Source organism: Paenibacillus tyrphae, assembly GCF_000722545.1.
GTDB lineage: Bacteria > Bacillota > Bacilli > Paenibacillales > NBRC-103111 > Paenibacillus_G > Paenibacillus_G tyrfis.
Genome location: NZ_JNVM01000024.1, coordinates 114,881 through 172,551, shown reverse-complemented (window position 1 = coordinate 172,551; position 57,671 = coordinate 114,881). Strand labels below are relative to the sequence as shown.

Below are 57,671 nucleotides of genomic sequence, written 5' to 3'. Positions count from 1 at the left end.
AGTAGTGGCTGATGTATATGATCGTTATGGAGCACAACTATTAGAAGGAAATGTGCGATCTTTTCTTAGTACAAAAGTAGCTGTAAATAAAAAGATAAGGGAAACGATACTTAACTCACCGCGCATGTTTTTCGCGTTTAATAATGGCATATCTGCAACAGCTGCAGAAGTAACAATCGAAAGTACGTCCGAAGGGAAGTTTATTACTTCCGTAAAGGATTTTCAAATAATCAATGGTGGACAAACAACGGCCTCTTTATCTAATGCCCGTTATAAGGATAAAGCCGATCTTAGCGCTATCAGCTTGCAGATGAAATTAACGGTAATTAATGCAGATCTAGACGAGACTCATAATCTTATGCAGAAAATATCGCGATCATCAAACAGTCAAAACAAGGTAAGTGATGCTGATTTCTTCTCGACTCACCCCTTTCACATTCGTATGGAGCAAATATCAAGAAGACTCTTCGCGCCAGCTATAGGCGGAGCACAGCATGATACTCACTGGTTCTATGAACGCGCAAGAGGGCAGTATTTGCAAGCTCAGATGCGCATGACTAAAGCTGAGCGCAATCGATTCTTAACCCAAAATCCTAAGCATCAATTGATTACTAAGACCGATTTAGCGAAAGCGCGGAACTCATGGCGTGGTTTGCCTCATGCGGTAAGCAAAGGGGCACAATCGAACTTTAATGAGTTTGCACAATGGGTTGATGATGAGTGGTCATTGTCAGACGAATCATTTAATGAAAGATATTTTCAGGAGTCACTGGCCCTTTATATTCTATTCAAGCATGTAGAAAAGCTGGTTACAAAGCAGACATGGTATGAACAAGGATATCGCGCTAATATCGTTACGTACTCTATAGCGCTATTGGCGCACCTAATCAAGAAGCAATACCCGACAAACACTCTTGATTTGCAAATTATTTGGAACAGACAAGAAGTTCCAGAATTAATCACGAACCAGCTAAGCAAGCTGTCCAAACTAGTGTTGGATTCCATTACAGATCCTTCTAGAGGAATTGCCAACGTAACTCAATGGTGCAAACGAGAGGCATGCTGGAATCGAATAAAAGAGCAGGATATTTCACTGGATACAGGCATTGAGACATTACTTATCGATGTAAACAATGCTAAATCAGAAGCCAGAAGGGCGCGCAAAGATCAAAAGATGGTGACAGGCATTGAAGCCCAAACAAAAGTGGTTAATTATGGGGCTGATTATTGGAAAAGAGTACAGTTATTTGTTGCCGAAAAGAAAATTCCCTATCATACTGAGGCGGAATCACTAAAAATAGCTTGCCAAATGCCTGCGAAGCTGCCAAACTCAGTACATAGCCAAAAGTTGCTTTCTTTACTAAGTAAGGCTGTGTCTGAGGGTTGGAAAGAGGATTGAAATGAGGTGTGCTACTTTGTATAGAGTGTTGGATTTATTTGCAGGGGCAGGCGGAATGAGCTTGGGGTTCTTGCAATCAGACAGATTTGAAATTGCTGCGGCAGTAGAAAAAAATGAAAATGCTCAAGCAACATATATGCGAAACCATGAACATACCGCTATGCTAAGTGATATTTTGGATATTACTGATTATGACATGTTTCAACATGAGTATGGAGATTTTGATGTAGTTGTAGGGGGGCCTCCATGCCAGGGGTTTTCAAATGCCAATCGGCAAAAGAACCATATAGTAAGCCAAAATAATAGTCTTGTTAAAAAGTATGTAGAGGTCATACTAAACCTTAGACCGAAGGCTTTTGTTATGGAGAATGTGCGTATGCTAAAGTCTGAAATTCACCGTTTTTATTGTTCTTATAATGATGGTTTTGAATTTGAGCGTTTGGGCTTAAGTATTCATAATGAAACCATTTGCCTTCTCAATGCTGAATGTCCTGTATCGGATATCAATCAGTATTTGCTTGACTCTCAAATAGTTGATGAATTAATATTGCCAGAAAAAGCTTTCTATGCTTTGCGAATGTTCCTCAAGAATTCCAGCAATGAGCAGGAGCGGGAAAGAGTCTTGGAGAAAAAAGGAAAGCAATGTATCAAGATAATCGCTTTATTGCCTGCAAGAAGCCCTGAAATATCAAGGGAGTATGTTAATTTTGAACAAACTGCCTTAAATGTTTTTATAGATTTTGCTGGGGGAGAAATAACATTTGAAGAAGCAGTGCCATGGATGACTTCTTATATTAATGTTCAGCGATTAATGTTGCATACGAAAGAGTTGTTGGACAATAACATTATTGTTGATTCCTTAAGGGTAGAACCGAGGGGAGTATACGTCAACGTAAAATCATATTCAGTATTCGACTATATTAGCAAAAAATTAGGAGAGTCATATGATATAAGCGATAATGTACTTAATGCTGCTTGGTTTGGTGCCCCTCAGCTAAGAGAAAGATATATAGCACTGGGAATAAGAAATGATCTAGGTATTCAGTCCGAATTGCCTGCCGCGGAGTTTAAACCGGCAGAATTTCGTACCGTCTATGATGCAATATCGGACCTGGAATCAGTTGCTCCGAGCTTTAACATAGAAGATGCGCCTATTAATCTGAACAACGAATATCAAGCAACTGCATTAACGGTACAGCTTCGCAATTCTGTCGTATTGACCAATCATATTGCAACTGAGACACGAGAGAAGGCTAAGAAACGATTTAAAGCGTTGCAGCCTGGTCAGAACTTTCATGATCTTGATCGCAGTTTAATTGAAGATACTTATACAAGACCGGAAAGAACTCAAAATTCTATATATTTACGTCTGGAGTATGAAAAGCCCTGTGGAACTGTTACTAATGTACGGAAGTCGATGTGGATACATCCTGTTATTGATCGAGCGATAAGTATTCGTGAAGCAGCTAGGTTACAGTCTTTCCCAGACAGCTTTGTGTTTGTAGGTACAAAAGACTCGCAATATCAGCAGGTAGGGAATGCTGTTCCTCCAATAATGGCTAAAGCTATTGCATTGAAACTTGCCTGGTTGCTCGATTTGTGCAATCTAGCAAGCGATGAGCAAGGAGGCCTTGCAAATGGTGGATTCATTAACAACAGAGCAGCGGCATCAGATGATGTCAAAGATTCGATCAAAGAACACGGTTCCAGAAATGATCGTAAGGAAGTATCTGCATAGCAAAGGTTTTAGGTATAGACTACACGATAAAAAATTGCCTGGTAAGCCCGATGTTGTTCTGCCTAAATATAAAACAGCTATTTTTGTTCAGGGATGCTTTTGGCATGCGCATAAGGGATGTAAATATTACTGTTCTCCTAAATCAAATACCGAGTATTGGTTGAAAAAGATCGAGGGGAATATTTTGCGTAACCAACTTAACCAGCAAGCACTCAAAAAGATGGGGTGGAATGTAATTATTGTATGGGAATGTGAGTTGAAGAGAAGCGCTGAAGATAGATGTTCGAATCTAATTAAACAAATATTAAATTTACCTTGTTGAAGCGGTCAAGAATAAATCGATTAGAAGCTCGCCTCAAAAAATTCATAGATTATTTAGGAATAATGCTTACTGATTATAAATTGCTTTTTGATTTATGAAGGGTGATTCTATGGAAAGCGTAACAATAATAAAAAAAATTAAAGATCATGCATTAAACAGAGTAGAAAAGTATATTTCAGGACTATCAATAAGAGAACAACAACTATTTATTAATGAAGTGATACGCTATTATGATCAAATTTATGATTCGGTACTTCATAAAAGCCATGGAAATAGTGATAAAGATCTTAATTTTATTGATTTTTCGCTTCCAATAGCATTTCGTTACCTGTATAAAGATTATAACAAAGTTGAAGGGTTCCCATTAACACCTTCAACACCGCAATCTATACAAAGCGTTAAGACATTCTTGGGTATTTGTTTTAAAGCAGGACTTATGGAAAACTATGAAGAACTGCTTCGGTTCGGAATATTAAAGTATGAACTTATTAGAGAAAAAAGTGTACGTCTATCCTATGTAAATAAGCACTATTCAATTGAAAGATATGAAAAAACAAAGACTGTTAAATATTCCCATGCGATATTGAATTCCTTAGGAAATGAATACATTAAAGGATTTAGTCAACTTCCAAAGATTATAAAAAAGATGGAAAAATTGGTTTATACATGGAATTATAATTTTATAGGTTATGATGCTGATCCCGAAGTAGACCTTTTTTTCATTCGCAATGCACAGTTAGATTTAGCACAAGCAACAGAATGGGATGGATTCTCTCAAACTTCTAAATTTGGAGATATAGAGTATCAGTTCTTTCTTGATGCACTTCTTGCTATTGAATCAATATGTTTAAAGCATTTGCAATTTGTTGAGGCAGCAATGAAAAAGGACCCTAACTTAGAAAAAGTTAATATTCTGCCTCTTGTTGTAGATTATGATGTTTTTTTAGATTCGTTGACATACATTTTAGGCGTTCCCACAGAAATGAGTGAAAAAATATTCAACACCTTTATATTTGATAATCAGAATAAGGAATACTACAGTCATATAGGTGCTCCAAGCCCATTATTCATAAAAATATCTTCTACACAGTTGTTGCGTTCATTTACTGGCTGCATTTATAGGCCTATAGATTTTATGTTGTCTGAATTAAAAAGGCAATATTCAAAAGATTGGGACCGCAACACAAAAGAAAGAGAACAATTATTTAGAAACGAGCTTTATAATTATTTCGATAACAATCGTTTTATTACATTGAATAGAAGTATAGATATTTATGAGAATGGCAGAATTATCACAGATATTGATGCATGTATTCTTGATAAAGAGACAAAAGATATTGCTTTTATTCAACTGAAATGGCAGGACTCAATCTATGAATCGACACGATCACTTATAAGTAAAAGAAAGAACTATATAGAGAAATCGACAAAGTGGGTCAATGATATTGAACAGTGGGTTAATAAAGTTTCAGAAAAACGGATAGCTGATTTTCTACAATTGAGTCCACAACTTATCAACAAAGATAAAATCAAAATTTTCGTAATTGGTAGACACAATGGAAATTACTCGGGAGACGAAAAGCCATATAGTAAAGTTGCTTGGTGTCAGTGGTACAACTTGATTGAAATAATTGGAATGCATAAAAAAGAAGATATTACCATACCAAAACTTTTTGACTTAATTCAAAAGGAAAGTCCTTATAATCAAAAAAACGAAATTAAAACTTCTGAAATTACATATGGCAACTATTCTGTTGAGTTGACTGCACCTCCATATAATCAAGCTTAGAGAAATCTGGTCCTTGTTAGAGATCATTAGTCCACAGTTAGTGGTTAGAAAGATCCACATAAACTAAAGCCATGTTAGCCAAAAGAAGGCCTATGAGGGATGACATACTTAGGGGGGAACTAGTAAATTGGCAATATAGCTTTCTCTTCCTTTTTTCTTCCGCGGCATTTAATGACTGCGAGAAGAAAAGAAACCCTGGACCGTCTGCAGCAAGCGATGAAGGAAAACCCTAAAGCTTCGCAAAAGGAACTAGCCGAAATGTTGGGAATTTCACAAGGTTGGGTCAGTCAGTTACTTAGGAAAAGTGCTGATTCATAAATGTGCTATCATACATTTAGATAATTGTTTTTTATTCGCCACAACAAATTAGAAGAAATCACATTCCAATTTTGCATGTTTAAGGCGGAATGTAACGATAATGAAAAGATTGCATACAGGTAGGAAGGTGAGATGTCATGAATCGTGTTCAAGATTTAAGCATATTAATCAAGCTTACTGGCGAACGTGCAAAATTGGATGCAAAAGCAAATGGGACTTACATTGTATATAAAACGGATAAAGGTGAAATTGTCAGAGAATATGCAAATGGTGAAATCATATCAATAAAAGATCCAGATATACCTCATGAATGGTGAAATTGTGTTGCAAGTATCGTATCCTGAGATATCAGGTTCCCCACTCCCATGGGTTCAAAATATCAAGGAACAGCTAAAAAGTTGAAAGTCAAACCTCTCATGTTTACCCATTCCTCTTTATATTTTTTACCGACTGTTGACTCGACAGGGAATCTATGTAGTTTGTTGCCGCGGTAGTGATGAATATCAGATATCAAGTCACCTTTCCGATGTCATTGAGCTGGTACTTTTTTATTTCAATTATTGATGTCGTTTCCATCCATCGAATATAGCTTTATACTTAGAGTATGGGCATGGAACTAGCCCTAAGGCGGGGAAGGGAATGGTAATATGAAACGAGCAATCGAGTTAGCCTCCTGAAATACGCACTTTACAATTTTAGGAGGTTATCCAATTGAACTTCACTGTACTCGATATGAACAAATGGGAAAGACGGGCGTACTTCGAGCATTATTTACATGCGGCCAGATGTACATTCAGCATAACGGCCAATTTGAACGTTACCAAACTGCTCCCAACCCTTCGGGCAAAAGGTCTCAAGTTTTATCCTGCGTTTCTCTATATGGTTACAAAAACGGTGAATGAGCATCGCGAATTCCGCGTTTGTTTCAATAATGAAGGGGAATTGGGGTATTGGGAAAAGTTGCTGCCCAGCTTTACCTTTTTTCATAAAGACGACAAAACGTTTTCTACCATGTGGACCGATTTTTCGACCGACTTCGATGTGTTTTATCAAAACTATCTGGATGATATGAACAGGTATGGCGAAGTGAAGGGCTTGTCTGCAAAAGGGAATGAGCCGCCGAACACGGTTAATGTTTCATGTATTCCCTGGGTTAGCTTTACTGGGTTCAATCTGAATATTTATACGGATGGACGGTCTTTGCTGCCGATTACGACATGCGGCAAATATTTTGAACAAGCCGGCGAAATTTTGCTGCCCGTTTCTTTACAGGTTCATCATGCGGTTTGCGACGGATACCATGCCGGTGTTTTTATAAATGAATTGCAGGAGTTGGCTAATAATTGCGAGCAATGGTTGCTTCCTGATCCTGCTGCTACGTAAGACAAATGACCAATATTCTAGCCATGTAAAGAGGGGCGAGCCCCCTCTTTTTTTGTATCTCCCGCAACAATTTTATCTATCCCTCGTCCCCCAATCCCACTGTCGTAATACTTTCACCCTGTTCGAGTGCTCCAAACTATGGAATAATCAACCTCAGGAAGCCAACGCCGCAAGGCGCGCAGCTTCCGGGAAAATCTCCTCAGGCTATCGCCATCCTTCCTTCTACACTCATTGGATATTAGGGTGGCGGCTTTCCTGAAGAGATTGTCCATCATCAGGCTATCGCATCTCTTCCTTCTACCTAACCCTGATTTTAGAGATGCGAATTTCCTGATGACGATCCATCCGTTATGGAGAGGAGGCATCCGGGCTCACGTGTTGTTTACTTCCCGGAGTCTTATAATGAGAAACGTCATTTACCTGAGAAGAAACAGAAAAGTCATTGTCCAACCCGGCCGTCATGTTCTTCCCGATAAATATATGGCAACTGCCTTGAAAAATATCGAGTACCTGGGCTTTACGTTCTCCAAATCGTTAATGGAAGTCCTCCGCACCCTGTCCATCGAAGAGTTCACGGCGTTCTACCACCAGTTTGTGGCGGACTTGAAATCGCTCCTGGGAGCGAATGTGAGCTTCAAGCCGATGTATCCCAATTTTCCCGAGCAAGTGATGCTGCTCAGCCAAGCCGAGCTGTATCTGCACGCCATCTATCACTACCTCACCCTTGAGCTGCCCGAGCACAAGGCCCTAGAGAGACTCCCGCTGCTGGATCAAGTGGATCTGAAAATCATCGATCTGGGAAGCGCGGAACATTTCGATCAAACGATCCACAATCTCATCGCAGCGAACGGCTCGATTTCAGAACAAGACAAGGAAGATATTGAATGGGTCATCGCAGCCTACGACGATCTAGGTGCTGTGCTGCCGAATGAGATTCCTTTGAAAGAAAATGTGGGCTTTGTGGTCGGTGCGCTGCTGAAGTACAACAAGGCCAGTCTTGACCTCGTCGGAAAATACGTGAAGACGGCAACGGATGTGCTTCGTTTGGCTGTTGCGCTTTCGGATGGGGATGTCAGTCTGGCGGCGAACACGAAGTTCCGCAAATTCAAGCGCGCGGAACGGCGCTTGCTTCTGGGGATGCTGGATCGGTGCGGCAATATCGTCGAAGATATGCTGCGCTATAAGCATCGCTGGATACGTCTTGGAGAAATTTTGCACCCCGCCGAATACAAAAACCGGTATGCTCGCTGCCAAGAGGCCTTCGATATTCTCCGCAACGATAAACCGTACGAAACGTTTGGCGGAAAAGTGGAGCTTGCGCTTCGCCGGAAAGATACGCTGCTCGCGGCAGCTTTGCTGAAAACGCGCGCGGGCGAATTTGCCAGACGGTTGGATCATCTGTTGCGGCTGTCCGAGGATACCGCGCAAGTGATTGGCCAGTTCGCCGAGGTCGCCGATCAGGCGTCTACGCCCGTACTGCTGCAGGTCATGGTTCATTTTAGCCATCGGCAGGAGCTACACGAGCTGCGCACCTTTTTCCCAAAAGGAAATGTGGCGAAGGCCATGGCCATTCCGAATACGCTGCCGGGTATTCATCCGGATGCTTGCGAAGCAGTGGTCGACACATGCAGACGTACCTTGATCCGCCGCTTCTCGGAGCTCCCACCGCTAGGAGACGTGTATATCGACGAAAGTCTGAAGCAGTATTTGATGCCGTTCTCGCAACGGTCGGCCAGCAAAGCGCTGCGTACGATCGTGCGAGGCAGCCGGGTTCGGATGCCGGAAGGGGATACGATCCGCTTTTTCCTCTGGTGGAAGGAAGGGATGGTCAACGGCAAGCATACGGGGCGCGTCGATATCGACTTGTCGGCGGTGATGTATGATAAGAATTGGCAGTATGTCGAGCATATATCGTACACGAATCTGCGGTCCGACAAATACAAAGCCGCGCATAGCGGAGATATTACATCGGCTCCCCAAGGCGCTTGCGAGTTTATCGATTTGCATATTCCTTCGATCGTCCGGTATGGCGGCCGATTCATTGTCGCCTCGCTGAATTCGTTCACGGAGCAGCCCTATTGCAACTTGCCGGAATGCTATGCCGGTTGGATGATGCGGCAGTCCCCGAAGACCGGGGAGGTATTCGAGCCTTCGACCGTGGCCGATAAAATCGACCTCACCGCAGATACCCAGATTGCCATTCCGGTTATTCTGGATCTGGTGGAACGAACCGTGATCTGGACGGATTTGGCTTTGAAGAAGCATCCGTATTACTATAACAATGTAGAGGGCAATCAAAAAGGGATGGTTCTGATGGGGAAAGCTATGACTACGCTGACGAAGCCGACCCTGTATGATTTGTTCACGTTGCACGCGACGGCCAGAGGACGCATGGTAGAGCAGGCGGACGAAGCCGAGACGGTGTTTGCCGTGGACCGGGGCGTTACGCCATATGATATTAGCACCATCATGTCGGAATTCGTTGTTTGACTAGACGTACATTGGAACGCCTTAAGGGGCGTTTCTTTTTTTTACAAAATGAGGAATAGCCGTAGTCACACATGCTGGGAGCCGATGAAGCATCATCAAGCCGGGAGGCCTGAATGCCGCATCGGCTTTTCCCCGTGCGCCTGCCTTGGCCGGACACGGTCCCACCGCTCAGCCAGACACACCAGTTGCTCTTGCTTCCCCGGCCGCGTCCGACTCCAGCGCTTTGATTTTCTTCACCCGCCCGATCATCAGACCAAGGAGAGAGACGAACAACCCGGAAAGAACGAACAGTAAGCCGATGCCTCTGCCTTGCCCGGTCCCGATGAGCTGCCCGACCGTTTGGCTCAGCGCCCCGTCCGGAAGAAGCAGCGGGTTAAACACGTGATCCGATAAGAAGCCCGCCGACCCGAAGGCCAGGATGAAGCCCACTTGGGAGATGGCATAAACCATGGACCATACTCTGCCTTGGTTTTCGTTATCGACGTTCGTCCGGATAAGCACCTCCAGACTTGTATTCACAAACGGAAGTGTGACGAAAAAGAGGAACCCGAATACGATGATCATCGCAACGGCCGGGAACAGGCCCATCAGGGCATAAAACAGACCAGCCAGCGCAAGAAACAGGGAGAGGATGAAGACTTTGCTTTGTTTTAAGCCAAATACGCCGATCAACAGGCTGCTTACCAGCATTCCGGTTGCGGATAAGGAAAGGGCGATCCCCAAGGTCCTCGAATCGGCCAAAGCCAGCACCATCGGCCCGAACAGCGATTGAAGCAGCCCGATATAAAAGCAAACCATAGAGGTTAACACAACCAGCCATAGAATCCCTTTCCGGGAGAGGAGATAACGGAAGGAATCGGTCAGATCCCGGAAAAAATTCCGGTTATCCTGCTGTCGCGGGGCGGCCTCACGCTTCGTAATCACCAGCACGGCAGCAACGGCGATCACGAAAGTCATGATATCCAGGATGAGAACCAGCTTGATGTCAAAATAACTGACCAGGAATCCGGCAATCATCGGAGAGATGAGATATTGCGCCGATCCCGCCAACTGAATAAGCCCGCTGGCCTGGGAGTACTGCTCTTCGGACACCAGATCGGAGACGGCGGCTTTATACGCGGGGATCTGGATCGCTGCAGATACCGAGCTTAAGGCGACTCCCAAATAAATGTGCCACAAATCCACGTTTCCGGACATCATGATGAACAAAATGAACAAGATACCCGCGATCGACCCGGCATCCCCCAGGATCATCATCTTCTTGCGGTCGAACCGGTCGGCAAGCACCCCGGTGAACGGAAGCATAAGAAACGACGGCAAAAAATTAAAAAGAATGATCAACGAATAGTCCATGGCCGACTGGGTCTTCTGAAACACAAAGACCCCCAGCGCAAAAGCCGTCAGTCCGCTCCCGATCGCCGAGAAGAGCTGCCCCGACCAAACGATAAGAAATTTTCGAAACGCTGCGTCCCGGATGTTCATTTCCGCACCCCCACCTAAATAAATGAAAAGGAGCCCCGCTTCGCGCCTAAGGACCTCTCGATCATCGCCTGCATGGACTTAAGCCGTCTCGTCTGCTCTTCTTGATTCCAGTGGAAGAGGCCCGATTCCAGCAAAAATTGCGACCCCGCCAGAAGAAACTGGACGGTTTCCAGCGGATGCTCCACATCAAACAGGGCTTCTTTTTTGCCTTGTTCGATGACTTGGGCCAATATAGGCGAGATTTTCACGATAATCTCGATGTTACTCCGCTCGTGAAGCTCCCGGTTCTCGGGCCGGTGCAGCCCTTCCATCAACTCGCTTTCGTTGACCGCAAGCTGATGTTGCCCCCGCAGCATGTGGCGCAGCTTATCCATTATGCCCATCGCAGGGTCGTCCGCGATTTGTTGGTAGGCTTCGCAGAGCCGGTCGACCAGCTCGTGAACAAGCGCGTCCAGAATTTGTTCCTTCGACTTAAAGTAGTAATAAAAAGTCCCTTTCGCCACGCCGACCTTCTGAATGATCGCCTCCACGGTCGTGCCCGCATAGCCGTGATGTCGAAACAGCTCACCAGCCACCGTCAAAATCTCTTGTCGCCGCGTCTTCGGATCTTTAACTATTCGTTTCATACTGATACCTCCTATAGACTGACCGTCAGTCTATAGGTTATACTACCATATGACTGACCGTCGGTCTATAAGGAATTTTGGAGCTGTTTTCCAATCACCGCACCTTTTTTGCGAAAAAGGATCGGTTGCAGTCGAATCTATATTCATCATCTTAGAGAGAAGGAATATCACATGAGCAATTACCCTATCGATGTCAGCAATTTTCATGAGACTTTACTGCGTTTAAAAGGAATGGTCAGCGTAGAAAGCCACGTGGAGAATTTGGAGCCGATCGACCGTGAAATGCTGTCCCTGTCCGATTATGCCCACCTGCCCCACGCCACTTTAAGACGCACCAACGGCGGGCTGGAAAACGAGGTGTTCCTCCAGATTGAATTTGAGATCGAACGGTCCGAAGAGGGCTTGATCGCCCTAGAGTTTATTTCATGGTTTGTCAGGGACCAAGCAAGGGGCGGGAATACGATCCAATTGCGTCCTTTTGCGTTTCCGCCGGAAACGCCGTACGGAAGGCAGCTCGGAACGACCTTGAAATTCCATATCGATCTGTTTATCGATGAGGTCGTCGATACGCTCGAACCTGCTTTTGCGAAAATCAGAGAGATCGACGCTTACTTAAATCTGGCCATACAACTATATCTAATCCCGCTTAAACCCTAACGCTATATGACGATTGTCATACCCTCGATCTGACGTTTATGACTACAGCCTGCGGGGTGCTTTCTCTATAATGGAGGATAGAAAACCTGCGTCCGACGTTCTATAACGTTCCCCGCGCGTCCTATCGAGGAGGAAATAAACGAATGCACCAAGCGAGTATAGCTCATCTTAAAAAGAACGTCGGTCCCTTTGAGAAAACCGATACGAAGTCAAGCTTATGGCAGCTTGTGAATACGCTGGTGCCGCTGGTGCTGCTCTGGTATGCGGCCTATGCGAGCTTGTCCGTTTCGTACTGGCTGACGCTTCCTCTCACCATCGTGGCCGGCGGCTTTGTGGTCCGGACTTTTATTATTTTCCATGACTGTTGTCACCAATCGTTCTTCAAAAGCCGGCTCGCTAATGATATACTCGGAAATATCACGGGTGTGATGACGCTCTGTCCGTATGAGCAGTGGAAATACAGCCATTCGATTCATCATGCCACAAGCAGCAACCTCGATAAGCGCGGCGTCGGGGACATCTGGATTCTCACCGTGGACGAATACGTCGCCGCTCCGTTATGGAGGCGGATCGCTTACCGGATTTACCGGAATCCGCTGTCGATGTTCGTCGTCGGCCCGGTCTACGTGTTCCTGCTTCAATACCGCTTTAACCGCAGAGGAGCGAGACGCAAAGAGCGGATCAACACCTACGTGACGAATCTGGCTATCGTCGCTCTGTATGCGCTGCTGATCTGGGTGATCGGCTGGCAGGCTTTTTTGCTGGTCCAAGGCCCGGTCTTTTTCGTCTCCGGCTTGCTGGGAATTTGGATGTTTTACGTGCAGCATCAGTTCGAGGAATCCTACTTCGAGAATGAGGACCAGTGGAGCTACGTGAAGGCGGCCGTGGAAGGGAGCTCTTATTACAAGCTTCCGAAGCTGCTGCAGTGGATCACCGGAAATATCGGTTTTCACCACGTGCATCATTTGAGTCCGAAGGTGCCGAACTATAACTTGGAGAAGGCGCATGAGGCTACGCCCGAGCTGCAGAAGGTCACGACGCTTACGATCGGCACCAGCTTGCAGTCGCTTCGCTTCCACTTGTGGGACGAGAAGCGCAAGAACTTTGTAGGCTTTAAAGACATCAAGCCTTTGCTCCGCAAGCCGGCGGCGGCCAGCCAGGTGAATAACCCCAATCCGAGCTTGCAAGGAAAATAAAAGCCTTTTTTTAATAGACAAGGGATGACGCCATGCGCAAGTGGATTCAAATTATTCACAAAAATACGGGACTTAGCCCCTATGTATGGGTCGTCTTTTATATTCTTCCGTTTTATTTCATTTTCAGCTCTTCATCGACTTACGAAGTGGCCGTCGGCATTACGATGATCATCGGCTTTTTTATATGTTATGTGCTTACTTTTGTGTCCAAAGGGTGGCTGGTGTACTTCTGGACAAGCGTGCAGATCGGCATTTCCATTACGATGAGCCTGCTGTTCGGCTATGTGTATTTTTCGTTGTTTCTGGCGTTTTTTATCGGCAATATCCAGCATCGGATCGGATTTTTCACGCTGTATTCCATTCATCTGGTCAGCACGCTTGCCTCGATCAATTATGGCTTCGTGACGCAGAATCCGGTCATTATTACGCAGCTGCCGTTTGTGCTGGTCAGCTTGATCGGTGTGATTCTGCTGCCGGTGAACACGTACAACCGGAATAAGCGGGAGAAGCTGCAGGACGAGCTGGAGGTGGCGAACAGGAAGATCTCTGAGCTCGTCAAGCTGGAGGAACGCCAAAGAATCGCCCGCGACCTGCACGACACGCTCGGTCAGAAGCTCTCGCTTATCGGCCTGAAGAGCGATCTGGCCGGGAAGTTGATCGGCAAAAACCCGAGCCGCGCCCAAGCCGAGCTGAACGATATTCATCAGACCGCGAGAAGCGCGCTGAAGGAAGTGCGGGAGATGGTTACCCAGATGCGCGGCACGCGGCTGGAGGATGAAGTATTTCGGGTCAAGCAGATGCTGAAAGCGGCGCAGATCGATTTTGTTCTGGAGGGCAGCCCGAAGCTGACCAACACCTCGCTGCTGAACGAAAATGTGGTCAGCATGTGCATTAAGGAAGCCGTTACCAATACTGTCAAACATAGCGGAGCATCCACATGCTGGATTACCATCACGCCGTCGCGGACGGAGCTCGTGATCCGGGTACAGGACGACGGCTGCGGTCTGGCGGAGCATCCGGACTGCTTGCGGGGCAACGGGCTGGGAGGCATGAAGGAGCGCCTCGAATTCGTGAACGGGAGTCTGGAGATCGGTCCGGGTCCGGGCACGATGATCGTGATGAAAGTGCCGAATGTGTTCAAACAACCGGAAAAGGAGGCGGAGGGATGATTCGCATTGTCATTGCCGAGGATCAGCGGCTGCTATTGGGCGCGCTGGCTTCTTTGCTCGATCTGGAAGAGGACATGACGGTCGTCGGACGGGCCAACCATGGCGAGGATGCGGTCAAGCTGGTCCGCCTTCATAAGCCGGACATTTGCATCATGGACATCGAGATGCCCGGGAAGAGCGGGCTGGAGGCGGCCGAGGAGCTGAAGGGCTGCGGCTGCAAGGTGATCATCCTGACGACGTTTGCCCGCTACGGCTATTTCGAACGCGCGCTGAAGGCCGGGGTGCACGGGTATTTGCTGAAGGACAGCCCCAGCGAAGAGCTGGCGGATTCGATCCGCAGCGTCATGGCCGGCCGGCGCATCTATGCCTCGGAGCTGGTTGATGAGAAGGCCGGGGAGGAGAATCCGCTGACCGAGCGGGAGCAGGAAGTGCTTCACCTGATCGCTGACGGGAAGAATACGAAGGAAATTGCCAGTCAGCTCTATATTACCACCGGAACCGTCCGCAACTACATTTCCGTCATTCTGGATAAGCTCGGCGTCAGCAACCGGATCGAAGCGATCATGCGGTTTAAGGAAAAAGGATGGTTCAAATAACCGCTGCACAAGTCACAAGGAGGCTGGGACCGTGAAAAGCTTGCTTGTAACGGGCTACAAGGCGTCGGAGCTTGGGATATTTTCGCTGAAGCATCCTGGCATCGGGATTATTAAGAAGGCGCTGAAAAGCCGGTTCGCCGCGTTGCTGGACGAAGGGCTCGAATGGGTGATCGTCAGCGGCCAATGGGGCGTGGAGCTGTGGGCGGCCGAGGCGGCGATCGAAATGAAGTCGCAGGGCTTCGAGCTGAAGCTCGCCGTCATTACCCCGTTCCTGGAGCAGGAGGAGAACTGGAGCGAAGAGAAGAAGGCTGTCTACCAGCAGGTGCTGGCGGGCGCGGACTATGTGAACAGCGTCACGAAAAGCAAATATAGCGGGCCGTGGCAGTTTCGCGCGCGTGATCAATTTTTGCTGCGCAATTCCGACGGTCTGCTGCTTGTCTACGACGACGAGAACGAAGGTTCGCCGAAATTCATCCGGGAGGAAGCGATGCGTCTGGCGGATCAGGAGTATTATCCGATCCACAGCATCATGGCGTACGATCTGCAAAGCGCGGCCGAGGAAGAGGCCATGCTTCACCAATATGACGAATAAGACGCCAAGTCGATCTTTTTGCGGCTTGGCGTTTTTGTGCTGCCACGGACAATGAGAAACGGACCGCTGCCTTCCAAGCTATGGTAAGATGATGGCAAGGAGGACGAATGTTCTCCTTTTCACTTTCGGCTCGGGGAGGAGCTTCCCTATGCGGACTTGGATTCAAGCGCTCTCGCTGCGCGGCAAGCTGATGGCGGGCATCGTCGTTTGCTTATTGCTGCCGTCCGTCGTTTCCTTTTTTGTTTCCAACTGGTTTACACAGGGTGTGATGAAGGAGCAAGTCACCCGCAATTCGCAAGAATCGTTGAAAATTGTGGACCAGTACGTGGCGAATCAGCTGGATCGGATGCTATATATTTTGAACCTGCTGCAATTTGATCCGGACCTGCATTCATTCGTTGCCGAGCTCGGTCGGATGGACCCGGTCCGTCAGCCGTACGAAATCGTTCAAACCAAGCTGAAGCTGAACAAAAGGCTAGACGCGATTCTCGCTTCCTTTGATCCGCTGTATTTGACGATTCTATTGCCGAATGGGGACTATTGGGCCAATTACAGCAGCTTTGACTTCGACCCGAAGCAGTTGTTCGGCAAGCTGTGGTATCAGGCAACGAGCGAATTGACGCATTATCAGACCCGCTGGGTCGGCGGGGAACCGAACTATGTGCCGAATCCGGACGGCGTTCGCCACCCTTACGTCCTTACGATCGCCAAGCCTATTCGCTCCGGCGACCAGCTTAGAGCGGTAGCTATCGTCAGTCTGGATGCCGCCGCTTTGCAAAAGCTGTTTACAAGCTCGAAGAAGGAAGAAACGCTTCTCATTACGGATCGCGAAGGCCGGATCGTATTCGACAAGGAGATGGAGCGGATCGGTACGCTTTTTTCGTTTCGCGATCAATTGCCTTCCGAAGGACAGGCCAGCTTGATCGAGGTCGAACGCGAAGCCAACCTTCTCATCGCGGAAGCGCTCAATCCGCATTGGCAGCTCGTGAGCATGAGCCCGTATAAGCAAGCGTCCAAGCCGATCCAGGCGATTCGCCGGATCGATTTTCTCATTCAAACGCTGTGTTTAATTATGTTCGCCGGAGTTCTGCTCTATTTGACAGGCGCTTTGACCACTCCCATTCGAAGACTGGCGCAGACCGTAGTCCGCATCGAATCCGGGCATCTGGGCGAACGATCCGGTATCCGGGGCCGGGACGAGGTAGGCCGGCTGGGTGTTGTCTTCGACCGGATGCTGGACCGGATCGAGACGATGGTCCAAAGCATCATCCGCGAGCAAGAGCATAAACGAAAAGCGGAGCTGGCGATGCTTCAGGCTCAGATCAATCCGCATTTTTTATTTAATATTTTGAATTCGATCCGCATGAGAATTTTGCTTCGCGGCGACGCGGAAAATGCGGACCTCATCAGTTCTTTATCTTCGCTGCTCAGAATGACGATTAACCGCAACAACGAGTTCATCAGCTTGCATGAAGAGATCGAGATGATTCAGCAGTATGTCCGGCTGATTAACGTCCGACTCGGGGACCGGCTTCAACTAAAGCTGACGGTCGCTTCGGACGCCGTGCTGGCGGAAGTGCCCCGGTTTGTGCTGCAGCCGATCATCGAGAACGCTTATCTGCATGGATTTGCCCGCAAGGGAGGAACGATCACGATTCATGCGCACCTGCTGGCAGACGGACGTCTGAACATCGTGATCGCGGATTCTGGTGTCGGGATCTCGAAGGAGCGGCTGGAAAAGCTTCGCGCCGATCTGCAGGGGGAGGGCGAAGCGAAGGAACGGGCGTCCGCGGGATTGTCGGGCATCGGACTGCGGAACGTATACGAGCGTCTACGGCTCATTTATAAGGAGCATTGTGCTTTTGCCATGGATTCCGAGCTGGGGCAAGGCACGACCATTACCTTGATCATTCCGCAGCAGCGAGAGGAGGAGTAAGGGATGTACACCGTCTTCGTTGTCGACGACGATCTTCCGGTTTTGCACTATTTGAAGGAAGCGCTGCCGTGGGAAGCGGTTCAATGCCGATTGGGCGGCTGTTTTCAAGACCCGGAGGAAGCACTTTCCGCTGCCGGGGCATCGCAGGTGGATATTCTGAATGGACGGGATGGCGCTGATCCGGGCGATGCGAGCGCTGCATCCGGGGCTCAAGGTCGTCATCCTCTCGTGTCACGACGAATTCGATTATGCGCAACAAGCGCTCAAGCTTCATGTCACCGATTATGTACTGAAAGAAACGATGATGGCCGGGCTGATCGGAGACTTGCTGAAGCAGATGAAGGAGGCGCTTGATGCAGAGAGAACCTCTGAAGCCGCGAAACGGGACATGGAAGCGAAGGTGAAGCAGAACGACAGCTTGCTTCGGCAAGCCTTCATGCTCCATACCATTCAGAGCCCCCTGCTCAACGTCCAGGAATGGGAGCGGCGGGCGCAGGAGTACGGGATCGACTTGTCCCAAGGGGAGCGGGTGCCTGTGCTGGCCTTTCCCGATCGTCCCCGGGAAGCGGTCGCGCGGTTTCGTACCCCCGAGCTGCTGCGGGATACGGCCGAGAATGTATTGGCGGAAGCGCTCGGTACCGGAGCTTGCGAGGTGTTCCCTTACCAGCAGGGGGAGCTGCTGCTGCTGTTTCCTTTCTCCTCCGAACATCGTATCGGGAGCTGGAAGCGGGTGGAGGAGATGCTTTGTGCCCAGCAGAAGTGCCTGCTTCAATATGCGAAAGTGTCTTATTCGTTCATGATCGGACTACCTTGCAGGGAGCCGCTCCGTCTCAAGGAGAACCTCGCGGCGCTCGTCGGACTGGGAAAGGAACGATTTTACCTGCCGCACGGATCGGTCGGGCGAATGGAGCAGGCGCTGCCCGTCGCGGGCTTGGGGGACGAGCTGTTAGCTCAGTATGTGCCGGCTTTGGAGGATTTCCGGCAGCTTGTTCTGCAAGAGAAAACGGACATGATCGCCGCAACCGTCGGTCAATGGATGGGGGTTATGCGTGAAAACCGGTTTCACCCTGTGGAAGTGAAGGAATGGATGCTCAAAATCGTGCTGGAGATTCGCTTGCGGCTGAAATCTCTTCAGATGAACCCAACGAGCTTTTCCTCTGGACTTCTGCATCACGATGTCATGGAGCTGGCCAGTCTTCAGGAGCTGGGCGAGTGGCTTCAGCATTTCCTGAACCAAGCCGTGGAGTGTGCCGGAAGGATAAGAAAGGAATCGAAGCGCCGCGAGGTGCTGGAATGCCAGCGGTTTGTCGCAAGCAAGTGGCAGGAGCGGGTCGGCCTTGAGGAGGCGGCCGCGCACTTGCACCTCCATCCCAACTATTTAAGCCGGCTGTTTAAACGGGAAACGGGAGAAAATTTTGTCGAGTTCGTCACCCGAACCAAGATGGAGAAAGCGAAGGAGCTTTTGGAACGGACCGACAAAACCGTCGAAGAGATCGCCGCCATGCTCTCGTACGAGAACAAAAATTATTTTACGAAGCTGTTCAAGGCCCATACCGGCGCTTTGCCGAGTTTGTACCGTTCGTCTAAGAAAGGATGAGACTGCCGTCTTGCGTCCGGCCTTGGGCAAACGGATTAAAAAATGAGTAAAAGTGGTGTAAATCGTGCCTTTTAGGGAAGGGCCATGCCCAATAATATGGGGTTAGCGGACGGAAACGGAGGGATGAAAAATGAGTGCGCTTTCTTGAGCATAGCGTTCGCTGACAGCAGAAAATTATTTTAGATGAAAGGCGGGTATTTCTTAAATGAGCCTTCCCCGTAAAAGATCAAGCTTTGCTGTCCTCCTTATCATAGCCATGCTGCTGCATTTGGCAGGAGTATTGTACGTCGCCCCTGAGCCTGCGCATGCGGCCGGAACGACTTATTATGTCGATTCGGCGGGCGGAAACGACACGAACACCGGCACAAGCTCATCCGCGCCATGGGCTACACTAGCCAAAGTCAACGGCACAACGTTTCAGCCCGGCGACAAAATTTTGTTCAAGTCAGGCGGCGTCTGGACCGGCCAGCTGTGGCCGAAGGGATCGGGAACGAGCGGGAATCCGATTGTGATCGACAGCTACGGAAGCGGCGCCAAGCCGATTATTAACGGAGCGGGCACGAGCTATCCCGCGAACACATCGGGCGCCGTCATGCTGTACAACCAAGAATATTGGGAAATTAACAACCTTGAGGTAACCAATTTCAGCTCTTCCATTGTGTCCTCAAGGGCCGGTATACTGGCGTACAACAATCAGCCCGGCTTGAAAAACCATATTTATGTGAGAAATTGCTACGTTCACGATGTCAATTCGGATGAGAACGGCAACAAAAACAGCGGCGGAATCATCTTCTTCGGCACGCATATTGACAAAGACGGGAAAGCTACGGTAGGCTTGCAGGCCGGATTTAACGATGTGCTGGTGGAGAACAACCATGTCGCCAATGTGACCAAGGAAGGGATCCGCACGAAATCGGATGCGGGCAACGGCTATCCGAAGATCAGCACGAATGTCGTATTCCGTGGCAACTTCGTCGAAGAAGTATGGGGAGACGGCATGGTGCTGGCGGAGGTGCTGTCCGGCGCCTTGGCCGAATACAACACGGTGAAAAACCACAGCAAAACGTCTTCCGGCAATTACGCGGGCCTATGGACGCACTATACAACGGGAGCCGTCGTCCAGTTCAACGAAGTGTACGGCGGAAGCGGCGGCGGCAACGACGGGGAAGCGTTCGATTCGGACAACAACTGTATCGGAGACGTGTTCCAGTATAACTACAGCCACAATAACTCCGGCGGGCTTCTGTTGGTCATGCCCAGCGCAAGCAATTTGAAGTTCAGGTACAACATCAGTGAAAACGATGGCTACCGTTCAGGCCAGGAAATCTTCTTCTATCACAGCACCAGCCCAGGAAACGAAATTTACAACAATACCATTTATGTGGGACCCAATGTGAAGACCCAAGTTTTTGATAACGATTCCAATATGGTCAAATTTTATAACAATATCATTAAAGTGGACGGAACGATTACGAAATTCGCGGAGAAGGCCTGGAGCACGTCGGCCGTATTCCAAAACAACAGCTTCTACCCGGCAACCATCGACGACGTCAACGGTCCGGCGTCGCATCCCGGTTTAATAACAGCCGACCCGAAGCTCGTTAACCCCGGGGCTGGAGAAACGAACATCAATATGAACGATCCGAGCCGGTTGAGCGGCTACAAGCTTCAGCCGACGTCGCCGCTCATTAACAGCGGAATCCCTGTGGCGAATAACGGCGGCAGAGATTTCTGGGGCACGGCTCTGTACAACGGCAATCCGGATATTGGCGCTTTCGAGTATGCGTCGGGCGGTCCGAACCAGCCTTCGGTGAGCTATGAGCCAACCGCCGATTCCTATGTCAGGGACGGAGCTTACGCAGGTACGAATTACGGCACAGAGGCGACGATGATGGTCAAAGCCGATGTGTCCGGGTTTGCCAGAAAAGCTTATGTCAAGTTCAATTACGGAACCTTTGGCGGTTCAAGCGCAGCTTCTGCCAAAGTGAAGGTGTATGTCCCGGCCGTCAATACGGACGCTTCAAGGACGGTCAAACTATATGGCACCACGGATAAAAGCTGGAGCGAGACGGGCATCACCTGGAACAACGCCCCGGCGGGCACGACGCTCCTCGGCAGCGCCGTCATGAGCAATACCGTCGGGACATGGTATGAATTCGATGTGACGAACTATGTGAACAGCCAGATGTCGGACAAGCTGGTGTCGTTCTTGCTGGTGAACGAAGGCGCGGCGAGCTCGAAGGGAGACGTTTCTTTCAATACCAAAGAGGCCGCGAGCAACAAGCCGCAGCTCGTACTGACGCAATAACCTCCCTTACTTAGAGGGATTGTTAGGATCATCGGGAAATAGCAGAAGCTTGGATGACGGAATGACGGAGTCTCTGCTATTTCCTTGATGTTTTTTTAGGAGGCTTTTCACATGAAGAAACGGATGTCGCTTGTTATTGTGCTGCTTGCAGCTTTGCTTGTTTTATTGTTCTTCTTGTTCGGACAGCGGTCCGGCCGCGATGCTTATGCAGAGGTTTTGACGATCAACGGGGAACCTGTTGTCTTGGGTGAATTTGAAATGGTTCTAAAGGATCGTGTAGCGGAAGTGTATGGATATTTTCATGAAACCTATGGCGCGCAAGATAGCGCGAAATTTTGGACGACAAGCTTCAACGGTGAAATTCCATTGGAGATGGCGAAGAAAAAAACGCTGGAAAAGCTTAAAATCATAAAGACAGAGCAGCTTCTGGCCAAGCAATACGGACTGACGGATGATGTCAGCTACAGAGGCTTTAAAGAGAGTCTGGCCGAAGAAAACAAAAGAAGAGCAGAAGCTGTGAAAAAGGGCCAGCCTATATTCGGGCCCCGCGAGTATAGCGAGATTGCCTATTTCAACCACGTTCACGATACGATCAAACGGCAGCTTCTTGATTATGCTGCGAAACATGAAGCTCAGGCCGCGAATGAGGCGCTGCATGCCGCTTACGAAAACCTGCGAAAAAAAGGGGAGCTGAAGAAGCCCGACCGTATTCGTACGCAAGTCGTTGAATTGGCTTTTGGAAGCGGGGACGGTCCCGGCTCCTTAACAAGAAGCGCCGCGATGGAGACGATGAACGGAATCCGATCCGGACTGGCGGGCAGCAAGGAGGCCGATGCGGTTGTCCGGCAGCTTGGGGTAAACGCGTTGGTGAAGGAAAGAACCTTCGACGAATCGAGCTATGCTGTGGATAGCAGCGAAGAAGAGGAAAAGGTGCTCGCTGCTGTCCAAAAGCTGAAGCCGGGTGAAGTCAGCGAACGATTCGAAACGGCCGGATCGGTATTCGTCCTTCAATGTACGGACCGTACACCGGGCGGGGATCTCCGATTTGAAGATGTCCAGGAGCGGCTGAAATGGAAGTACGCTGAAGAGAAGTTGGAAGAACAGGTCACCGAGACGGCGAAAAACGCGAATCTCGTCATTCATCCTAAGGTTTATGACGAGATCGCCGTGCGTTAGCTGGCCTCCACGTGCCAACAAGTCAAAATAATGAACACATCCGGTAAAAATCATGCAAATCTTTAGCAGGCGCTCCGTGCTATCATGTTCCGTAGGAATGCAACCAGAGATGATCGAAGACGGAGGGAGCTTATGCTGTATCCACAATCAAGTAGTTCCAGAGCGATGATTTCGCTAGACGGATTTTGGAAGTTTGCACCGGATGTTAACGATGACGGGGAACAACGGGGTTGGCCGCTTCAACTGCCGGCCGACAGGGAAATCGGGGTACCGGCCAGCTGGAACGAGCAATTTCAGGATTTGATGTACTTTTTCGGCACGGGCTGGTATGAGCGGGAGGTGGAGCTTTCCCGGCAGCTTCGCTCGGAACGGATCTGGCTGCGCGTCGGCTCGGCCAATTACTTGTCGACCGTTTGGGTGAACGGGACGGAAGTCGGCCGGCATGAAGGCGCTCATCTTCCATTCGTGTTCGAGATTACCGACCATGTCCGCTGGGACGGCCCGAACCGCATTACGATCCGGGTAGACGCCGCCATCGCGGCCGACCGCCTTCCTCCGGGAGACGTGGAGGACGAGCAGATCGTCGGATTTAAAGGACAATATCCGAACAATTACTACGACTTTTTTCCTTATGGCGGCATTCATCGTTCGGTGACGCTGTTTACGACTCCGCTGTCCTTTGTCAGCGACATTCAGATCACGACGGGGATCGACGGTACGGACGGCAAAGTCAAAGCTCATGTCGGTCTAAGCGAAGGCTTCGAAGGTGCTTGCACTGTTAGCATTCGGGGCACACAATGCCGTTCGTCCGTAGAGATTGGAGCGGATGGGGCCAAGGCTGTATTTGACTTTACCGTTCCCGCGGCAAGACTGTGGTGTCCGGAGGACCCCTTCCTGTACGAATTGGAAGTCCGCTTGACGGACGGAGATGGCCAAGTGATCGATCAGTACGTGCAAACGTTCGGCATTCGAACCGTGTCGATTCGGGGCACCGAGCTTTTGCTAAACGGCAAGCCGGTATTTCTCACCGGCTTCGGCATGCACGAGGATTTCCCGGTACTGGGCAAAGGCATCTCTCCCGCGGTCATCGCCAAAGATTTCAACCTGCTGAACTGGATCGGAGCGAACTCGGTCCGCACGTCGCATTATCCGTACAGCGACGAATTTTTAAGCTATGCGGATAAGCACGGCCTGTTGGTGATCGGTGAGACGCCTTTCGTCGGCTTCGTCCGCAGCCATTACCAGGGAACCGCCATCCTGAATAAAGCGAAACGGGTAATCACGGAAATGATCGAACGCGATGTGAACCACCCGTGCGTTATCGCCTGGAGCTTGGCGAACGAAGGAGATACGTTGGCCCCGGAGGCGGATGCGTTCTACGAAGCGCTGTACAGCCATGCGAAATCCTTGGACGATACGCGGCCGATTACGATTGTCAATTGCGTCGATGTGGAGAAGGACGTCGCGCTGAAGCATTACGATTTTGTCAGCCTTAACCGGTATCACGGCTGGTACGAGCAGGCCGGCCGGTTGGACGAAGGCTGCCGCATCCTGAGCGAGAAGCTGGACCGCTGCTACGAGGTTCTCGGCAAGCCGGTGATCGTGACGGAGTTCGGAGCGGATGCGGTCGCCGGCGTGCATGTCGACCCGCCGGAGGTGTTTTCCGAGGAGTATCAGGCGGAGATGGTTACCCGGCAGTATGAAATCATCCGGCAAAAGCCGTATACGATCGGCGCTCACGTATGGTCGTTCGCCGATTTTAAAACAAGCCAAACCCCTTCGCGGGTCGTCGTCAACCGTAAGGGCGTGTTCACGCGCGACCGCCAGCCGAAGCTTTCGGCGCATAAGCTGAAGGCGCTTTGGGGCCGAGGATCGTCAAAAAAGCCAAGCCGAACCTAGTTCGGACTTGGCTTTTTTTTGCCAGCGATATCAAGGGTCATAGCAAAATTTTATACAAGGCCCGCGGTCTGCCCTTCTGGTACGGCTGCTCCTCGCCCGATATTTCGGCATAGCCGCTATCGACCAGCTTCTTCAATAGGCGTTCGGCGCTCCGTTTGCTTAATTGCAGATAGTCGGCCAGATCGGACGCCGAAAAAATCCGGTTGTGACGCAGATGGATAAAATCGATGATTTTGGTAATGCTGGAAACGCTGATCCCGGTTTGCTTGGCAACCGTAAGGAGGTGTTCATCATCGCTTTGAAGCTGAAAGGTTTTGGTTGTTTTATGATGTAACGGCCCGATGACCTTTTTATTCTCGGTAACGATGTACGCGCCGTGGCCCGCATGCTTCTTGGCATGATATAAGCCGATTTGGGCGTGCTCTTCCGATTCGAGCGCCGTGACGCCGAAACCGAAACCGAAGCGGATGATGGCCTGCGTGAACGGTTTCAACTGATCTAGAATAGGAAATACGTGGTAATTGCCGGTGATTTGCCGGATGCCGCCCCTCGTTCCGTAAATCATAAACGTGCGGTCGTCGATGCGTTTCACCGAAGCGTTCATCTTTTTCCCCAAGTCCAGCAGCAGCTCATGCAGCTTGGCATGCAGTTCCGTATCCGCGGCCTGCGCTTCATCAGGATAGTCGATTTGAACGATGCCCGCGGCAATCTGGGACGCTTGGCTTAACAGCAGTTCTCCCTTGGCGACGGCGTGCTGAAGCGTGTCTAGAATATTTTTTTTCGGAATGATCATGCGAAAGCTGGGGATGCCTAATTGTTCCAGCTTTTTATGCACGGATTGGACGGAGGTCAACACAAAATCGACATTTCCGGTCTTCCATTGCTCGTGGTGAAACTTTACAATCTCGTCGGTATGATAATGCTCATGCTCTTTGATATAAATCCGGGCGGCGTCGATATTCAGTTCGTCCAACACATGCAGGACGACCTCTTTGTAAGGGATATCGATCGATAACCGGTCCGGATGAATGCAGAGCGTGTCCCTGATGTAATAGAGCGAGACGGTAAACACCAGCTCGTCCAGCGGGATATAAACGGCGGGAATCCCCCGTTTCTCAATCTCGTCCTTAGCGAAAAAATACGGAAAAGGGCCCGTGAAAAACAGGACGTCGTCATTTTGCGCCATCTTGACCAGCTTGGCGCTCTCTTCCGGCTTGTCATAAATGAGCGAGCGGATTTGCACGTTGGCATGGCTGTTTAAGCGGAGTACTTTATCCGCCATTTTTTCAGACCCGATAACGGCAATTTTGATCACCATGCCCAATCCTCCAAATCGTATCGCCATATAGTCAAAACACCCCTGAGAATTCCAGGGGCTTAAGAATGAACTATTCGTTTAAATAATCAAAAACGGCCTTCCCAATTGTTGATATTACCTGCTGCGCGGGAAGATTGTCAACCAGATCGGTGGTGAGGACGGCGATGTAGGCGGTTTTCCCGTTCACCTGCAGGATGCCCGCATCATGCTCCGTTCCTGGCAGCTCGCCCGTTTTGTGGGCAAGCACCGGCTTGTCCAACGAAAAGCCGCCGATCATCCGGGCAGGCAATTTCGCATTAAACTGCTGATTCCGCAGCAACTGCAGCGCGGCGTCTTTAGCCTCTTGCTTCAAGGTGCTTCCGTCGACGATTTCTTTGAGGAAAATAATCATATCGCGGGCTGAGGTGAAGTTGTCTTTCCCGTTCCGCTTGGCTTGGAAATCGAGCATTTTCCGGCCCAGAACGGTTGCGCCGCATCCCAGACCGTCCGATAGCTTGTTCACGGTCCCCATGCCGATCAGATCGATAATCATATTCGTCGCGGTATTGTCCGAAACGATAATCATTAAGGCCATGAGATCCTGCAAAGACAGGCGCAGCGCGCCGGATAATTGATGAATCACGCCTGTTCCGCCCACGCGCTCCCCGGAAGGAACGGCATAAGGCTGATGCAGATCCAGCCTGCCTTCTTGCGCTTGCCGATAGGCTTCTAGCAGAATGGGAATTTTAATCAAGCTGGCGGAAGGGAACGGCTCGTCCGCATGGATGTGAATTTGCCCCTCGGCCGTGTCGACGGCAATTCCCGCTTTGCCTTCTACCGAAGAGGCGGCTTGGCGTATGGTGGCTTCAAGCTGGGTAAAGTTCATAGCGATCATCACTTTCCATTTAGTTATAAGAAGAGCGCGCGCACGACAATGAATAAAAAGACGGCAGCGGTCACGACGACACCGAAAACGATTACATTTTTCAGGTCTTTGGAACGGGCCAATCCCATAGAGCCGAGCGCATCCCCGGTCGGGTACAAGAAGAACGGCATTTGCGAGCCGACCAAGAGAGCGAGAACCCAGACCGGCATCGGAATAGCCAGATCCGTGACGGTAGGGAGGAACATCTTATGCATGAGAATAGAATGCGCTACCGCGGCTCCCGGAATACCGGTGATATTCACGAGTGTGCTCAAAATGATCATCGTCGTTTGTCCGCCATGCTCTACGTAAGGAAGCAGCAAATTTTTGAGGGCTTCGAAGCCGCCCATTTTTTCAGTGAAGTAGATGAAGGGTGTAAACAAGATAAACTGGATAAAGATCCACAGAAGCGGTTTGGCACCTTCGACAAAGGTATCGGCAATTTGATTGGGAGTAAGCCTTCCGACGAGTCCGGTAATCAGCGCCGTTAATAAGATTACGACGATGGTAAACGTAGACCCTCCTTTGATCGCAATTCCGTAGGCAATGGAACCGAGTAAGGTGATGAGAAAGGCGACGGTAGCCTGGGTCGTAATTTTTCGCGTCCTGGCATCGGGCTGTTCTTCTTGCTGGAACGCGCTGATGTCGTCATCGGAATACGGATGCAAAAGCAGAGTCTTTTTCAGGATTCGCTTGCTGTAGACAAAGGTGACGACCCATATAATGACGGCGACAGGAAGTCCCGCATGGAGAAGTACCTGGGGATAGGTTAAGCCTGTCAGCTCCATTAAGGTTACCATAGGCGGAGTGAAAGGTCCAAGCAACAACCCGGCTGCGGCCGCGCCGTGGAACAGGATGGCCACGACGCTGGAGGACAGGCCGGCTGCAGCTACCACAGGGATCAGGACGGGAGCGACGATTGCGTTGGCCCCGGCCAGCGTACCTAACAAAGCGGCCAGCAGGGAGGAAGCGATCATGGTGCTGATCATCGCTTTGTTCGGCGTGTTGATCCCGACTTTGTTCATGATAAAGCGTACGATGTTGCGGGCGACGCCTGTCTTTTCGGCGATTTTTCCCAAGCCGCCGCCGGCCAAGATGACAAGGCCGATATAGGCGATAAAATCGGCCATCCCGTTTTTGCCGATGACGGTAGCGACATCCATTAAGCTTGCGCCGCTCATAAGGGCTCCCACGATGATGGAGGTGCCAATGGCCGCGATGGGGTTCCATCGGATGAAAATTAAACCGATAAATAAGAGCAGGGGAACCAGTCCGAGAAGAGAAGGGCTTTGGATCATCATAAAAAACCTCCCTTGATGTATGTGTTAACCCAGGTGTCGATCGGCCTTCAAGACGGCGTCCAGCATGACGTTTCCGGCAATTTCAATATCTTCCCATGTGCTGTATTCTTCCGGGCAATGGCTTTTTCCATTCGGGCTTTTGACAAAGATCATGGCGGCCTTGCAAATATCGGCCATATGGCTGGCGTCGTGTCCGGCCATACTCGCGAGCCGCAGGAAGGGCGCGTTTCTGTCGCTTGCCGCTTGTTCGATCAGAGCGACGACCTCTTCGTCCAAGCGGACGGGGGCTTGATCGAGGATGTTCAGCTCTTTGATTTGGACCCGGCGCTTGCTTTCCACGTGCTTCCATGCTTGTTTAATGGCTGCAACGACGCGCCTGATGTCTTCGCGGGTTTCTCCCCGCACCTCAAGGATAAATTCCACCTTACCGGGGATAATATTGGCCGCATTCGGGATCACATCCAGCTTTCCGACCGTGCACACCGTGTCCCCTTCATCGTTTCTGGCGGCGTTCTCGGCCATCAGGATCAATTCCGCGGCCGCCGTCAGCGCATCGCAGCGATGCTCCATCATGGTGGTGCCGGAATGATTGGCTTCGCCGATCACTGTGATCTTGTCGCGGTAAATTCCGACAATTTTGTCTACGGACGCCACCGGCATGTTGTTTGCGGCCAAGCGCTTGCCTTGCTCGATGTGCAGCTCAATATAGGCTTTTTTATCTTTTTGAAGCGTTTTCATTTCCGGGAATTTATCAAGTCCTCCGCCGGCTTGAAGGAAAGCCTCTGCCAACCGGCGGCCTTGCGAATCTGTAACCTCTTTCAAATGATCAGGTGAAAGCTTCCCCGTAAAACAGCGGCTTCCCATCGTGGAAAGGTTAAAGTCGTTCGGCTCTTCGGCGGTAAACGAAACGATCTCCAGATCGTGGTCGAGGCTGACCTTATGGTCCATGATCGTCCGGATAATTTCCTTGGCCAGCAATACGCCTAAAGCGCCGTCGTATTTTCCGCCGTTCGGAACGGTGTCCAGATGAGAGCCGATCACAAGGGCTCCTTGTTTTTGCCCGTTTCCTTTCAGCGTGCCCCAAATGTTGGCTGCCCCGTCGATCGTCACCGTCAGCCCCATCGCTTCGAGCTGCCGCACGAATATTTCCCGAACTTCGAAATCGGCCGGGCAAAAGCTCGGCCTGGTCATACCTCCGTTCGCATCGCGCCCGAATTCCGCATACTTGTCCAGGTCCTGCTGCAAACGCTCCATCGAAATGTTCAACGCCATCACCTCTTCGTTTTCATTGTTGTTTTAGCAAGTCTGTCCGGACGTCAATTCCCAATCCGGGTTTAGCTGTGACGCGCATGTGCCCCTCGGCCACAAATTGTTGAATCGGCGTTTTCAAGAGATCGTGCTCGTGCAGATACGCTCCGCAGATGAAATCGCTCGGATACGTGACGACGGGCGTACCGGTTACAAAGTGAGCGCTTGCGGCAATGCCGATGCCTAATTCCAGATTGCTGCCGACCGTGCACGTCATTCCGGCGGCTTCCGCCATCGCGGCGATTTTTTTCGATTGATAGATGCCCCCGACTTTACAAACCTTCAGATTGATCACATCGGCGATCCCGAGCTTAATGGCGGTCATGGCGTCTTCCGGCCCGAATACGGCTTCGTCGATCATGATCGGCGTCTTCACTTTATCGCGAATTTCTTTTACCCCAAGCATGTTCCATTTTCGGACCGGCTGCTCCACGCATTCTACTTCGCCAGTTTCCTCGATTTCACGAATTACCCGGATGGCGGTCGGGACGTCGTACCCTTGATTGGCGTCGAGGCGCAGCTTGGCCGGTTTGCCGGAATCTGCAATGGCTTTGCGGATCAGGCTGACGAGCTCGATGTCTCTCTTCGGATCTCTGCCGACTTTGATTTTGACGACGCCGAAGCCTTCGTGGATTCGCTTCATCGCTTCTTCGTAAGCATCCCGGTTGCTTTTGATGCCTACGACGTACGTTAACGGGACAGCTTCGCGCGCGGCTCCGCCAATTAATTTATACAGCGGCTGATTCAAGGTTTGGCCCCACGCATCGTGGAGGGCAATGTCGATCGCCGATTTCGCGGCGGAATTGCCGTAAATGGCTTGATTCATTTTCGCATGCGCGCACGCAATCTCGTCAACCGGCAATCCGATCAGAGGCGGAGCCAGATACCGATCGTTCACCAATTTGACCGTTTCCGCCGTTTCTCCCATAAATGCCGGAGAAGGGGAGGATTCGCCGTATCCGCGAATACCGCTCTCCAGAATCACCTCGACAATAGCGTGTTGTCTTGTTGTTGCCGAATACAGGGAAATTTCCCAGGTATGGGTTAGCGGAACCTCGACAATGTGCGTAATAATTTGTTTGATGGCATTAGACATGAAGATTAAGCCTCCAATCCGGTTTGTGCAAAGAGTCTTTTTATAAACTGTCGTTATATATTCGTTAAATTGCAGAAAGTTGCCTATATATACCAATAACCTCCTTTTATAATTTGTCGCTATATTGACGTTAATTTGTAATTCGAATATACTCCAGCCGTCCGATTGTTGTCAATGATTGATTTTTGGAGCCATTAAACTTTTCTTGACACGCCTAATCATTGGGCTTAGTATAAAGGTGTGGGCAATTGGGTGACCCAATTATCCGAAAGTAAATGCTACTCTTGGAAAGGTAACGGGACAATGACCATTAAGAAAATAAAATACCACCGGGTCTATGAAGATGTCATTGAGCAGATAGAAAATATCATTCTCGAAGGCAACCTTGCTCCGGGGGACGTCCTGCCTACGGAACGGGAGCTGGCTCAAGCGTTCGGGATCAGCCGCGGCACGCTGCGCGAAGCTTTCCGCATTTTGGAGCGGGAGGGACTGATCGAAACCCGTCCGGGAGGCGGCCGTTTCCTCAGCAAAAACCTCTCGAAGGCGGAAGATACGAAGCGCATCCTCGAAAATATCGAGCGGGCGACGATTATCGAGCTGCTGGAGGCAAGGGAGATTTTCGAGACGGGAATTGTGGAATTGGCGGCAATGCGGGCGACCGAACAGGATATTGCGGAAATTGAAAGCGCTCTTGAGCGCTGGGGGACGATCGACCGCAACTCCGAAGATCCCGTCAATCCCGATCAGGCGTTCCATCTCTCGATCGCCAAAGCGACGCACAATGTCGTGCTGGTGAATCTGATCGATCTGCACATGGATCTTCTGCAAAAAACACTGACCAAGACGGTCGATATCCCCGGCCGAAAAAGCGAAGTGTACAAGGAGCATTACGCCATACTTCAAGCGATCAAGGAAAAAGATCCGGCGAAAGCCAAAGCGGCGCTCCTGCACCATCTCCAACAGGTGAAGCAAAATGTTTCTTCGAACAAAGTGGAGTCAAACGGATGAGCAGCATCCTTTTGACGTTTAAATTGGACCACCCAATTACCCAATATCCAAAATTTGTGTGAGTTGGTGGAAAATACAGATAATCATCGTTAGCGGATAGGGCGGAGGAGTCATATGGCAAAGGACGAGTTCAAAATTTTGGCCCCTTGCGGGATGCTGGGCTACGGGTTTCCGAAGTCCTCCTTTATGAACGGGATGGCTTGCGGCCCGGATGCGATCGTGGTGGACGCAGGTTCTACCGACGCGGGACCTCATAAATTAGGTGCAGGCACGGCGATTGTCAGCAAGCAGGCCTGCAAGAAGGATCTCGAAATCATCATTACCGAGGGCGTCAAAGCAGGCATTCCGATCATCATCGGGTCAGCCGGGGGAAGCGGCGCAAAGGTTCATGTGGAATGGACCCGGTCGATCGTCTTGGAGATTCTGGAAGAGCATGGAATTCGCGGTATTAAGGTAGCGACCATCTGGGCGGACATTCCCCACGAGGTGGTGACGGCGAAGCTGGAGGCAGGCAAGTGCGAGCCGCTGGGCCTGACCGTTGCGCCGCTGACGCCGGAACGGCTTGCGGCAACCGACCGCGTCGTGGCGCAGATGGGACACGAACCGATTGTTGCGGCGCTGGAGGAAGCGGCAGACATTATTATTTGCGGCCGCGCGTACGACCCGTCGCCTTTTGCAGCTGTCGCCATGCATCATGGCTACGATACGGCGCTTGCTTACCATCTCGGCAAAATTCTGGAATGCGCCGCGCTTTCCGCCGAGCCAGGAACGACGAAGGATTGCATGCTCGGCACTTTGAAAACGGATTCGTTTATCGTGCAGCCGCTCAATGAGAACCGTAAATGTACGGCGGTGTCGGTGGCGGCGCACACGTTTTATGAGAAGGACCACCCGTACATTTTGCACGGGCCGGGCTTGGTGCTCAATCTGGAGCATTGCGTCTTTACCGAGCTTGGGGACGGCAGCGTCGAAGTGCGCGGCAGTCAAATCGCCGAGACTCCGGTGTACAAGATCAAGCTGGAAGGCGCGATGAAGGTGGCTTACCGGACGTTTGTCGTCGCAGGGGTCCGAGATCCGCTGCTGATTGCGAAGATCGAAGAAGTCGAAGAACTGGTCAAGCAGCAGGTGCGCGAGTATTACAGCGAAGTGTCGCCGGACGATTACAAGATCCATTTTATCAACTACGGCCTCGACGGCGTGTTGGGCGAGCTGGAGCCGCAGCGCAAGCCGGCGCATGAGCTGGGGATCGTGTTCGAGGTCGTCGCCAAGACGCAGGAGCTGGCCAATGCGGTATGCAGCTCGGTAAGATCGACCTTCCTGCATTACGGCTACGAAGGAAGAAAAGCGACGGCAGGGAATTTGGCGTTTCCGTTTGCGCCTAGCGATGTGCCGTTCGGAGCGGTATACGAGTTCTCCGTTTACCACCTGATGGAAGTCTCGGACGGATTCGAAATGTTCCGGACCGATTATGAAGAGGTGTAAAATATGAAGTTATTCGATGCGGCGGCCGTCCTGCGCAGCAAAAACAGCGGCCCCTTTGAAATTACGGTTGACGTGTTGTTCGACGATCCGTCCGTTTATTACAAAATCAAAGAGCAAGGCCTGATCAATAAAGAGCTCGTATCGCGGCTCTACAATATTGAGCAAGATAACATTACGCAGATCGTCTTCTTCGATCAGGCGCTCGGATTCAAAATTACGTTTGCGAGAAAAGTTTCGTCAGGCACCTTCCTGGACCGGGACGTGTACGGGGCGCAGCAGCATGCGCCGCTGATGGAACTGGAGATCAACTTGTGATCCGTCAGGAGGTGTAACGGATGAAAGCGTATTCGAAGCTGAATCGAATATGGGCCGATAAAGTGCTGTATCTCATGCTTCTCCCGTGTCTCGCGTATTTCGTCATCTTCCATGTGTGGCCGATTATCGGCATGAAGCTGGCCTTTTACGAATACCGCATTCTCGGAGACAACGTGTACGTCGGGCTCAAATATTTCCGCGAGCTGTTCAGCACGCCCATATTTTCCAACGTACTGGCCAATACTTTAATCATTAGCGCGATGAAAATGTTTCTTATTTTTCCGATTCCGATCCTGTTCGCGCTGATGCTCAACGAGTTCGCGAACGGCAAATTCCGCAAGGCGGTGCAGGTCGTTTCGTACTTGCCCCACTTTCTGTCGTGGGTCGTCATTGCGGGCGTTTGGTTCGAATTTCTGTCCCCGTCTACGGGAGCAGTGAACGATCTGATCAAGGCGCTCGGCTTTCCGCCTCAAGATTTCCTGACGGATAAAGGAAGCATCCGGTGGGTGCTGATTGCCAGCGAAGCTTGGCGCAGTATCGGCTGGGACTCGATTATTTTTCTGGCTGCGATTATGGGCGTCAGCCCCAGCTTGTACGAAGCGGCTTATGTCGATGGAGCGTCCCGCTGGCACATTGTCACCCGAGTCGTGCTGCCGCACCTGTACGTTCCAATGGTCACGATTTTCATCCTGAATGTCGGCTTCATTATGAATGCGGGACTTGATCAGGTATTGAACTTCACCAACGATTCCGTCAACAGCCAGATCGATATTATCGATACGTATGTCTACCGTGTCGGCTTGATCAACGGGCAATATTCGTTCGCTACAGCGGCCAACTTGTTCAAGAGCCTGATTGGCGTCGTGCTCGTCCTGTCCACTCATTTCATATCGAAGAAATTGACCTCGAAAGGCGCATGGTAAGGGGGAGCCAAGATGGTTGGCAAAAAAATAACCGTTTTCAAACTGTTGATCGGGCTGATGCTGACGCTTCTGACGCTGACGATGTTCGTGCCGATCGTGAACATATTTGCCAGGGCGTTATCGCATCCGGACCGGGTTAATCAATTGAAAGGCTACGATCTGCTGCCCAAGGGGTTCTCGCTGATCAATTTTCAAGTCGTTCTCGGCAATCCGATTGTCGGCAAGGCGCTGATGAATTCGCTGTTTATTACTATCGTGGGCACTTGCTTATGTATCTTTTTTACAACGATTGCAGCCTATGTCTTAACGCGAAAAAACTTGGTCGGCAAAACCCCGATTATGATTTTTCTGATCATCATCATGATCTTCGAGCCGGGGATCGTTCAGGAATATATGGTCATGAAGGATCTGCATCTGCTCGACAGCCTGTGGTCGATGGTGCTTTACCGGATGATTAACGTGTACTACTTGATTATTATGATGCGTTTTCTGGAAGAAATTCCGGAGTCCCTGCTGGAAGCGGCCAGAATCGACGGCGCCGGGCACATGACTCTGTTTATCCGGATCGTTATGCCGCTGGCGCGCATACCGCTGCTTACGATCGGGATGTTCTACGCGATTGCGAAGTGGAACGAGTTTTTCAAATCCAGCATTTTCTTGTCCAGCCGCGAGAATACGGTGCTGCAAGTGCTGCTTAGACAATTCGTCGTGGAGCGGGACACTTCGACGCTGGTCGGCGCAGCGAATCTGCTCAAGAACAACAATATCGCGCAGCTTGATTTCTCATCGCTGAAAGCGGCTACAATCGTCGTTGCCATGATTCCGATTCTTATGCTCTATCCTATTATTCTGAAGTATTATACCAGCGGAGTAATGGATGGCGGCGTCAAAGAATAAACAACACAAGACATTGGGGAGGAAATACAAATGAGAAAAGCGTTCACCCTGCTGGCCGCAAGCTTGCTGGTCATCTCCACCGCGTGCAGCTCCGGCAATTCGACAGCTCCGGGCGGTTCGGCAGCGGCGCCGTCCGGCGACCAGCCGGTCACGATTACGATCGTCGACAAGGACCTGCAGCCCGACGATCCATTGCTCAAAGGCATCGAAGAAGGCATGAAAGCCGAAGGCAAAAACGTGAAGCTGCAGCTCGTTCCCGTGCAGAGCGGCACCTACTCCGAGAAGCTGGGCCTGCTGCTGCAAAGCGGTAACATTCCCGATCTGATTTATTTCCAAGGCGGCGACTACCAGTTCGCGGTCACCCAAAAAATTCTGGAAGACTTGACGCCGTACATCGAAAAATCGACGCAAGTGAAAGCGTCCATGAACCCGTACAACCAGGAAAGAACGAAAAACTATCCGTATCTGGTGTGGCTGTCGCCGACGAGCAGCTCGGTTCCGGTCGTGCGCCAGGACTGGTTTGACAAGACGGCATCGGGCAAGGAACTGCTGGTTAACCCGACCGTGGACAACTACTATACCTTCTTCAAAGAGCTGAAAGAAAAGAACGGCGCCAAATTCGCCTATACGACAGCCGGTACGCTTGACGAGCTTGACGCCACATTCGGGCAATCGTTCGGACTGACCTCCACATGGCTGAAGGGCGAGGACGGCAAATACGCATTTGGCAAAACGACCTCCTTCGAAAAAGACAAGCTGGAGTTTTATGCGAAGCTGTACAAGGACGGCCTGCTCGATCCCGAGTTCCTGACCAAAAAATGGGATACGAAAGAGAAAGCGTTCTACGACGGTCAAGCGGCGGTTATCGCAGGGACGCAAGGTAAAGTTATCGACCTCTACAACACCAAATCGACGTCTCAGAACGGAGCGGCTGCGAAGGTAATGCCTCTGCCGCCGGCAAAAGGGAAAGGCCAAGGATATACCCCGGTTGACGTAAGCAAGGAGAGCCGCGGCTTTGCAATTGCCAAAACCGCGAAAAATAAAGAGATGGCCTTCGCCGTATTGGAGTACCTGGCCAGCCCGAAAGGCCAACTGCTGGATAAGCTCGGCATCGAAGGCAATCAATACACCGTCGTCGACAACAAAATCAAGCTGACGGCCAAATCGGCCGAATGGTATCCGCGGTTTGTCGATTCGACCGTGAACTTCAAGCCGGAGTTCGATCCGTCGACGCCATACTTGTCCGAGCCGGCGGCAAAATCGCTGGATATGATGTCCAAGCTGTCCAAAAAAGACAACAGCTTCATCATTCCTGCGGAGCTCGCAGCCAAATGGGACGCCTGCAACGCGCTCTACAAAGAATTTGCCGCCAACGTGGTGACGGGCAAGAAAACGATCGCGGATTTCGATCAGTTCGTACAAGCCTGGAATGCCGCAGGTGGCAAGGAAATTACAGATTACGCCAACCAAACGATAAAATAAACGGCCGGTAAAGTGCGGGGCGGAGGCCTCGCACTTCCTGCGGAGGGGAGAGGAACCGATGCTGTCTTTTGCGGATCGGGTGAAAGGCGTCGTCTTCGGAACGGCGTACGGTGATGCGATGGGCGCGGTCATCGAGAAAATGACCTACGGTCAAATTAAAGAGAAATACGGCCGTGTCGAAACGACGAAGACGAAATGGTGGAAGGCGGATTGGCCGGAAACGACGCGGCTGGGCAGAATGCGCGGCCAGGGCATCGTGACGGACGACACGCTCATGACGCTGGCGCTGATGAACGTATACTGCACGGAGCGCCGGCATCTCGATGCCTACGATATGGCCAACGAATTTGTGAAGGAAATTGCCTTCCGGCCGAGATATATTCCCGAGTTTGGCCGGGAAGCGCTTATTTTGGACCGGTTGTTTTATCCGGAGAAGCATATTTTCAACCGGCATGTGCTTGCGAACTGCGAGCCCCGCGAGGGCGGTTACGGCAATATGGTCAACTGCGGAGCGGCTATGTACATCGCTCCCGTCGGGATCGTGAACGCCTGCAACCCGAAGGGAGCGTACGACGAAGCGATCTTGTTCGCCTCCGGCCACCAAATCAGCTACGGGCTGGAAGCGGCGGGTGTGCTGGCCTCCTGCGTCGCCAAGGCGTTCGAGCCGGGCGTCACGGTCCATGATGTGGCGGAAACCGCGGTGTATTACGCCAAGGACGGCACGAAGCGGGCCATTTACGATCTTTGCGAGAAGGCCCTGCTCCTGCAAGCGGATAAAGCGGACCGGGACAAGGTTGTCCATGCTTTGCACGAAGTGATGGCGGTCTACTCTCCGATGCGCGACGACGTCAACCGGAGCATCGATAAAGTCGGCATCCCTTCGAATCATTACACGCCAAGCCGGTTGTTCTCCATCGAGGAGCTGCCGCTGGCGCTGGCGTACATGGTCCTCCACGACGGCGATATCCTAGAGGCAGTCAAGGACGGCGTAAGCTCCGGCCGCGATACGGATTCGATTGGCGTCATGATCGGCGCGATTCTAGGCGCGATGCAGGGCATTCGAGCGATTCCGGCCGACGAGATCGCGGTGTTGGAAGAAGTTAATAAGCAGGATATGGCGGCAAGCTGCGACCGGTTTACCGAAGCGGCCACGGCAATTATTCAAGAGGATCTGGAATTGAACAATTTTAGACAGAAGGCTCTGGAAGTCCGGTAAATGGGCAGCGGAGCAACTGAGAGCGCTCTGTAGAAACGAAGTGGTCAATATAATAATAGAGAAACATACTGAGGCGGGGTATGCACTGGAGGAGCGATAGCGTTCGCCTTTGTCCGCGGGAAATGTCGCTGTAAGCGGCTTCCAATCCAAATTTCCTGCGGACCCGGGGTCCCCGCAAAGTACTCAGGTTTAGCTTCTCTGTTTCAACTTCACTTTGTGGGGTGGAGCAGCGACCGGAAGTGGATACCCTGCCCCCTCGTAACATCTATTGCTTCAGTTGATCACATAGCCTTCCAGGCTCATTATTTTAAAGGCGGTGCACGGAACATGATTCCTTCGAATTATTTAGAGAAAGTTTACGCAGGTTATTTAGGCATGAATATCGGCATAAGGTTGGGCGCTCCGGTGGAGCCGACGATCTGGACTTATGAGCGGATCAAAAATACGTACGGCGAGATTACGGACTACGTGAAGGAATTCAAAAACTTCGCTGCCGATGACGACGCGAACGGTCCGTATTATTTTCTGCGGGCCTTGTACGACGACGCGGCCGACCGCGATATTACCCCGAACGACGTGGCGCGCGCTTGGCTGAACTACGCTCGCGAAGGCATCGGGATGTTCTGGTGGGGCGGCTATGGCGTCAGCACGGAGCATACGGCTTACATCAACCTGAAAAAAGGAATTCCGGCCCCGCAATCCGGCTCGATCGAGCAGAACGGGCTTATTATCGCCGAGCAGATCGGCGGGCAAATTTTCATCGATACGTGGGGCTTGGTCAATCCTTGCAATCCGAAGAAAGCCGCCGATTTCGGTGAAGCTGCGGCCCGCGTATCGCACGACGGCGAAGGGGTGCTGGGCGCGAGATTTTTCTGCGCGGCGATCTCCAAGGCGTTCGAAACGTCGGATATCCGCGAGATTATCGAAGCGGGGCTCGCTCAAATTCCGGCGGATTCCCTCTACGCGAAAGTGTCGAGAGCGGTGTTGGAATTCCATGCGCAGCACCCGGACGACTTCCGGGCTTGCCGCGACATGCTCGAAAGAGACTGGGGCTACGACAAATATACCGGCGTATGCCATATTATTCCAAACGCCGGCATCTGCGTGCTGTCGATGATTTACGGTCAGGGCGACTTCAACCGGACGGTGGAAATTGCCACGATGTGTGGCTGGGATACCGATTGCAATGCGGGCAACGTCGGTACTGTGCTTGGCGTCGCATGCGGCCTAGAAGGCATCGCGGACAAGTACCGCAAGCCGATCAACGACTCCATCGTGATGTCGGGCATCTCCGGTTACTTGAACATTTTGGATATTCCTACGTATGCCAAGGAATTGACGATTCTGGGTTACCGTCTGGCGAAGGTGCCGTGCCCGCAGGAAATCGTCGACAGCTTTACGGAACGCGACATTTATTTTGACTTCGAACTGCCGGGCTCGACGCACAATATCCGGGTATCTGATCCGTTCTTCTGCCAGGCGCGGCATTCGACGGAGAAAGCTTTCCGCGGCACCGGCTCGCTCGAAGTTATCTTTGACCGCATGACCCGCGGCGAGAAGTCGAAAGTCTTTTACAAGCCTTACTACACCCGCGCCGACTTCAGCGACGAGCGGTATTCGCCGACGTTTGCGCCGAGAGCGTATTCGGGCCAGAAAGTTTCGATGAACATTTATCTGGATCAATGGGGCGGCAACGAAACGATGGGCATTGCTCCTTACGTCCGGCTGCACAAAAGCAAGAAAGAGCTCGTCCAAGGCTATGTTAAGCTCGTGAACCAAGAGTGGATCGAGGTGGAGTTCGTTATTCCGGATTCGGAAGGCGAGCTGATCGACGAGGTCGGCATCGTGCTCGAATCGTATTCGACGCGCAAGCCGAAAAGCCTGGGCCGCATCTTTATCGACGAATTCCGGATTTCCGGCAAAGCGGACTACACGATCGATTTCCATAAACAGTCGGGTGATTTTGGCTGCGTGACGCCTTTTGCCCATAATCACGGCGCTTGGAATCTGGTGGACGGCTCGATGTATCTGATGACCGCCGAGCCTAGCGAAGCGTATACGGGGAACTATTTTGCCACGGATTATTCTGTAACCTTGGACCTTAATCCGCAAATCGGCGATTCGCATCTGGTGGCGGTTCGCGCTCAAGGAGCGATGCGCGGGTATCACGCGGGCTTTGACGGCAAAGATCAAGTCTCCCTCTACCTGAACGATTTCGGTTATACTAAACTGACCGGAGCCAGCTACCCTTGGCAGTTTGACCAGAACTATGAACTCAAGGTGACGGTGCAAGGGCAGGTCATCACGCTGTTCATCAACGGGGAGCAAATCCTGCAGCATACGGACGGTACGTTCGGCTACGGCATGTACGGAGTCAGCACCCTTGGTGCGGCGAGAACCTACTACAGCAATATCCGAGTGACGGAGCTCTAGAAGCCCGGACCGGTGAATTTGTAACGAAGAGGGCGGAATTCCGATGAAAATTATGGTTGTCGGCAGTGCAAATATGGATATGGTCATGCGGACGAGCCGTCTTCCCGAAATCGGGGAGACGATGCGGGGCGACGGATTTTTCCTCGCTCCCGGCGGCAAAGGGGCCAATCAAGCGGTCGCTTGCGCCAAGATGGGCGCCGAAACGTGGTTTATGGGGAAGGTAGGCGACGATATTTTCGGCCAGTCCCTGATCGACCGGCTTAGCGGCTTCGGCGTGCACACGGACTTCCTCAAGCGCGAGCCGGATGTGACGACGGGTGTGGCAGCCATCACCGTATGCAACGGGAATAACAGCATCATTCTCGATGGTGGGGCCAACAGCGAAGTCTCTCCCGGCTATATTCGGGGGTACCAGCAGGAGCTGCTTTCGGCCGCGGCCGTTATGCTGCAGCTGGAAATTCCGATGGAGACGGTCTACGAGGTTATTCGTTTGGTGAAAGGTCAAGTCCCGATTTTCCTGAATCCGGCACCTGCGGTTCCGATTGAGGATGCAGTTTTGCAGGGCGTGGATTATTTTACGCCGAACGAAATCGAATGCCGCATCTACACGGGTATTGAGATCCGGAGCACCGACGATGCTTTTGAGGCTTTGAACAAGCTGCGGGCCAAAGGGATTCGTTATCCGCTCATTACACTCGGAGAAAAGGGCATCGTGTACTATAACGGAACGGAGAACGTATACAAGGAAGCGCGCAAGGTTGAAGCCATCGACACGACGGCGGCCGGGGACACGTTCTCCGGAACGCTGGCCGCGATGATCATCGCGGGCAAAAGCATGGACGAAGCGGTGGATATCGCCCAGCGCGCCTCGTCCATTGCGGTGACCCGTTTGGGAGCGCAGGATGCGATCCCTATGTTGTCGGAAGTATTATAGGTTGGCCTAAGCACTTGCTTGCAAAAGCAGGTGCTTTTTTGCGAACAGCCCTACAGCCGGAAGCGGCGAATGCTCTCGCGAAGCTCTCCCGCAAGCAGTGTAAGCGACTCCGCGCTGCCGGAGATGCGTTCCATCGAAGCGAACTGCTCGTTCGAAGCGGCGGCGACGCTTTCCGTGCTGTCGCTGGAGGTCTGGGCAATCATCGCCGTGGACGTGACCGAGGCGGTAATTTGCTCGGTGGTCGCCGCCATTTCTTCCGCCGTGGCGGACACTTCCTGAATGTGTCCGTTTAGTTGCTCGATCGAAGCGGCAATGTCGCGGAAGCTGCGGCCAGAGTCGCTCACCAGATGGATGCCTGCCGTAACCTGCTCCGTAACCTCGCGGATCGCTCCGGCCGTTTCTTTCGTTTCCTCTTGGATCAAGCGGATGCGCTGGGTAATTTCCTTGGCGGCCGTTTCGGATTGGGTGGCCAGCTTCTTCACCTCGGCGGCGACGACCGCGAAGCCTTTGCCGCTTTCTCCGGCTCTTGCCGCTTCAATCGAAGCGTTCAAGGCCAGCAAATTCGTCTGATAAGCGATCTCGGAGATCAATTTCACAATGCCTCCGATTTCGTCGGACCGTTTGCTTAACCGTTCCATGCGTTCCGAAGTCTGCGTGGTTGTTGTGGAAATGGCGTTCATCTGCTCTTCCGCTTCGTCCATCGACTCCGTGCCTTTCACCGCATTGGCGGCTGTCGTTTGGAACTGCTCCGCCATGTCCGAGGTTGCCTCCGAAATCCTGCCGATCCCTGCGGCCATTTCTTCCATCACGACGGCGGTTTCCTTCGAGGTCGTCAGCTGTGCCTGCGCTCCTCCGGCTACCTGACGGGAGGCGTCGGCAATCTGCTGTGCGGCGATCGTCGTCTGACTGGCATCGGCCGCCAGCGAATCGGCCAGTTGCGCAACCTGCTGTGAAGCTTCCGAAGAGCGGCTGATCGCCGTATGAAGCTCGCGAACCATGCGGTTCAAAGCGTCGGCCAGTTGGCCGGTTTCATCGCGGCTTTTTACGGACAAAGGCTGAACGGTCAAGTCGCCGTCCGCGACCCGTACGATACTGCCGGTGACCAGACGCAGCGGGCGGGCGATCAGGAGAAGGAACAGCACACTGATTCCGAAGGCGACAGCTACGCTGACCCCAAGAATGACATAAACCCATATTAAGCTATCCTTATATGCTTTTTTTGCTTCCAGTGCGGAGGTTTCAGCCTGCTTGTGGTTCCATTCGACCAGACTGGTTAAATGCTTCTGCATTTCGTCGAAAATACGGTGGCCGGCATCGATCAGGATCATGGCTTGCTGGGGGTTGCTGCGGCTGGTGACTAACGTTTTTTGCGTGTTCTTTTTGAATTCGTCCCAATTTTCCTTGAAGGAAGCAAAATTGCTTCGTTCTTCGTCGGCTGCGATCTGGGACTCGTACTGCTGGGTCGTCGATTCAACCAGAGCGTAGCTTGCACCGATTTCATCCTCGAGGGTTTTGCGCGCCGCGGCATCGGTACTATCTTTGTAACGGAATACTAGGTTAAGCACATGCTCCGTTTCAAAATAAATCCGGTTGATTTCTTTCACCTTTGGCATCGAGTTTTCGGTAACTTGTTCAACGCGGTTTTGGATAAACATCATTCGGTTTAGAGCAAGAACGGCAGTGATGGTAGTAAGAAGCAACATGGTAATGAATCCCAAAGCAAGCTTTCTGCTGACAGTCCAGCGCATCGTACGAGCCCCCTCGGTTATGCTATTTTTATATTGGATATGGTTTTTAGAATAAAATCAATTCGACAATCCAATGGTAAATTCCTTCTTATTCCAACTGGTTTGGTGGAAGAAATTTCGGGAAATGTGGAGAGGAAAGCATACACCTCTCATACTATTTTTGTAAGTAATTGTAATTGAATTTCGAGTAAATTGGAAATGATTTGTTGAAATTTACCGAATAAAAATCTTTATTGCAGAATTTGGGGGGAAATGATATCATACAACCAATGATCGAAAGCGGAAGCACCGCCTTATTCATGTGTATTTGACCATGGATAGGGCGGTTTTTTTGTGCTCTGAAATAGAAAATATTGTAAATATTTGTTCGATCATCTGTTCGAAAGAAGGAGAGTGACCCATGCAGCTATCCTTGCTAAAGGAAAATGAAGTCTATACGTGCGTGCTGCCTGATAAGAAGTCCGGGCAGTATTGGGTCACTCAAACGAACCTTCTGGGGTATGAGGAACGGGTGATCGGGGTCGAAGGCGTGGACGGCCAATGGATTCTGAAGTCGAATCAGCATGCGGTCGTCCTGGATGCGGGCAGCCGTAAAATAAAGGAGCTTGCCGTCGAGTCCCTGACCCTCTATAGCATCCTTCTGAAGAAAACGGATGAAATTGCGATTCTTTTTGCCGAACCGGTATCTGCCGATCGTAAAGTTTTTCATAAGTACAGCTTGCCCAGTAAAGGGAAAATAAAGATCGGTCGTACGGATGGCTGCGAGATCAGGTATGCGAATAGGTACACGTCTTCCGTTCATGCGGAGCTGTTTGTGTCCGAAACGGCCGTAACCATCCGGGATACGAGCAGCTCGAACGGAACGTTTGTGAACGGGAAGCGGACGACGGAGCAGATCCTTAAACCGGGAGATATGATCTATATCATCGGCTTGAAGATCATTGTCGGCAGCGGATTTATGGCCATGAACAATCCGGACGGCCAAGTGAGCTGTAATCCCGATGTTCTTAGACCATGCGTTAAACCGTATCCTGCGATACCGAATACGGAGGATGAAATCGACGAAGAGGTGCCGGAAGGCGATTTGTTTTACCGTTCTCCAAGGTTTATTAAGGAAATCGACCGTGTCGAGATCAAGATCGACGCTCCGCCGCCCCAGGTGAATCTGGAACAAACTCCGCTTATGTTCATGCTCGGTCCGTCCATTACGATGGGTATGGCTTCGTTGTTCACAGGGCTTTACTCTCTGCATAATGCACTACAATCCAACGGCAAAATCATGAGTGCGATGCCGACCCTTGTCATGTCTTTCAGCGTCCTGCTGGGTACGATTCTATGGCCCGTTTTAACGAGACGGCACGAAGCTAAGAAGAGACTCAAGCAAGAGAGCATCCGGCAGGAAAAATACAAGCTTTATATTCAAGAGGTTCGAGAGAAGATAAGGGATGCCGGCGAACGCCAGCGTCAAGTCCTGCATGAAAATCTGGTTACGCTTGAGGAATGCGTTTCGCGAATCAAGCTGCGCAAGCGGACCCTATGGGAGCGAACCCGCAGACAAAACGATTTTTTGAAGGTTCGTCTTGGACTAGGCAATGTGCCGCTTCAGGTTGTGCTGAAATTTCCGGAGAGAAGATTTTCCCTCGAAGACGACGGGCTTCAAGAGGAGCTGTATCAGCTTATGGAGCAGCCGAAAATGTTGGAGCAGGTTCCTATACCACTTTCGCTAACGGAAGATTGGATTAGCGGGATGATCGGTACGAGAGCTGAAGTTATTGTTGCGGTCAAAGGGCTGGTTGTCCAGCTTGCGGCGCTCCATAGCTATGATGAGTTAAAGCTTGTTTTTATCTATGACAAGAAGGAAAGCAAAACGTGGGATTTTGCAAAATGGCTGCCTCACGTTTGGAGCGACGATAAGTCCATCCGATTTATCGCGACGGAGCCGGGCGAGGTAAAGGAGCTTTCCGTCTTTTTCGAAAAAGAAATTGCCGGAAGAGAGGGCATTGTTTCGGAGGAAGAGCTTAAGGAGGTCATACCGCATTACGTCGTCTTCGCGATCGATAAGGGTCTGGCCGGTAAGGCGGAGATGATGAATGGTATAAGGAAGCACAAAAACAATATTGGCATTAGCGTGATTCATCTTTACGACGAGCTGAAAAACTTGCCCAAAGAGTGCTCGCTGGTCGTACAGTTCGAAGGATATCATTCGAAAATATATGACAAGGACGATACCACCGGGAAGCATATTGCGTTTCAGCCTCATCCGAATACCATTCAGGACGAGCTCCAGCTTGCCGTGCATCTGGCCAATATTCAACTGGATAGTTCGGGAGCGGGCTATACGCTGCCTGCCATGCTGACGTTTCTCGATATGTTTGAGGTTGGCAAGGTCGAGCATCTGAATGCGCTGACGAGGTGGCGGGAAAATGATCCTACCTTATCCCTCCAAACTCCGATCGGGGTAGATACGACCGGAGAACGATTTTACCTGGACCTGCATGAGAAATACCACGGTCCGCATGGCTTGATCGCGGGGATGACCGGTTCCGGGAAAAGCGAATTTATTATGACGTTCATTCTTTCGCTCGCCATAAACTATCATCCGCATGAGGTCGCTTTTATTCTGATCGACTACAAAGGTGGCGGTATGGCCGGCGCATTTGCGAGTTTACCTCATCTGGCGGGAACGATTACGAACTTGGACGGTGCGGCGGTTAAGCGGTCGTTGGTTTCGATCCAGAGCGAGTTGAAGCGAAGACAAGCGATCTTTAGCGAAACGAGCAAGCTGTTGAACATAAGTAACATGGACATCTACAAATATCAGAGGCTGTTCCGGGATGGGAAAGTTATGGAGCCGCTGCAGCACTTGTTTATCATATCGGACGAGTTCGCGGAACTAAAGACGCAGCAGCCTGAGTTCATGGAGCAGTTGGTTAGCGCGGCGCGTATCGGCAGAAGCTTAGGCATTCACTTGATCTTGGCAACCCAGAAGCCATCCGGGGTGGTGGATGATCAGATTTGGAGCAACAGCAAGTTTCGCATTTGTCTTAAGGTGCAGGAGAAAGCCGATAGCATGGACGTGATCAAAAGGCCGGATGCGGCCGAGCTGTCCGTTACCGGGCGATTCTATGTCCAAGTTGGCTTCAATGAGCTGTTCGAGCTTGGTCAATCCGCTTGGGGAGGGGCGCCTTATTACCCGACGGATCGGCTTGAAAGAGCCAGGGACGAGAGCGTGACCGTCATTGACAACCTGGGACGCGTCGTGAAACAAGTCAAAATCGATAAACGCAAGACGCGGTTCCATAACCCGGCGAAGCAATTGGACGAGGTAAACCGCTATTTGGCGGCTATCGCCAAAGAAGAACGCATCGGCGTCCGTCCGCTCTGGCTGGACCCGCTTCCGGAATTCATTTATCTTGACGAGCTCAGAGAGAGTCGTCCGGTTTCACAGCAAGCCCGCGGTGTGCTGAATCCCGTGATCGGCCAAGTGGACGACCCTGCCAACCAGCGGCAGTTTACGATGACATTTCCGCTATCCAAGGAAGGAAATGCGGTCATTTACGGTGCGGCGGGAAGCGGGAAAACGACCTTTTTGGCCACGTTACTGTACTCGCTGATGGAAGAGCATACGCCGTCCGAGCTCCATGTATATATTTTGGATTTCGCTTCCGAGACCTTACGCGCATTTGCCAAAGCGCCGCATGTGGGCGATGTCCTGCTCTCGCATGAAGCGGAGAAAGTTAATAATTTGTTCAAGATGCTGTATCAAGAGACCGCAGACCGGAAAAAGAGGTTCGCTGATTATGGCGGCGATTACCAGTCGTATATGAAATCGGCACAAACTGCCGTTCCTTCCATTGTCGTTGTCGTTCATAACTACTCGGCGTTCGCGGAGCTTTTCGAGGATAAGGAAGAAGCGGTGACCTATCTAACGAGGGAAGGCTTGAAGTACGGGATTTACTTTATTTTGTCCGCATTGAATACAGGCGCGGTCCGGTACCGGGTTTTGCAAAATTTCAAGCAATTGTACGTGCTGCAGCTTAACGATGCCGCCGACTATTCCAGTGTGCTCGGTAACGTAGAAGGTGTCTACCCCTCCAAGTTTAAGGGGAGAGGCATTATGAAATCCGATCGGGTATATGAATTTCAAATCGCGCACATGCATCGCGATGTGGAAAACCGCTTCGAGCATATTCGCCAATATGGCGAAGAGTATGCCGCCAAATGGACGGAGCCGGTCGCGAGAAGAATTCCAATTTTGCCTGAGCTCATAGATGTGAATTTCTTGATAGATGAGATAAGGTACGGCAAGGCCGGGAAAATTCCGGTGGGCGTGGAGAAGAACAGTCTGCAGACAGCCTGCCTTCACTTTGACCAACATTACATACAGCTTGTACTGTCTCAAAATAACGACAATGCGGGCTTTATCCAAGGGCTGGCCGAGGTCCTATCCGCTAAAGGGGAAGCCGAAGTTGCCGTCATCGATCCGGAAAACAAGCTGATGGATGACGAGTTCAAAAACTATACCCATTATGGAAATTCAACGGATTGGGACCAAGTTGTTGCACAGTTATTTAGCACCCTCGTCCACCGCAACAACACATACAAGGATGCGATGGCCGCCGGCGAACCGGTTCTGGTTTTTGCTAAACAGACTTGGATCGTTCACTCCCTGACAAGCTTGAACTCACGAATTTCCGAGGATTCCAAGGATAAGCTCCGGGTTCTTCTGGAGAAAGGCGAGACGACGTATCAGGTGAATTTCATTATCTGCGAACGCGTTTCGTCGATTTCGTCCATTTCCTATGAAGCTTGGTTTAAGGCGAAGGTGATCTCCAATGAGGGGATTTGGCTGGGGAACGGCATAGCGGATCAGTATCAGATCAAGATCGGGAAGCTCACCAGCGAGCTGTATCAGGATATTGGCGACGATTTCGGTTATATCGTGACGAACGGGAAGCCGGTCCTCATGAAGCTGCTGACTTCGCCCTTGCATCTCAAGGAGGACGATTCCGATGGATAAAATACTGGTTGAGGTATTTGTACCGGCTTTAGCCCGGACCTATGACGCATACATCCCTCTCACGACCAAGCTTTATAAAGTCGAGACGTTATTAACCGGTGCGATTGCCGAGTTATCCAACGGTTATTTTGCTCCAACCCGCGAAACGGTTTTGTGTGAGAGAACAACCGGGTCCGTTTTGGATATTGGCATGTCAGCTCAAGAATCGGGGCTTCATCACGGTTCTCGGCTGATGTTAATATAAAACCTTTATTACCGAAAGGAGAATTTGTATGGCAAGAAAAATTGTCGTAGATCCCGCTAAGCTGGAAGCCGCAGCTAAAAACATGGATGGGCATGCTGCCGAGTATCAGCGTTTATACGATCAACTGTTTAACGAAGTAAAGGCCATGGGCAATGCGTGGAAGGGGCAGGATAACGTCGCTTATACGACGCAAATCGAAGGATTCCGCGACGATTTTGAAAATATGAAAAAGCTGATGGAGCAATATTCCGAATTCTTAAAGCATAGCGCCCAAACGTATCGGACGACGCAAACCGAAATTGCGAGCTCCGCTAAAAAATTAGCGAACTAATTATCCCTTGAAGGAGGCCAACTACAATGTCTATCGAAGGAATCAGCATATCTACCGCAGAGGTAACCCAAACCGCGGCAACGATCCGAACGCTTAACGGCAGCTTGACCGCCAAGCTTGAAGAGATCAAAAAAGAAATGAACGGCTTGACGAGCTCTTGGGATAGTGATGCCTCCCGAACCATCCAGGATAAATTCAACGCGAATTCCCAAAAGTTTAGCGATTATCGGGCGGTTGTGGACTCTTATGCGGCTTTTTTGGACAATACGGTTTCGAACTACGATGCAACCGAAACGACCATTAACAGCAACGCCAGCCAATTCAAGTAGGATCTGATCCGTATGGAGGGTGACAGGGAGTTTCTGTCGCTCTCTGTCGTCTACAATCCATGGATATGAAGAGGGATGTAAATGAACGCAGCAGCAGATCGGGAAGCAACCGCCATTATTGAAGAGCTCAACAGAATCAGACGGGAATTGGAAAGCGTTGCGCTGGAATTAAAAGGTTTGAAGGGAATTAGCGTCGACTATTGCTCCAGAAGATTGACACAAATTTCAAGTGAATACAGCGAGGTCATTCAAATGCTGTATCGTTTGAGATAACGGGAAACACTCCGTATTCAATTTTGTTTTCATGGAGGGTATGGTGCGGGGAAATGAATCTTAATGGAAGGCTGGTGCTTCGAATCGTGATGCTGCTATCGCTTGCAACGCTTATGGGCTGCGGTCAGAAGTACAAGGACGCAGAAGACAAAATGACGCGGTATTTAAATGAAAAGTATGGCGAAGAGTTCGTGGTTGAAAACGTCGGAGGCGGATATGGATCAGGGATATTTACAACCGATACGATCAAAGCGGAGGCGTATCCCCCGAATTCCCCGAGGCATCGGTTCAGAGCTGAGATCACGAAAGATTTTAGCAAAGTATGGGACAACTATATGAACATGATTATGGCCGACAAGTTCGATGAAAAGATGATGAAGGTATCTCAAGAAGTATTTGGACAGAAGGACATCTGGGTCAAGACAAATCTGGATTCGGGCGGCCTATCTTTTCCGGCACGTGATTTGAATGACAAAAATATGAGTATCGAAGATTACTTTAAGGCCGAAGCGATTAATGGACTAGCCGTTGATCTGTTTATTAAAAGCGAACCCGATATCGACAAGGAACGCCAAGCGGAAAAAGTAGACAAATTGGCAGATAGAATATTGGCTTTAGAAGAATTTAAGCATGGGTTTATTTCGGTGTTTTATTTAAAACCGTCCGCTTTTGAGCATGTTAGCACGGAGTTTTATACGGTGGGCGAAGCACTTCATTATTACACTCGGAAAGAAATAAGTTATACGCATACGTTTACCAAAATTTTCGATGCAAAAAAGGTGTATTCCGTCCAAGAGATTTTGAGTCATTTTGACTGGGAGTATAAGGAATCATAAGGAAGGGGGATACAATGGCCACGACCATTACCGAAGCGGATAAGGCGATACTTTCAGAACTGGTGTACTTGAATATAAAAAATCATACGGATCTAAACAAAAGTTTGCTTTCCGGGGCACTTACCGTAGGTGAACTCGTAAACGCCTACAAAGATCAGTTAGAGTCATTTGGGGAAGTTGAAACCCATTTTAAAACAAAAGAACAGTTTGAAGCATTTAAACACGGAATTGAAAGTTTATCTCGGGATTCTTCGAAATATGATCATTGGAAAATAAACCATGTTGATGACGATAATGCGGCAACAGGGTTTGTGGCGTACACGTTCGAGCCGGAGCCTGGTCAAGCGGTGTTGGCCTTCCGAGGAAGCGAAGATATCGCCCAAAAAGAGTTTCGGAACGATTGGAAAAACAATGCATCGACTTCGTATGAAGAGGAAAGCGTCCAGCAACATAAAGCCAGATTGTACATGGAATCACAAGCGAAGCTGTATAACAACATCACGGTCACGGGTCATTCTCTCGGGGGGAACCTTGCACTGTACGCAACCTTAACGGCGCCTGGCGAAATCCAACAAAAAATAGTCAACTGTGCTACGTTTAACGCCCCTGGCTTTAACAAGGAATTTACCATTACCTATCAACATTCAATCCAACATATGAGGGGTAAAATACAGGAATTTCAGAACCGATACGATTCCGTGTCTTCCCTTTTCTATAATCCGACCAAGCCGATCATGATTGAAACTTCAGCCAAAAAAGGAACGCTGCCTGATTTATTAAATATGGACCATCATGCCCTAAAGCATCTTGTGAACGACAATGGTACTTTAACAAGGGATAATATCCAAAGCAAAGATTTTGAATATCGAATGCTGTCCAATCTTACGCAAGGGATTCAAAAGCTGCCTAACCCGATGCTGTACGAAACGGTGGAGCTCATTTTTGCCGTTTGGAATGGTGATATCGATTCGGTTCAATTACTGAAAACGGCAGGTGTTTTAGCGGTCACCAATGTTCCCCAAACCGTGATTACCGTAGGAGTGATGCTCAAAGCTGTAGAAATTACGTTTGTAGCTACTGCGTTTGTAACAGCTGCTCAGATTGCTGCGGAAGTTGTGGATGAGAAGATCGTTCAGTTCAAAACGTGGGCGACGCGCAAGTTCGACGATCTGTTTGAACAGGCCGGACTTGGAGCTGTCCTGAAAGATAGGTTTCACGACTTTAAGCAGCGGGTGTACGCTGAAGTGCATGATATCGTCAGCAGGGTTTCGAAGTTCGTCAAGGATTCTTGGCATACGTGGAAGCAATCCGGCGTACAGCATGAGGATATTCGCGTGAACATGATGGAACTCAGAAATTTGGCTTCCCGCTTACAAGCGGTTCAGAACCAGATCGTCCATGTGGACCGCAGACTCGATACGCTGGCAAGTCTTGTAGACTGGCAGCAGCGCATATCGGTAACTTGGATCGGCTACAAGGTGGGCTATAACCAGGAATTGAGAAGATGCATCGATTATTTGCACCGTGCGGCAGACGAGCTTGAACAATGCGAGCGCACGATCACGCAAAAAGCGTATGCGTTTTAAATCGTATGCGGCAAAGCGCCGACACTTCCCGAGCCGACGCTTTCGTTTATTTCCTTCTGTAAATTTTAAACCACTTTAGTATCACTTCTTTTCGGGACATTTGTTTGTCCCGGGGCCACGGAGAAGTTTCCCATTCATGGATGGCCTGCTGCCGTGTTTTGAAAAATCTATAGTCGCAAATGTTCCAAGAGCAAAATAGTTTTCGGTACCATTTTCCATTTGGCATGTCACCGGCATAACGGCGTACCGCTTTACTGGCTTGCTGCTTAGCCCAACGTGTACCGGGTGTGTCATGATCGTTCCATACGGGGGATTTTTTTACACTTCGGCTCAATAACCTCTAACCTCCTTCTGGGAAGTTAGAGGCCGTCCAATGTTTTCATCCATTCACCCCATTTTATGGTATCTTACCTATATAAACGATCATCATTGAAAAAAGTTGCTATGGCTCCAATGCCATTTTGAATTCATTCAACGTCCGCTTGTCTGCCGAGTTATCCAGGATGGCGAAGACGATTTGGTCAAACCACGCGGCACGACCTTCGTCGATGAGCGCTTGCTTGAAAAGGCGAGCGACATTCTTCGGGTCATTGCGGAAGACGCCGCACCCATAGGCGCCGAGAATAATGGCACGCTGTCCGTGGGCAACTGCAACCGCTAAAATGAAGCGAATCCGCTCCAGCATGACTGTATCGATCTTAGACGTACTTTCCGGTTCGCGCTCCCGTACGACCCCGGCATTTACCGCAGGAGCGGTGATCATAGAAACCAAGTAAGGCTGCGGCAGGAGGCTGCCGCGATCTTCCCGGAATACCGGCACTTTCGGAGAGTAGATCATATAGTCGGAATAAAAGCAAGTTTTGAGGCCCCGGTTATGGTCGTACATTTCGGTCATCTGGGAAATGCACGGATACAAGGCGGAAGAGCGAGCCAGACTCTCTTCCTGCGCCTGACTTCCCCCGAGGAAGCCTCCTCCGGGATTTTTGGCGGAGGCGAAATTCAGGCAAACGGTCTCCGCGACCCCTTCTTGCGCTACGAGTCGTTGTGCCGCAGCCAAGGTCGATTCGTTCGTCACCTCAATGCGAGGCGTGTTCCCTGCTATGCGATCGTTGAGGGCGCCTGCTTCCTTCAACATATTAGGCAGCTGATCGGGCGCATAGAGGACGGACTTCGCAACGGCCGTCTCCACTTCGTCCCGGATTGTGATTCGTGTCCCGGAGGGGATGGTGTAGAAGCCCTGTTCCAAAATGTCCAAGGTTTCTTTAGCGATCTTGGATCTAATTTCTCTGTTACGGGTAGATGGGTTCATCTTTATTCACTCCATTCGTTCTGTTCAGGTTACTTCTTGATTTTCCTTCAGCAGGTTCTCGCGCAGCTGTGTCAAAATGTGCCCCAGCGCATTTTTGCCCTGCCAGGTTCTTCTGTTTTGAATCCTCGGGTCGTCTTCGGATAGCCCTACTCCCCAGATCCGGTCCGTAGGGCTCGCTTCGACCAAGGTTGTTCCTTTCGTCCTAAGCAGTTGCTCCAGCAGGTGCGGATTCTGCGTAAATTTTGCATAGTTGCCGTCATAAACGAATTTCTTTCCGTAATTGTCCCATTGATCCTTGTCAAAGTTTCGGACCAAACGGCCCAGTTTCTTTTGCTCCCGGGGCGTCGTGGCTTGCAATATCTTCTCCGCCGTCTCTTGATCTCCGAACAGCTTCGCTTTTTGATACATCATGTACTGCTCCGCGCAGTTGAATTCCACTCCATCCACGATAAATCGTGAAGGATGCCATTGAGAAAAAGGGGACTCAGTACGGTAAAAAAACGTAAATTTCTCTATCATCATCAGCTCTCGCTTTCACTTTAAAATTTGACTGTTGCCGGCACTTCGATATTCGCGAATTGATAATATCATAATGACATTATATAACGATGGCAGCACCCTATGTCAATATCAAGTCGAAAAAATGTTAAAACCTAGAGATTTTCTTGACAAAATATGGACCACCGCGTATGATTTCACTAACTATTGTCAAAGGAGGTTGGATGAGGGTGCTTAAGGATCAAAAGTTTTATTTCAGTTCCAATCAAAACCTGTGTAATACATTTCATCAACAGCATATGCAGCAGTGTACCCTCATCGGCCTTACCGGTCTGTCTTATTAAGTGAAGCTTTATGCCGACTTCAAGCAAGTTGACATCAGGCTCGTTTATCCAATCCGGCCATGGACCTCTGAGTCCGTGGTCTTTTTTGTGTTTAACAACGGACCGGACACAATTTCATTCCAAGGGGAAGATGCAGATGGCGATCATTCAAGTGAGATCCACGAACCCGAAGCTTTCGTTTATTATCAAAAAAAATCCGGAGTCCGGCATGATTCTCCGTTCGATCCGCAAGGGGATGGCTTACGGTTGGTACACGGACGACTTTACCTACAATGTGTATTTTAAGGATGCGGACAATGAGATTTCCTATAAGCAGCATGAGCATGAGGATTTTGAATATTTGAACGTATCCCGCTATAACACGCCGTTATTTCCGCTGAATGCGCTGAACGAATTTTTTTCCGCGCCACTGAAAGCACAGGACGAGCGGGACGTCGAAGGCTACGAGCATTCGTTCCATATCAACATGATTCATATCGAGCTGGTGCGGTACATCGAGTTTTTTGAGAAACATCTGACCGATTTTACGTTCGAGCTTAAGCATCACGCTCACAAAAGCTACTCGCTCACGGTTACGACGCGCAAAAGCCTTCATCATCTGCTGCATGTTGTCAGCGTGCTGTGCCTGTTCCTTTCCATGTTCGGCAACGAAAACATCGATATTTCCGACAGCATTCTGGACAAATACATTAAAAGCATTCAAGCCATTGACGCGACGTTCTACATCCGCAGCTTGTTTGTACGGAATTTCTTGTCTTCCAGAGATCGGTTCAAAAAATACAAAGGCGAGCTTGAGAAAACAAGCCGGTACGCCATTCGATTCGATTACGGAGGTACCGCTCTCCAACGGAGAAACTATATCGCCAGCGCGCTTCCTTTTAACAAATCGATTCTGGATGTTGGCTGCGGGGAAGGCTTCTATGCTCTTCCTTTCGCCGCGAAAATCGAGGGAAGCTACTACGCTGTCGATATCGACGAGCAGCTGCTGGAGTCGGTCAGCCGCAAGGCTCAAGCACGGGAGCTCGATAATCTGATCACGTTTCGTTCGATCGATCATTTCTTGGAGGAATACAACGGCGAGCAGGTCGATGTCATCCTGACGGAAGTGATCGAGCACATGAGTCAAGACGAGGCTAAGAAGCTTATTCATTGGATCTGCAAACAGGTAGATTTCGAGCATTTTATTATTACGACGCCGAATTCGGACTTCAATCCGTTCTACGAATTGAGCGGGTTACGACATGACGACCACAAGTGGGAGATGGGTCAGCAGGAGTTCCAAGAGTGGTTTCTGGAGATCATCCGGGAAACGGGCCTGTACCATGAATTCGTCTCCGTCGGTGACGGGGTCAACAGCATCCAGACGACGCAAGGCGTCATTCTCAAGAAAAAGGGGGCCTAGCCAGTGGAGATCCAAACGAGGGTTCATACCATTTTTATGATGATCGGATCGACGGAATGCGGGAAAACGACGTTCGCCAACGAAGTGCTGATTCCCGGACTTCGGTTCGAGGACGAGTCGAAACATTTTAAAGCCAACATCCAATATCTGTCTTCCGACAGTATCCGCCAAGAGGTTCTTGGCTTTGCCTACGATAAATACGATCAATTGATGCTGGAGGCGAGTGGGCAGGCGTTTCATCTGTTGTTCGAAAAGCTGAAGATGGTAACCTCGTATCCGGTCAATGCGGAATTCGTGATCGTGGATACGACAGGATTGTCGGAGGACTTCCGGGCGAAGGTTCGCGAGATTGCTCATGAGAATAACTATAATCTGGAGGTCATCCTGTTCGATTACCGCAAGCGGGAGGATTACTACGCCTCCGAGCGGTCCAAGAAACTGATCACCAGCCACATTAACCGGCTGCGCAAAGACGTTCTCGGTTCGCTGGCCAAGGAAAAGTACGCCAAAATTCATAAGGTGCGCGCCAAAGATTTTTATTCGGTAACGGAGCAGCGGGCCAATCCCGATTACAGAGTCGTCATTGAAGATCAAGAGGAATACTTGTCGACCATTCTTCCGCAGGATCAAAAGGTCATTATTGTCGGCGACGTTCATGAGTGCGTCGATGCGCTGCAAGGTCTGCTGCTGAGCTACGACTACCAGATCGAAGCGGGGAAGCTGATCGTAACGGATAAGGTGCGGAATACGAAGGTGCTGCTAGCCGGCGACTGGATCGATAAAGGGAAGCGTACCAAAGAGATCGTGGACTTTTTGTACGATAATCAGGAGCATTTCTTATTCGTCCTCGGGAATCATGAAAATTTCGTCTATAAATATTTGCGGGGCGAAATTCAGGGGGCCGATTCGGAGCTTCTTCGGACGTATTTCGACTCGACGGAAGTGCTGCGCAGCGATGCGGAGCTATTGGAGAAGTTTAATCATCTCGTTTCCATCTCGAAGCCGTTTTACCGGTCGGTCGGCACCAAGGGAGCGTCCTTCTACGTGACCCATGCGCCGTGCCGGAACAAATATATCGGGAAGCTGGATGCGATTTCGACGCGTCATCAGCGCAGTTTCCGTATCAACCGGGAGGCGCCTCTGGAGGAGCAGTTGGATTTTCTTAACGAGGAGGCAGCGAAAAATCATCCGTACCACGTGTTTGGGCACATTGCGGCGAAGCAGGCGTTCCGGATCAAAAGCAAGCTTCACCTCGATACGGGATGTGTGCACGGGAACGCGCTGACTTCGGTCAGCATTTCGTTCAAGCCTTTCTTTAAAGTTCACAAGTCCGGGCAAGTTGCCATGACGGACGAGCTTCCGACCTTGTTCCGGGAAGAGAGAAAGGTTTCCGTGCAGGAGTTGGGCGACGAGGAAATTCGCAGACTACGTTATGTGTCGCGGAATAAGATCAACTTTATCTCGGGAACGATGTCCCCGGCCGATAAGGACGTGGCTGCACGCGAGCTGGAGTCGTTGCAGCGTGGCTTGGATTATTTTACCGAGCGGGGAGTCCGTCAGGTGGTGCTGCAGCCGAAATACATGGGCTCCCGATGCAACATTTATTTGCATAAGGACCGGGAGCAGTGCTTTGCCGTCAGCCGGAACGGGTACAAGATCAATCAGGTGGATCTGACCGGCATTTACGACCGGCTGCTGCAAAAATTCGGCGGATACATGGAGCAGAATGGCGTCTCTATGCTGCTTTTGGACGGGGAGCTGCTGCCGTGGAAGGCGCTCGGGGACGGGCTCATCGAGCGGCAGTTTAAGCCGATCGAGAAGGCATTGGAGAGCGAGTTGGATTTTCTGAAGCGCAACGGTTTTGAACAAGCTTTCGGCAAGCTGACGGAGGAGTACCGCGCCAGCGGGTTTGAAAAGGACCAATTTAACCTCTCCAAAGCCGTCTTGAGCGACAAATATGGGGCAAGTGTGTATCAAAACTATAAATATGTCCATGACATTTTGGAAACCTACGTGCCGCTGGAGGAGCATGTGACCGCCTATGAAACGTACAAGAAGCAGTTGGAGTTGTATGCGGAGGACGGGGAGCTGGAGTACAAGCCTTTTGCGTTGTTGAAATTGGTGTACGATAGCGGCGAGGAACTGCTGCCGGATTGGAACACTTCCGAGATGTACCGTTTTCTATCGGATGACGAGTTTGTTGTGCTTGAGCTGTCCGAGCTGGAAAGCCGCGGGAAGGCGGAGCAGTACTTCGCGACGTTAACCGTCGGGAACCATATGGAAGGCGTCGTGATCAAGCCGGAGGTCGTGGATGGCCGCTCGGTGCCGTATATGAAGGTCCGCAATCCGGAGTATTTATCGATCATCTACGGATACGATTACCGGTTCCCGCATAAGTATGGCAAGCTCATGAAGCAGAAGAACATTCAATCGAAGCTTCGCACTTCGATGAACGAATATA

At 50.4% G+C, this 57,671-nt stretch carries 46 protein-coding genes (2 of these 46 running past the window's edge); 36 read left to right on the top strand and 10 right to left on the bottom strand.

Annotated features, from left to right (window positions below; translation table 11 throughout):
* The 8 genes from ET33_RS26860 to ET33_RS26835 form a co-directional block, all read left to right on the top strand.
* Nucleotides 1–1,399, top strand: the 3' portion of a protein-coding gene (locus ET33_RS26860; RefSeq protein WP_036689515.1) for an AIPR family protein. Its footprint begins 680 nt before the window's first position; the window shows 1,399 of its 2,079 coding nt (coding positions 681–2,079); the start codon falls outside the window, past its left edge; the stop codon is at nt 1,397–1,399.
* A gap of 16 nt (nt 1,400–1,415) precedes the next feature.
* Nucleotides 1,416–3,137 carry a DNA cytosine methyltransferase gene (locus ET33_RS26855; RefSeq protein WP_036689602.1) on the top strand — a complete coding sequence of 574 codons (1,722 nt, stop codon included), beginning with the start codon at nt 1,416–1,418 and terminating at the stop codon, nt 3,135–3,137.
* Entirely contained in the window at nt 3,037–3,459 is a 423-nt protein-coding gene (locus ET33_RS37810; protein ID WP_081890520.1) for a very short patch repair endonuclease, read from the top strand. Before ET33_RS26855 ends, ET33_RS37810 begins: the two co-directional genes overlap by 101 nt.
* A 109-nt stretch (nt 3,460–3,568) precedes the next feature.
* Nucleotides 3,569–5,248, top strand: coding sequence for a hypothetical protein (locus ET33_RS26850; RefSeq protein WP_036689513.1), 1,680 nt, complete (start codon nt 3,569–3,571; stop codon nt 5,246–5,248).
* Between the two features lie 171 nt (nt 5,249–5,419).
* Nucleotides 5,420–5,566, top strand: a complete 147-nt coding sequence (locus ET33_RS37805; RefSeq protein ID WP_081890519.1) for a sigma factor-like helix-turn-helix DNA-binding protein — start codon at nt 5,420–5,422, stop codon at nt 5,564–5,566.
* A gap of 137 nt (nt 5,567–5,703) precedes the next feature.
* A complete protein-coding gene (locus tag ET33_RS26845; RefSeq protein WP_036689510.1) occupies nt 5,704–5,883 on the top strand; it encodes a hypothetical protein in 180 nt (59 codons plus the stop codon).
* 394 nt (nt 5,884–6,277) lie between these two features.
* A complete protein-coding gene (catA, locus tag ET33_RS26840; protein WP_036689506.1) occupies nt 6,278–6,949 on the top strand; it encodes a type A chloramphenicol O-acetyltransferase in 672 nt (223 codons plus the stop codon).
* A gap of 402 nt (nt 6,950–7,351) precedes the next feature.
* Nucleotides 7,352–9,439 carry a TerD family protein gene (locus ET33_RS26835; RefSeq protein WP_036689504.1) on the top strand — a complete coding sequence of 696 codons (2,088 nt, stop codon included), beginning with the start codon at nt 7,352–7,354 and terminating at the stop codon, nt 9,437–9,439.
* A gap of 168 nt (nt 9,440–9,607) precedes the next feature.
* On the opposite strand, the gene ET33_RS26830 is transcribed toward ET33_RS26835, so the two are convergent.
* Together ET33_RS26830 and ET33_RS26825 are read right to left on the bottom strand one after the other, a co-directional pair.
* Nucleotides 9,608–10,921: an MFS transporter gene (locus tag ET33_RS26830; RefSeq protein ID WP_036689502.1), complete on the bottom strand. Its 1,314-nt coding sequence runs from the start codon at nt 10,919–10,921 to the stop codon at nt 9,608–9,610.
* Nucleotides 10,922–10,935: 14 nt separating this feature from the next.
* Nucleotides 10,936–11,547: a TetR/AcrR family transcriptional regulator gene (locus ET33_RS26825; RefSeq protein WP_036689501.1), complete on the bottom strand. Its 612-nt coding sequence runs from the start codon at nt 11,545–11,547 to the stop codon at nt 10,936–10,938.
* Nucleotides 11,548–11,718: 171 nt separating this feature from the next.
* Here ET33_RS26825 and ET33_RS26820 point away from each other — a divergent pair, with 171 nt between their 5' ends.
* The 10 genes from ET33_RS26820 to uidA all read left to right on the top strand — a co-directional run bounded on the left by ET33_RS26820 (nt 11,719) and on the right by uidA (nt 24,673).
* Nucleotides 11,719–12,204, top strand: coding sequence for a hypothetical protein (locus tag ET33_RS26820; RefSeq protein ID WP_036689499.1), 486 nt, complete (start codon nt 11,719–11,721; stop codon nt 12,202–12,204).
* A 143-nt stretch (nt 12,205–12,347) separates the two neighbouring features.
* Nucleotides 12,348–13,400: a fatty acid desaturase gene (locus ET33_RS26815; RefSeq protein ID WP_036689498.1), complete on the top strand. Its 1,053-nt coding sequence runs from the start codon at nt 12,348–12,350 to the stop codon at nt 13,398–13,400.
* Nucleotides 13,401–13,432: 32 nt separating this feature from the next.
* Nucleotides 13,433–14,569: a sensor histidine kinase gene (locus tag ET33_RS26810; RefSeq protein ID WP_036689496.1), complete on the top strand. Its 1,137-nt coding sequence runs from the start codon at nt 13,433–13,435 to the stop codon at nt 14,567–14,569.
* Nucleotides 14,566–15,165: a response regulator transcription factor gene (locus ET33_RS26805; RefSeq protein ID WP_036689495.1), complete on the top strand. Its 600-nt coding sequence runs from the start codon at nt 14,566–14,568 to the stop codon at nt 15,163–15,165. The genes ET33_RS26810 and ET33_RS26805 overlap by 4 nt, the downstream gene beginning before the upstream one ends.
* 31 nt (nt 15,166–15,196) lie before the next feature.
* Nucleotides 15,197–15,757 carry a DUF1273 domain-containing protein gene (locus ET33_RS26800; protein WP_036689493.1) on the top strand — a complete coding sequence of 187 codons (561 nt, stop codon included), beginning with the start codon at nt 15,197–15,199 and terminating at the stop codon, nt 15,755–15,757.
* 148 nt (nt 15,758–15,905) lie between these two features.
* Nucleotides 15,906–17,693 carry a cache domain-containing sensor histidine kinase gene (locus ET33_RS26795; RefSeq protein ID WP_051775659.1) on the top strand — a complete coding sequence of 596 codons (1,788 nt, stop codon included), beginning with the start codon at nt 15,906–15,908 and terminating at the stop codon, nt 17,691–17,693.
* Between the two features lie 160 nt (nt 17,694–17,853).
* Nucleotides 17,854–19,290, top strand: coding sequence for a helix-turn-helix domain-containing protein (locus ET33_RS26790; protein ID WP_036689492.1), 1,437 nt, complete (start codon nt 17,854–17,856; stop codon nt 19,288–19,290).
* A gap of 205 nt (nt 19,291–19,495) precedes the next feature.
* Entirely contained in the window at nt 19,496–21,598 is a 2,103-nt protein-coding gene (locus ET33_RS26785; RefSeq protein ID WP_051775657.1) for a CBM96 family carbohydrate-binding protein, read from the top strand.
* A 111-nt stretch (nt 21,599–21,709) separates the two neighbouring features.
* Entirely contained in the window at nt 21,710–22,774 is a 1,065-nt protein-coding gene (locus tag ET33_RS26780; protein ID WP_036689491.1) for a peptidylprolyl isomerase, read from the top strand.
* Between the two features lie 132 nt (nt 22,775–22,906).
* Nucleotides 22,907–24,673, top strand: coding sequence for a beta-glucuronidase (gene uidA, locus ET33_RS26775; RefSeq protein ID WP_051775655.1), 1,767 nt, complete (start codon nt 22,907–22,909; stop codon nt 24,671–24,673).
* Nucleotides 24,674–24,710: 37 nt separating this feature from the next.
* Here the strand turns inward: uidA and ET33_RS26770 are convergent, their stop codons facing one another.
* The 5 genes from ET33_RS26770 to ET33_RS26750 form a co-directional block, all read right to left on the bottom strand.
* The gene (locus tag ET33_RS26770; protein WP_036689488.1) at nt 24,711–25,991 is read right to left on the bottom strand and encodes a hypothetical protein; all 1,281 of its coding nucleotides are present in this window, start codon (nt 25,989–25,991) and stop codon (nt 24,711–24,713) included.
* A gap of 70 nt (nt 25,992–26,061) precedes the next feature.
* Nucleotides 26,062–26,856, bottom strand: a complete 795-nt coding sequence (locus ET33_RS26765) for a serine hydrolase (RefSeq protein ID WP_036689486.1) — start codon at nt 26,854–26,856, stop codon at nt 26,062–26,064.
* Nucleotides 26,857–26,879: 23 nt separating this feature from the next.
* Nucleotides 26,880–28,196, bottom strand: coding sequence for a Na+/H+ antiporter NhaC family protein (locus tag ET33_RS26760; protein ID WP_036689482.1), 1,317 nt, complete (start codon nt 28,194–28,196; stop codon nt 26,880–26,882).
* A 24-nt stretch (nt 28,197–28,220) separates the two neighbouring features.
* Complete coding sequence (locus ET33_RS26755) at nt 28,221–29,468, bottom strand: Zn-dependent hydrolase (RefSeq protein WP_036689478.1); 1,248 nt, start codon at nt 29,466–29,468, stop codon at nt 28,221–28,223.
* A 13-nt stretch (nt 29,469–29,481) separates the two neighbouring features.
* On the bottom strand, nt 29,482–30,600 hold the full coding sequence (locus ET33_RS26750; protein ID WP_036689473.1) for a mandelate racemase/muconate lactonizing enzyme family protein: 1,119 nt from the start codon (nt 30,598–30,600) through the stop codon (nt 29,482–29,484).
* 303 nt (nt 30,601–30,903) lie between these two features.
* On the opposite strand from ET33_RS26750, the gene ET33_RS26745 reads away from it, so the two are divergent.
* The 9 genes from ET33_RS26745 (at nt 30,904) to rbsK (ending at nt 41,290) form a co-directional block, all read left to right on the top strand.
* On the top strand, nt 30,904–31,608 hold the full coding sequence (locus tag ET33_RS26745; protein WP_036689469.1) for a FadR/GntR family transcriptional regulator: 705 nt from the start codon (nt 30,904–30,906) through the stop codon (nt 31,606–31,608).
* A gap of 114 nt (nt 31,609–31,722) precedes the next feature.
* Nucleotides 31,723–33,090, top strand: coding sequence for an acyclic terpene utilization AtuA family protein (locus ET33_RS26740; RefSeq protein ID WP_036689467.1), 1,368 nt, complete (start codon nt 31,723–31,725; stop codon nt 33,088–33,090).
* 3 nt (nt 33,091–33,093) lie between these two features.
* On the top strand, nt 33,094–33,405 hold the full coding sequence (locus tag ET33_RS26735) for a DUF4387 domain-containing protein (protein ID WP_010496621.1): 312 nt from the start codon (nt 33,094–33,096) through the stop codon (nt 33,403–33,405).
* A gap of 20 nt (nt 33,406–33,425) precedes the next feature.
* Nucleotides 33,426–34,328, top strand: coding sequence for an ABC transporter permease (locus ET33_RS26730; protein ID WP_036689464.1), 903 nt, complete (start codon nt 33,426–33,428; stop codon nt 34,326–34,328).
* A 12-nt stretch (nt 34,329–34,340) separates the two neighbouring features.
* Entirely contained in the window at nt 34,341–35,225 is an 885-nt protein-coding gene (locus ET33_RS26725; RefSeq protein WP_036689458.1) for a carbohydrate ABC transporter permease, read from the top strand.
* A 30-nt stretch (nt 35,226–35,255) separates the two neighbouring features.
* Nucleotides 35,256–36,707 (top strand): extracellular solute-binding protein, encoded by a 1,452-nt coding sequence (locus ET33_RS26720; protein WP_036689455.1) that lies wholly within the window; start codon nt 35,256–35,258, stop codon nt 36,705–36,707.
* 58 nt (nt 36,708–36,765) lie between these two features.
* A complete protein-coding gene (locus tag ET33_RS26715) occupies nt 36,766–37,923 on the top strand; it encodes an ADP-ribosylglycohydrolase family protein (protein WP_036689450.1) in 1,158 nt (385 codons plus the stop codon).
* Nucleotides 37,924–38,250: 327 nt separating this feature from the next.
* Nucleotides 38,251–40,356 carry an ADP-ribosylglycohydrolase family protein gene (locus tag ET33_RS26710; RefSeq protein ID WP_036689434.1) on the top strand — a complete coding sequence of 702 codons (2,106 nt, stop codon included), beginning with the start codon at nt 38,251–38,253 and terminating at the stop codon, nt 40,354–40,356.
* Between the two features lie 43 nt (nt 40,357–40,399).
* Nucleotides 40,400–41,290: a ribokinase gene (gene rbsK / locus ET33_RS26705; protein WP_036689431.1), complete on the top strand. Its 891-nt coding sequence runs from the start codon at nt 40,400–40,402 to the stop codon at nt 41,288–41,290.
* Between the two features lie 50 nt (nt 41,291–41,340).
* Here the strand turns inward: rbsK and ET33_RS26700 are convergent, their stop codons facing one another.
* Nucleotides 41,341–43,038: a methyl-accepting chemotaxis protein gene (locus ET33_RS26700; protein ID WP_051775654.1), complete on the bottom strand. Its 1,698-nt coding sequence runs from the start codon at nt 43,036–43,038 to the stop codon at nt 41,341–41,343.
* 400 nt (nt 43,039–43,438) lie between these two features.
* Here ET33_RS26700 and essC point away from each other — a divergent pair, with 400 nt between their 5' ends.
* The 7 genes from essC (at nt 43,439) to ET33_RS26665 (ending at nt 51,657) form a co-directional block, all read left to right on the top strand.
* Nucleotides 43,439–48,058, top strand: coding sequence for a type VII secretion protein EssC (essC, locus tag ET33_RS26695; RefSeq protein WP_036689418.1), 4,620 nt, complete (start codon nt 43,439–43,441; stop codon nt 48,056–48,058).
* On the top strand, nt 48,051–48,302 hold the full coding sequence (locus ET33_RS26690) for a ubiquitin family protein (RefSeq protein WP_036689415.1): 252 nt from the start codon (nt 48,051–48,053) through the stop codon (nt 48,300–48,302). The genes essC and ET33_RS26690 overlap by 8 nt, the downstream gene beginning before the upstream one ends.
* 28 nt (nt 48,303–48,330) lie before the next feature.
* Nucleotides 48,331–48,633: a WXG100 family type VII secretion target gene (locus tag ET33_RS26685; protein WP_036689412.1), complete on the top strand. Its 303-nt coding sequence runs from the start codon at nt 48,331–48,333 to the stop codon at nt 48,631–48,633.
* Between the two features lie 26 nt (nt 48,634–48,659).
* On the top strand, nt 48,660–48,962 hold the full coding sequence (locus ET33_RS26680) for a pore-forming ESAT-6 family protein (RefSeq protein WP_010496610.1): 303 nt from the start codon (nt 48,660–48,662) through the stop codon (nt 48,960–48,962).
* Nucleotides 48,963–49,043: 81 nt separating this feature from the next.
* Complete coding sequence (locus ET33_RS26675; protein ID WP_036689408.1) at nt 49,044–49,235, top strand: hypothetical protein; 192 nt, start codon at nt 49,044–49,046, stop codon at nt 49,233–49,235.
* A 53-nt stretch (nt 49,236–49,288) separates the two neighbouring features.
* On the top strand, nt 49,289–50,071 hold the full coding sequence (locus tag ET33_RS26670; protein WP_036689406.1) for a hypothetical protein: 783 nt from the start codon (nt 49,289–49,291) through the stop codon (nt 50,069–50,071).
* Between the two features lie 14 nt (nt 50,072–50,085).
* A complete protein-coding gene (locus tag ET33_RS26665) occupies nt 50,086–51,657 on the top strand; it encodes an Mbeg1-like protein (RefSeq protein ID WP_036689404.1) in 1,572 nt (523 codons plus the stop codon).
* A 442-nt stretch (nt 51,658–52,099) separates the two neighbouring features.
* On the opposite strand, the gene ET33_RS26655 is transcribed toward ET33_RS26665, so the two are convergent.
* Both ET33_RS26655 and ET33_RS26650 read right to left on the bottom strand, forming a co-directional pair.
* Nucleotides 52,100–52,966, bottom strand: a complete 867-nt coding sequence (locus ET33_RS26655; protein ID WP_036689400.1) for a TIGR02452 family protein — start codon at nt 52,964–52,966, stop codon at nt 52,100–52,102.
* Between the two features lie 24 nt (nt 52,967–52,990).
* The gene (locus tag ET33_RS26650) at nt 52,991–53,482 is read right to left on the bottom strand and encodes an NADAR family protein (protein ID WP_036689580.1); all 492 of its coding nucleotides are present in this window, start codon (nt 53,480–53,482) and stop codon (nt 52,991–52,993) included.
* 462 nt (nt 53,483–53,944) lie between these two features.
* On the opposite strand from ET33_RS26650, the gene ET33_RS26645 reads away from it, so the two are divergent.
* Nucleotides 53,945–55,210: a class I SAM-dependent methyltransferase gene (locus tag ET33_RS26645; protein ID WP_036689397.1), complete on the top strand. Its 1,266-nt coding sequence runs from the start codon at nt 53,945–53,947 to the stop codon at nt 55,208–55,210.
* Between the two features lie 3 nt (nt 55,211–55,213).
* Nucleotides 55,214–57,671: the 5' portion of a metallophosphoesterase gene (locus tag ET33_RS26640; RefSeq protein WP_036689394.1), read on the top strand. The gene runs 128 nt beyond the window's last position; 2,458 of the gene's 2,586 nt are visible here — the first part of the coding sequence; its start codon is at nt 55,214–55,216; the stop codon falls past the right edge of the window.

Excerpts from the sequence above, each read along its gene's own strand:
- ET33_RS26845 (WP_036689510.1), top strand. The coding sequence starts at position 5,704 with ATGAATCGTGTTCAAGATTTAAGCATATTAATCAAGCTTACTGGCGAA.
- ET33_RS26740 (WP_036689467.1), top strand. The coding sequence starts at position 31,723 with ATGGCAAAGGACGAGTTCAAAATTTTGGCCCCTTGCGGGATGCTGGGC.
- ET33_RS26835 (WP_036689504.1), top strand. The coding sequence starts at position 7,352 with ATGAGAAACGTCATTTACCTGAGAAGAAACAGAAAAGTCATTGTCCAA.
- ET33_RS26670 (WP_036689406.1), top strand. The coding sequence starts at position 49,289 with ATGAATCTTAATGGAAGGCTGGTGCTTCGAATCGTGATGCTGCTATCG.
- uidA (WP_051775655.1), top strand. The coding sequence starts at position 22,907 with ATGCTGTATCCACAATCAAGTAGTTCCAGAGCGATGATTTCGCTAGAC.
- ET33_RS26785 (WP_051775657.1), top strand. The coding sequence starts at position 19,496 with ATGAGCCTTCCCCGTAAAAGATCAAGCTTTGCTGTCCTCCTTATCATA.
- ET33_RS26700 (WP_051775654.1), bottom strand. The coding sequence starts at position 43,038 with ATGCGCTGGACTGTCAGCAGAAAGCTTGCTTTGGGATTCATTACCATG.
- ET33_RS26825 (WP_036689501.1), bottom strand. The coding sequence starts at position 11,547 with ATGAAACGAATAGTTAAAGATCCGAAGACGCGGCGACAAGAGATTTTG.
- ET33_RS26815 (WP_036689498.1), top strand. The coding sequence starts at position 12,348 with ATGCACCAAGCGAGTATAGCTCATCTTAAAAAGAACGTCGGTCCCTTT.
- ET33_RS37810 (WP_081890520.1), top strand. The coding sequence starts at position 3,037 with ATGGTGGATTCATTAACAACAGAGCAGCGGCATCAGATGATGTCAAAG.
- ET33_RS26770 (WP_036689488.1), bottom strand. The coding sequence starts at position 25,991 with ATGGTGATCAAAATTGCCGTTATCGGGTCTGAAAAAATGGCGGATAAA.
- ET33_RS26685 (WP_036689412.1), top strand. The coding sequence starts at position 48,331 with ATGGCAAGAAAAATTGTCGTAGATCCCGCTAAGCTGGAAGCCGCAGCT.
- ET33_RS26760 (WP_036689482.1), bottom strand. The coding sequence starts at position 28,196 with ATGATGATCCAAAGCCCTTCTCTTCTCGGACTGGTTCCCCTGCTCTTA.
- ET33_RS26805 (WP_036689495.1), top strand. The coding sequence starts at position 14,566 with ATGATTCGCATTGTCATTGCCGAGGATCAGCGGCTGCTATTGGGCGCG.
- ET33_RS26690 (WP_036689415.1), top strand. The coding sequence starts at position 48,051 with ATGGATAAAATACTGGTTGAGGTATTTGTACCGGCTTTAGCCCGGACC.
- ET33_RS26830 (WP_036689502.1), bottom strand. The coding sequence starts at position 10,921 with ATGAACATCCGGGACGCAGCGTTTCGAAAATTTCTTATCGTTTGGTCG.
- ET33_RS26715 (WP_036689450.1), top strand. The coding sequence starts at position 36,766 with ATGCTGTCTTTTGCGGATCGGGTGAAAGGCGTCGTCTTCGGAACGGCG.
- ET33_RS26790 (WP_036689492.1), top strand. The coding sequence starts at position 17,854 with ATGGACGGGATGGCGCTGATCCGGGCGATGCGAGCGCTGCATCCGGGG.
- ET33_RS26675 (WP_036689408.1), top strand. The coding sequence starts at position 49,044 with ATGAACGCAGCAGCAGATCGGGAAGCAACCGCCATTATTGAAGAGCTC.
- ET33_RS26795 (WP_051775659.1), top strand. The coding sequence starts at position 15,906 with ATGCGGACTTGGATTCAAGCGCTCTCGCTGCGCGGCAAGCTGATGGCG.
- ET33_RS26810 (WP_036689496.1), top strand. The coding sequence starts at position 13,433 with ATGCGCAAGTGGATTCAAATTATTCACAAAAATACGGGACTTAGCCCC.
- ET33_RS26750 (WP_036689473.1), bottom strand. The coding sequence starts at position 30,600 with ATGTCTAATGCCATCAAACAAATTATTACGCACATTGTCGAGGTTCCG.
- rbsK (WP_036689431.1), top strand. The coding sequence starts at position 40,400 with ATGAAAATTATGGTTGTCGGCAGTGCAAATATGGATATGGTCATGCGG.
- ET33_RS37805 (WP_081890519.1), top strand. The coding sequence starts at position 5,420 with ATGACTGCGAGAAGAAAAGAAACCCTGGACCGTCTGCAGCAAGCGATG.
- ET33_RS26755 (WP_036689478.1), bottom strand. The coding sequence starts at position 29,468 with ATGGCGTTGAACATTTCGATGGAGCGTTTGCAGCAGGACCTGGACAAG.
- ET33_RS26710 (WP_036689434.1), top strand. The coding sequence starts at position 38,251 with ATGATTCCTTCGAATTATTTAGAGAAAGTTTACGCAGGTTATTTAGGC.
- ET33_RS26735 (WP_010496621.1), top strand. The coding sequence starts at position 33,094 with ATGAAGTTATTCGATGCGGCGGCCGTCCTGCGCAGCAAAAACAGCGGC.
- ET33_RS26680 (WP_010496610.1), top strand. The coding sequence starts at position 48,660 with ATGTCTATCGAAGGAATCAGCATATCTACCGCAGAGGTAACCCAAACC.
- ET33_RS26720 (WP_036689455.1), top strand. The coding sequence starts at position 35,256 with ATGAGAAAAGCGTTCACCCTGCTGGCCGCAAGCTTGCTGGTCATCTCC.
- ET33_RS26665 (WP_036689404.1), top strand. The coding sequence starts at position 50,086 with ATGGCCACGACCATTACCGAAGCGGATAAGGCGATACTTTCAGAACTG.
- ET33_RS26645 (WP_036689397.1), top strand. The coding sequence starts at position 53,945 with ATGGCGATCATTCAAGTGAGATCCACGAACCCGAAGCTTTCGTTTATT.
- ET33_RS26725 (WP_036689458.1), top strand. The coding sequence starts at position 34,341 with ATGGTTGGCAAAAAAATAACCGTTTTCAAACTGTTGATCGGGCTGATG.
- essC (WP_036689418.1), top strand. The coding sequence starts at position 43,439 with ATGCAGCTATCCTTGCTAAAGGAAAATGAAGTCTATACGTGCGTGCTG.
- ET33_RS26655 (WP_036689400.1), bottom strand. The coding sequence starts at position 52,966 with ATGAACCCATCTACCCGTAACAGAGAAATTAGATCCAAGATCGCTAAA.
- ET33_RS26765 (WP_036689486.1), bottom strand. The coding sequence starts at position 26,856 with ATGAACTTTACCCAGCTTGAAGCCACCATACGCCAAGCCGCCTCTTCG.
- ET33_RS26850 (WP_036689513.1), top strand. The coding sequence starts at position 3,569 with ATGGAAAGCGTAACAATAATAAAAAAAATTAAAGATCATGCATTAAAC.
- ET33_RS26780 (WP_036689491.1), top strand. The coding sequence starts at position 21,710 with ATGAAGAAACGGATGTCGCTTGTTATTGTGCTGCTTGCAGCTTTGCTT.
- ET33_RS26730 (WP_036689464.1), top strand. The coding sequence starts at position 33,426 with ATGAAAGCGTATTCGAAGCTGAATCGAATATGGGCCGATAAAGTGCTG.
- ET33_RS26820 (WP_036689499.1), top strand. The coding sequence starts at position 11,719 with ATGAGCAATTACCCTATCGATGTCAGCAATTTTCATGAGACTTTACTG.
- ET33_RS26745 (WP_036689469.1), top strand. The coding sequence starts at position 30,904 with ATGACCATTAAGAAAATAAAATACCACCGGGTCTATGAAGATGTCATT.